General features: G+C 39.0%; 43 protein-coding genes and 1 tRNA gene (1 of these 44 running past the window's edge). 22 read left to right on the plus strand and 22 right to left on the minus strand.

Annotated features, from left to right (window positions below):
- On the minus strand, positions 1-367 hold the 5' portion of the coding sequence (locus tag B2107_RS20845; RefSeq protein ID WP_293957683.1) for an NAD(P)-dependent alcohol dehydrogenase. 689 nt of this gene lie to the left of the window's left edge; the window shows 367 of its 1,056 coding nt (coding positions 1-367); its start codon is at positions 365-367; its stop codon lies beyond the left edge, outside the window.
- Positions 368-564: 197 nt separating this feature from the next.
- Here B2107_RS20845 and B2107_RS20850 point away from each other — a divergent pair, with 197 nt between their 5' ends.
- Both B2107_RS20850 and B2107_RS20855 read left to right on the plus strand, forming a co-directional pair.
- Complete coding sequence (locus B2107_RS20850; protein ID WP_293957684.1) at positions 565-1,131, plus strand: YceI family protein; 567 nt, start codon at positions 565-567, stop codon at positions 1,129-1,131.
- A gap of 219 nt (positions 1,132-1,350) precedes the next feature.
- Positions 1,351-1,935, plus strand: a complete 585-nt coding sequence (locus B2107_RS20855; RefSeq protein WP_293957685.1) for a hypothetical protein — start codon at positions 1,351-1,353, stop codon at positions 1,933-1,935.
- 50 nt (positions 1,936-1,985) lie between these two features.
- On the opposite strand, the gene B2107_RS20860 is transcribed toward B2107_RS20855, so the two are convergent.
- Positions 1,986-3,167 (minus strand): metallophosphoesterase, encoded by a 1,182-nt coding sequence (locus B2107_RS20860; protein ID WP_293957686.1) that lies wholly within the window; start codon positions 3,165-3,167, stop codon positions 1,986-1,988.
- Between the two features lie 193 nt (positions 3,168-3,360).
- Positions 3,361-4,566: an aminotransferase class I/II-fold pyridoxal phosphate-dependent enzyme gene (locus B2107_RS20865; protein ID WP_293957687.1), complete on the minus strand. Its 1,206-nt coding sequence runs from the start codon at positions 4,564-4,566 to the stop codon at positions 3,361-3,363.
- Positions 4,567-4,710: 144 nt separating this feature from the next.
- Between B2107_RS20865 and B2107_RS20870 the strand changes: the two genes are divergently transcribed.
- The gene (locus B2107_RS20870; RefSeq protein WP_293957688.1) at positions 4,711-5,169 is read left to right on the plus strand and encodes an Lrp/AsnC family transcriptional regulator; all 459 of its coding nucleotides are present in this window, start codon (positions 4,711-4,713) and stop codon (positions 5,167-5,169) included.
- Positions 5,170-5,173: 4 nt separating this feature from the next.
- On the opposite strand, the gene B2107_RS20875 is transcribed toward B2107_RS20870, so the two are convergent.
- Positions 5,174-6,196: a bestrophin family protein gene (locus B2107_RS20875; protein WP_293957689.1), complete on the minus strand. Its 1,023-nt coding sequence runs from the start codon at positions 6,194-6,196 to the stop codon at positions 5,174-5,176.
- A gap of 246 nt (positions 6,197-6,442) precedes the next feature.
- On the opposite strand from B2107_RS20875, the gene B2107_RS20880 reads away from it, so the two are divergent.
- The 4 genes from B2107_RS20880 to B2107_RS20895 all read left to right on the plus strand — a co-directional run bounded on the left by B2107_RS20880 (position 6,443) and on the right by B2107_RS20895 (position 11,480).
- A complete protein-coding gene (locus tag B2107_RS20880; RefSeq protein WP_293957690.1) occupies positions 6,443-8,845 on the plus strand; it encodes an outer membrane beta-barrel protein in 2,403 nt (800 codons plus the stop codon).
- Between the two features lie 61 nt (positions 8,846-8,906).
- On the plus strand, positions 8,907-10,082 hold the full coding sequence (locus B2107_RS20885; protein ID WP_293957691.1) for a sensor histidine kinase: 1,176 nt from the start codon (positions 8,907-8,909) through the stop codon (positions 10,080-10,082).
- Entirely contained in the window at positions 10,075-10,785 is a 711-nt protein-coding gene (locus B2107_RS20890; protein WP_293957692.1) for a LytR/AlgR family response regulator transcription factor, read from the plus strand. Before B2107_RS20885 ends, B2107_RS20890 begins: the two co-directional genes overlap by 8 nt.
- A 152-nt stretch (positions 10,786-10,937) precedes the next feature.
- Positions 10,938-11,480, plus strand: coding sequence for a hypothetical protein (locus B2107_RS20895; protein WP_293957693.1), 543 nt, complete (start codon positions 10,938-10,940; stop codon positions 11,478-11,480).
- 29 nt (positions 11,481-11,509) lie between these two features.
- On the opposite strand, the gene B2107_RS20900 is transcribed toward B2107_RS20895, so the two are convergent.
- Positions 11,510-13,198, minus strand: coding sequence for a GMC oxidoreductase (locus tag B2107_RS20900; RefSeq protein ID WP_293957694.1), 1,689 nt, complete (start codon positions 13,196-13,198; stop codon positions 11,510-11,512).
- 343 nt (positions 13,199-13,541) lie between these two features.
- Between B2107_RS20900 and B2107_RS20905 the strand changes: the two genes are divergently transcribed.
- Both B2107_RS20905 and B2107_RS20910 read left to right on the plus strand, forming a co-directional pair.
- On the plus strand, positions 13,542-14,594 hold the full coding sequence (locus B2107_RS20905; RefSeq protein ID WP_293957695.1) for a sugar phosphate isomerase/epimerase family protein: 1,053 nt from the start codon (positions 13,542-13,544) through the stop codon (positions 14,592-14,594).
- Between the two features lie 33 nt (positions 14,595-14,627).
- Positions 14,628-15,788 carry a Gfo/Idh/MocA family protein gene (locus tag B2107_RS20910; protein WP_293957696.1) on the plus strand — a complete coding sequence of 387 codons (1,161 nt, stop codon included), beginning with the start codon at positions 14,628-14,630 and terminating at the stop codon, positions 15,786-15,788.
- A 182-nt stretch (positions 15,789-15,970) separates the two neighbouring features.
- Here the strand turns inward: B2107_RS20910 and B2107_RS20915 are convergent, their stop codons facing one another.
- From B2107_RS20915 to B2107_RS20930, 4 genes are all read right to left on the minus strand, one after another.
- The gene (locus B2107_RS20915; protein ID WP_293957697.1) at positions 15,971-16,978 is read right to left on the minus strand and encodes a YihY/virulence factor BrkB family protein; all 1,008 of its coding nucleotides are present in this window, start codon (positions 16,976-16,978) and stop codon (positions 15,971-15,973) included.
- Between the two features lie 64 nt (positions 16,979-17,042).
- A complete protein-coding gene (locus tag B2107_RS20920; RefSeq protein ID WP_293957698.1) occupies positions 17,043-18,323 on the minus strand; it encodes a hypothetical protein in 1,281 nt (426 codons plus the stop codon).
- 100 nt (positions 18,324-18,423) lie between these two features.
- On the minus strand, positions 18,424-19,056 hold the full coding sequence (locus tag B2107_RS20925; protein ID WP_293957699.1) for a response regulator: 633 nt from the start codon (positions 19,054-19,056) through the stop codon (positions 18,424-18,426).
- Between the two features lie 12 nt (positions 19,057-19,068).
- Positions 19,069-21,315 carry a sensor histidine kinase gene (locus B2107_RS20930; protein WP_293957700.1) on the minus strand — a complete coding sequence of 749 codons (2,247 nt, stop codon included), beginning with the start codon at positions 21,313-21,315 and terminating at the stop codon, positions 19,069-19,071.
- A gap of 154 nt (positions 21,316-21,469) precedes the next feature.
- Here B2107_RS20930 and B2107_RS20935 point away from each other — a divergent pair, with 154 nt between their 5' ends.
- Together B2107_RS20935 and B2107_RS20940 are read left to right on the plus strand one after the other, a co-directional pair.
- Positions 21,470-21,799: a DMT family transporter gene (locus B2107_RS20935; protein ID WP_293957701.1), complete on the plus strand. Its 330-nt coding sequence runs from the start codon at positions 21,470-21,472 to the stop codon at positions 21,797-21,799.
- Positions 21,800-21,852: 53 nt separating this feature from the next.
- Complete coding sequence (locus B2107_RS20940) at positions 21,853-23,151, plus strand: DEAD/DEAH box helicase (protein ID WP_293957702.1); 1,299 nt, start codon at positions 21,853-21,855, stop codon at positions 23,149-23,151.
- Positions 23,152-23,191: 40 nt separating this feature from the next.
- Here the strand turns inward: B2107_RS20940 and B2107_RS20945 are convergent, their stop codons facing one another.
- From B2107_RS20945 to recQ, 3 genes are all read right to left on the minus strand, one after another.
- A complete protein-coding gene (locus tag B2107_RS20945) occupies positions 23,192-24,292 on the minus strand; it encodes an SGNH/GDSL hydrolase family protein (RefSeq protein WP_293957703.1) in 1,101 nt (366 codons plus the stop codon).
- Positions 24,293-24,376: 84 nt separating this feature from the next.
- The gene (gene kdsA, locus B2107_RS20950) at positions 24,377-25,192 is read right to left on the minus strand and encodes a 3-deoxy-8-phosphooctulonate synthase (RefSeq protein ID WP_293957704.1); all 816 of its coding nucleotides are present in this window, start codon (positions 25,190-25,192) and stop codon (positions 24,377-24,379) included.
- A gap of 14 nt (positions 25,193-25,206) precedes the next feature.
- The gene (recQ, locus tag B2107_RS20955; RefSeq protein WP_293957705.1) at positions 25,207-27,396 is read right to left on the minus strand and encodes a DNA helicase RecQ; all 2,190 of its coding nucleotides are present in this window, start codon (positions 27,394-27,396) and stop codon (positions 25,207-25,209) included.
- A 101-nt stretch (positions 27,397-27,497) separates the two neighbouring features.
- Between recQ and B2107_RS20960 the strand changes: the two genes are divergently transcribed.
- From B2107_RS20960 to B2107_RS20975, 4 genes are all read left to right on the plus strand, one after another.
- Positions 27,498-28,463 carry a KpsF/GutQ family sugar-phosphate isomerase gene (locus B2107_RS20960; RefSeq protein WP_293957706.1) on the plus strand — a complete coding sequence of 322 codons (966 nt, stop codon included), beginning with the start codon at positions 27,498-27,500 and terminating at the stop codon, positions 28,461-28,463.
- Positions 28,464-28,561: 98 nt separating this feature from the next.
- Entirely contained in the window at positions 28,562-28,936 is a 375-nt protein-coding gene (locus B2107_RS20965; protein ID WP_293957707.1) for a DUF1573 domain-containing protein, read from the plus strand.
- Positions 28,937-29,034: 98 nt separating this feature from the next.
- On the plus strand, positions 29,035-30,234 hold the full coding sequence (locus B2107_RS20970) for a pyridoxal phosphate-dependent aminotransferase (protein WP_293957708.1): 1,200 nt from the start codon (positions 29,035-29,037) through the stop codon (positions 30,232-30,234).
- Between the two features lie 164 nt (positions 30,235-30,398).
- Positions 30,399-30,692 (plus strand): hypothetical protein, encoded by a 294-nt coding sequence (locus tag B2107_RS20975; protein WP_293957710.1) that lies wholly within the window; start codon positions 30,399-30,401, stop codon positions 30,690-30,692.
- 67 nt (positions 30,693-30,759) lie between these two features.
- Here the strand turns inward: B2107_RS20975 and cmk are convergent, their stop codons facing one another.
- The 3 genes from cmk to topA are packed head-to-tail and all read right to left on the minus strand — an operon-like array spanning position 30,760 to position 34,270.
- A complete protein-coding gene (gene cmk / locus B2107_RS20980) occupies positions 30,760-31,455 on the minus strand; it encodes a (d)CMP kinase (RefSeq protein WP_293957711.1) in 696 nt (231 codons plus the stop codon).
- Positions 31,455-31,868, minus strand: a complete 414-nt coding sequence (locus tag B2107_RS20985; protein WP_293957712.1) for a hypothetical protein — start codon at positions 31,866-31,868, stop codon at positions 31,455-31,457. The genes cmk and B2107_RS20985 overlap by 1 nt, the downstream gene beginning before the upstream one ends.
- A 2-nt stretch (positions 31,869-31,870) precedes the next feature.
- Positions 31,871-34,270 carry a type I DNA topoisomerase gene (gene topA / locus B2107_RS20990; RefSeq protein WP_293957714.1) on the minus strand — a complete coding sequence of 800 codons (2,400 nt, stop codon included), beginning with the start codon at positions 34,268-34,270 and terminating at the stop codon, positions 31,871-31,873.
- A gap of 206 nt (positions 34,271-34,476) precedes the next feature.
- Here topA and B2107_RS20995 point away from each other — a divergent pair, with 206 nt between their 5' ends.
- Positions 34,477-35,391: a glycerophosphodiester phosphodiesterase family protein gene (locus B2107_RS20995; RefSeq protein WP_293957716.1), complete on the plus strand. Its 915-nt coding sequence runs from the start codon at positions 34,477-34,479 to the stop codon at positions 35,389-35,391.
- Between the two features lie 77 nt (positions 35,392-35,468).
- Here B2107_RS20995 and B2107_RS21000 read toward each other — a convergent pair whose 3' ends face one another.
- Positions 35,469-36,293 carry a patatin-like phospholipase family protein gene (locus B2107_RS21000; RefSeq protein ID WP_293957717.1) on the minus strand — a complete coding sequence of 275 codons (825 nt, stop codon included), beginning with the start codon at positions 36,291-36,293 and terminating at the stop codon, positions 35,469-35,471.
- Positions 36,294-36,401: 108 nt separating this feature from the next.
- Here B2107_RS21000 and B2107_RS21005 point away from each other — a divergent pair, with 108 nt between their 5' ends.
- The 3 genes from B2107_RS21005 (at position 36,402) to ppk2 (ending at position 42,118) form a co-directional block, all read left to right on the plus strand.
- Positions 36,402-37,106, plus strand: a complete 705-nt coding sequence (locus B2107_RS21005) for a DsbA family oxidoreductase (protein WP_293957718.1) — start codon at positions 36,402-36,404, stop codon at positions 37,104-37,106.
- A gap of 69 nt (positions 37,107-37,175) precedes the next feature.
- Positions 37,176-40,718 carry a chromosome segregation protein SMC gene (gene smc / locus B2107_RS21010; RefSeq protein WP_293957719.1) on the plus strand — a complete coding sequence of 1,181 codons (3,543 nt, stop codon included), beginning with the start codon at positions 37,176-37,178 and terminating at the stop codon, positions 40,716-40,718.
- A 590-nt stretch (positions 40,719-41,308) separates the two neighbouring features.
- Entirely contained in the window at positions 41,309-42,118 is an 810-nt protein-coding gene (gene ppk2 / locus B2107_RS21015; protein WP_293957720.1) for a polyphosphate kinase 2, read from the plus strand.
- An 84-nt stretch (positions 42,119-42,202) separates the two neighbouring features.
- Here the strand turns inward: ppk2 and pckA are convergent, their stop codons facing one another.
- Positions 42,203-43,819 carry a phosphoenolpyruvate carboxykinase (ATP) gene (gene pckA, locus B2107_RS21020; RefSeq protein ID WP_293957721.1) on the minus strand — a complete coding sequence of 539 codons (1,617 nt, stop codon included), beginning with the start codon at positions 43,817-43,819 and terminating at the stop codon, positions 42,203-42,205.
- A gap of 337 nt (positions 43,820-44,156) precedes the next feature.
- On the opposite strand from pckA, the gene B2107_RS21025 reads away from it, so the two are divergent.
- On the plus strand, positions 44,157-44,993 hold the full coding sequence (locus tag B2107_RS21025) for an MBL fold metallo-hydrolase (protein ID WP_293957722.1): 837 nt from the start codon (positions 44,157-44,159) through the stop codon (positions 44,991-44,993).
- Positions 44,994-45,088: 95 nt separating this feature from the next.
- Here B2107_RS21025 and B2107_RS21030 read toward each other — a convergent pair whose 3' ends face one another.
- The 4 genes from B2107_RS21030 to rpe all read right to left on the minus strand — a co-directional run bounded on the left by B2107_RS21030 (position 45,089) and on the right by rpe (position 52,241).
- Complete coding sequence (locus tag B2107_RS21030; RefSeq protein WP_293957723.1) at positions 45,089-45,961, minus strand: hypothetical protein; 873 nt, start codon at positions 45,959-45,961, stop codon at positions 45,089-45,091.
- 165 nt (positions 45,962-46,126) lie between these two features.
- Positions 46,127-48,394 carry an aconitate hydratase gene (locus tag B2107_RS21035; protein ID WP_293957724.1) on the minus strand — a complete coding sequence of 756 codons (2,268 nt, stop codon included), beginning with the start codon at positions 48,392-48,394 and terminating at the stop codon, positions 46,127-46,129.
- A 48-nt stretch (positions 48,395-48,442) separates the two neighbouring features.
- A complete protein-coding gene (locus B2107_RS21040; protein ID WP_293957725.1) occupies positions 48,443-51,205 on the minus strand; it encodes a bifunctional aconitate hydratase 2/2-methylisocitrate dehydratase in 2,763 nt (920 codons plus the stop codon).
- A gap of 355 nt (positions 51,206-51,560) precedes the next feature.
- Entirely contained in the window at positions 51,561-52,241 is a 681-nt protein-coding gene (rpe, locus tag B2107_RS21045) for a ribulose-phosphate 3-epimerase (RefSeq protein ID WP_293957726.1), read from the minus strand.
- 149 nt (positions 52,242-52,390) lie between these two features.
- On the opposite strand from rpe, the gene B2107_RS21050 reads away from it, so the two are divergent.
- Together B2107_RS21050 and B2107_RS21055 are read left to right on the plus strand one after the other, a co-directional pair.
- On the plus strand, positions 52,391-54,514 hold the full coding sequence (locus B2107_RS21050) for an HD family phosphohydrolase (RefSeq protein WP_293957727.1): 2,124 nt from the start codon (positions 52,391-52,393) through the stop codon (positions 54,512-54,514).
- Positions 54,515-54,635: 121 nt separating this feature from the next.
- Positions 54,636-54,725 (plus strand) — tRNA-Ser (locus B2107_RS21055).
- Between the two features lie 114 nt (positions 54,726-54,839).
- Here B2107_RS21055 and B2107_RS21060 read toward each other — a convergent pair.
- A partial coding sequence (locus B2107_RS21060; RefSeq protein ID WP_293957728.1) for an ISAon1 family transposase occupies positions 54,840-55,485 on the minus strand: 646 nt, incomplete at its 5' end.

The following is a 55,485-nucleotide window of genomic DNA, read 5'->3' on the forward strand; positions in this document are numbered from 1 at the left end:
TCACATCTTTGCTATTATAGGTCCAGACGGTCTTCTTTTCAGAACAGAACTGCTGTTGATCTGCTTTACAGTTTTCGCAAGTACCGCACGAGGCAACCATACAGCCTACACCTGCAAGATCACCTTTCTTAAATTTTGTCACGTCAGCACCAACTGCACTAATGCGGCCGACAATCTCATGCCCTGGTACAATCGGGTAGTGTGTACCACCCCACTCATCATGTACTTGATGAATATCTGAATGACAGATGCCACTATACAAGATATCTATTAATACATCGTTTGCACCCAGCTCTCTCCTTTCAAATTCCCAGTATTCAAGTGGAGAATTACTGTCTTTTGCCGCATAACCTTTCGATTTAATCATATTATCTTTTTTTATAGACCACATTTGGATACGAAAATGACTTCTATCCTCATTTTAACTTGTGTAAAGTTAATAGGTATTGTTGATGAATGAGGAAGTCGAATCGGAATATTGACATTCGACAAACAAAAAAGCAAGTTTCAACATATAGATTATGCATAGTACAGTGTATATTTGAGTACATATAAATCATTCCAATGAAAAGAATCAATTTAACGCTGGCTCTTCTTTGCTTTACAGCGATGGCTTTTGCACAAAAAATCAATTATAAGGTGAATACCGAATCCTCGAAAATCAAATGGAGCGCCAAAAAGGTCGTCGGTGGACATGTAGGCGTTATAAATCTACAAGATGGTAGTATACAGACCGATAAAGGAAAAATCATAGCCGGTAGCTTTACAATAGATATGAATTCCATGGCGTGTACTGATGCGCCCAAATTGACGGATCATTTAAAAAATGAAGATTTTTTTAATGTCCCGAGCTATCCCACTGCGAAATTTGTCATCAGTAAAGTTGACAACAGCAAAGCAAACCCAATCATAACAGGTAATCTTACAATTAAGAATAAAACAAAATCAATATCATTTCCTGCGAAAGTCACCACTTCGGTAGATGGTCTAGCTGCAGAAGCTGTCGGCGTAAAAGTCAATCGTTTGGATTTTGATATACAGTACCGTTCTGCGAGTTTCTTCTCTGACTTAGGCAACCGCGCTATAAACGATGAGTTCACATTGGATATACAGATTAAGGGAACAAAATAGCTCATGCATTGGAGCGAATCAATAAACTACTGCTAATAAGACTCTTTCCAGTCTCCAAGTGTACTAAAATTTGATTGTTAATATTTTTCAACTGTATGTAACGTGAATTCTATTAAATTAGATTTGTTTCAAATTACACATAACATACCTGAAAATTAACGAAAGTGAAGTTTTAGATTTATCTTTAAAATTCCTAAAGATAAATTATACAAAGGATTTATGGAGAAAATAAAAACTTTTCAACAGCACGAGCTTAATAGAATTAGAAAAAATTGGAGTAATAGTGGCCTTGCATTTGAGAAGTTAGGAAGATCTTCTAATATATCGGATTACTCCGACCGAGAGATCAATGAGATGTTGTTAGGGATATATAAAGACAGTAAACATCTTATGGTTGATGAAGGGTATTTTATTGATGTTTCAAAGGTACAGAAAGCCAGTTGCACTTTAGTGGATGTCTCCTACGCTAGACGCATTAAACCAGACCCCAAAAGTGACCTTAAACTTCAGGACATCCGTAATTTCTATATTGAGGATTATTTTGTCGACACAAAAGAAATATTTTCTGGTAAACATAAACACAAGATAACCGGTTATTTGAAAAAAATCGGTGGTATCAGCTTGGGGAAAGGTCAATACAATAAATTGTATTCTATTCCGAATGATTTTAAAACCTTTTTCGGTAACGCGCCCGCAGATTTATTCTACCCCATACAACGCTATGTAAATGGACTATTCTTTGACGACGATTATAGAATTTCAGATTTTGAAGTCATCAGCAATATTTCTATGAGTAAGATATGAGCCAATTAGAACGTATAAATTATTCGAGTTTTTTTGACTGTTTCTTGCGTCTAATCGCTTTTCCTCAAAGTAACAACAGTGATTTCAGGCCATACTCCTATTCGCCCTCGTAAACCGTGAAAGCCAAATCCACGATTGACGTAAAGATATTTTCCATGTTTTTGATACAGCCCTGCCCATTGTTTGTAAAAATATTGAATTGGGCTCCATTTAAATCCAAATAATTCGATCCCAAACTGCATACCATGTGTATGACCAGCGAGGGTTAAATGTACATGCTGATCGTGACCCAAGGTAACATGATCCCAATGGGAAGGATCATGAGACATCAAAATTTTGAAAGTATCCTTGTTCAAACCAATGGTAGCCTTAGCAAGATCGCCATACTGATGGAATCCACCTTTGCCCCAATTTTCAACACCGATTAAAGAAATACGATCTCCTTGCTTTTCAATTGCTATTGATTCATTCAGTAATAATTTAAATCCCATTTCATGGTGAATCTTCTTAAGTCTATTCAGGTTTGCGATTTTTGATTCGACACTATCCCATTGCACATAATCCCCATAATCGTGATTTCCAAGAACTGAAAACTTGCCGAACGGAGCTTGCAAGCGATTAAATTCTGAAACCCATGGCTCCATTTCAGAAGCCCTATTATTGACCAAATCGCCAGTAAATAATACAAGATCACTGTTCTGAGCATTTGCTAAATCAATACCTTTACGCACTCTTCTCCTATCAGATAAACTCCCAGAATGGATATCTGACAGTTGCGTAATTTTAAAGCCGTTAAACGCCTCGGGGAGATCTGGAAAACTCACAACTTCTTCTCGTACTCTATAAAAATAACGACCTCTCGTTAGCCCGAAAAAAATAATCAGTAGCATAAGTACCGAAATGAGTAGGACAATCTCGCTCAAAAGAATACTACGCGGCGGATAAGAGCGGAAAATGCGCGTAAGATCTTCGAGGAGTAAAAATGGAATAGCGATCAATTTAGGTATATAAACAATCAAAAATGCCGTAACCAAACTGGTCGCTGACCGCTGGATTTCATGACCTGCCTTCCGCAAGAAAAATAAAGCGAAAACTCCCACAAGCAACAATAAATCCAAACACCAATATATACTCTGAAAAACTGAACTTTTAGCAACGGTAATGAAAGCCTGAAAAAAATAGAAATCCCCTAAAATAAATAGGAATAAAATGAATAGAAGTCTTTTTGCCATATGGTACCAAATACATATGTTAAACTGCTAATGATATGCCAAAAGATATATCGTTGGATCGCTAGAAGCTTACTTCCGAAATACTGATGTGCTCGTGACAATTGGCTCTATTTCAACCCTATTTGATAGTGAAATTTCCTAACATTTATTCAAAACATGACATAATGTCCTAAAGTTATTTTCAAATTGATAATTATTTCAATATACCGACCTTTTGCATACATGCTCTCATTTTCGTATAAGTCCGCTCAATATCGTCATCTAAACCAATAGAGAATCTGATCAATCCATCTGAAATTCCCATTGTTAAACGTTCCTGCTCAGGAATTTCGGATGAGGTCGAACGGCCCGAGCAGGAAAATAATGTCTTGTAAAAACCTAAACTTACAGCAAGATATCCTAAATTTTCAGACTGCATCATCTCCATCAAATCATTAGCTCTTTCAGTCGTTTCAACGTCCACGGTCATTAAACCGCCAAATCCATACGCTTCATGCATTATGCTCTTCATTAACTCGTGGTTGGGATGAGATACCAGTCCTGGGTAAGAAACCTTTAATCCATCTTGCTCAAATCGCTCAGCTAAATAAAGCGCGTTATAGCTATGCTGTTTCATCCGTATATGAAGCGTGCGTAGATTCTTCAGTATACTCGCCGAGCGTAAGCTGTCCATTGTTGGTCCCAGCAACATACAAGCTCCACTATTGACGTTTTTAGTTTCGTCGATAAATTCCTGGCTTGCACAATATACACCACCAAGACTATCGCTGCTACCGTTGATAAACTTTGTTAAGCTATGAATCACGATATCTGCGCCCAAGCGTATCGGTGAAATTGACAAAGGAGAAAAGGTGTTGTCAACAATCAGTTTTAGTTTATACTTTTTACATAGCGTCGATAACCTCCTCAGATCCGCCACTCGCAACAACGGATTGCTCACACTTTCACAGTACAAAATTTTTGTATTGGGTCTTATCGAATTTTCTAATGCTTCAAAATCATCAATATCCAAGAATGTCGTCTCGATTTGGAAAGGTGGGAGAAAATTTTTGAGTAAAGCATACGTTCCCCCATAGATTGTCCTGCTTGAAATAATATGGTCTCCGCTTTTACAGAGCTGTAAGAGAACCGTAGTTATGGCTCCCATCCCAGAAGATGTCACATTAGCCGCAGCGGTATCTTCCATTTTTGCTAATGCCTTCGCTAAGTATACATTCATTGGAGAGGAATGTCTTGAATAAAGATAACAACCTTCTCCATTTCCTTCGAATGTATCTAACATCATTTTAGCGGAAAGAAAGGTATAGGTGGAACTGTCCGATATTGACGGATTTACACCTCCAAACTCACCAAAATATTGCAAATCTTGAATTTCATTTGCTGCATTAAAATCTTCCATGTTTTTATCTTTAAAATTGGGGAATTTTAAATTATATTACAATAAATTATAGCTATATTAGAGTATAATTCTACTATACAAAAAATATTTAGTAAAAAAATCTATTTGATTTAAGAAAACATCCATTAAACCAAAAATAAATCTATGCATTTCGACGAAACTGACCGAAAATTACTGCTACTTCTACAACAAGACGCAAAACAAACAACCAAAGAGCTATCCCACAAACTTAACTTATCAGCGACAGCCGTTTACGAACGCGTACGTAAACTCGAAAATACGGGAATCATTAAAGGATATGTTGCAGTACTGGATAAACGCAAAATAGCGAAAGATTTCTTGGTATTATGCCACGTTAAATTAGTGCAACATAAAAAAGAATTTATCCTACATTTTGAAAAAGAGGTGATGAACCTACAGGAAGTAACAGAATGCTTTCATGTGAGCGGAGATTTCGACTATATATTAAAAATATGTGTGCAGGACATGGCAGACTATCGTAATTTTATGTTAACCAAATTGACGAGTCTAAAACATATCGCAAGCACGCATAGCTCATTTATGATCACTGAAGTCAAAAATACCATAGCCATTATGCTGTAGAAACTTAAACTAAAACGCCATTTTTTGAAGCAATAGGCTCTGGAATATCTTCGTCTCCTATGATCTGCAAGATATCAATCTCAATGGTTCGACAGATCGATAGCATCGGTATATCAAACATCAATCCTCCAAATGGATTTTCAGTGTAGTCACCCACCAGTTCCATCACAATATAAATCCATCCTATGACCACACAAAAAGGAATACTCGTCCATATACCCCAATCGCCCAATTTCGCAAATTCATTTACTAAACCTAATGGAAGCAGAATGATAAGAATGACATTGAACACAAATGCTGTACTCGCAAACTGCCGCGGCGAAGGAAATTTTTTGATTCTCTCTGCCTGCCCCTGATAATCATAAAATTGGTTTAAACAGTTCTGTAATTGAGTTTGATTGAAATCAGAGATGACCTTATCATTTTTCAAGGCATTTACTTCCCTAGCTTGTTGAGAAATCAGATAAGTCGCAAAGTTTTTGTATTCACGCTGTGCGTTGAACTCCGCAGCAGAAAGATATTTATTCAAAAAAATAGATGTCCTACTGTAATCAGGAAAACCGGCCTTAATAAGTCTGTTTCTTTTCACATTCATAGAACCAATATATTTTTTTAAACTGATGTGCTCCCATTCCGTGGGAACCAACAATTGCTCCCTCAGCGTATACAGCCAGGCAATATGACGGTAAGCGATCTTTTTTCTCCGTTCTACTAGATCGATAGAATCACCATTTTCGGTGTTAAACGCATATAACATAGCTGTGAATGACCGGCTAGAATTAACAATTGAACCCCAAATTTTTCGGGCTTCCCAAAGTCGATCATAGGCCTGATTGTTTTTAAAACCAACGTAGAATGCTTCAGCCGTCCCGATCAAGGCCAACGGAACCCATGGAATTATCATCCACTGCCAGTTAAAAAAATAATAGATAATCGCCACGAGGGAGCACCAAAGCGTAAGCCATATCAAATGTGCACCTGCTAAATTGAATATTTGCCTATAATTGAAATATTTCGTTGTGATCATAAAGAATGAATATCTTTTATTAAAAAACGCCGTGAAAGTACACTTAATCTATAACTGTTCAATACACCAATTTGTTTTCGAGGCAATTATTTCTAAACCTTTGCCCTACTATCAAAACTAAAGGTATAGATTTCAAAATAGCTTATCACTAAATTTACTTTTTTCATCCCGAAAAAACCAACATATATCCCAAAAAATTGAATAAAACCATCGTCGAATATAGCTTTGGGTAATTATTCGAAACTTATGAACAAATTAATAGTAGTAACTCTGATTACATTTTTCGCTAACAGTTTGCTATTCGCTCAAAGCACAGTCATCGGAAAGGTCTCCGATCAATCTGGAAATCCAGTCCCCTACGCAACCGTTTCCTTTCAGCCATTACATGCAATGAAAGATACAGCTATAGAGAAAATAGCCGATGAGTATGGCAACTTTCAGTTATTCATCAACGAAAAAGGAACTTATCTCGCTTCAGTTCATATTGAAAAAGTACTCAAAATGCAGCAAAAAATCGATATTAAAGAATCGAATGAAACCATGGCATTTGTAGTTCCCAAATCACGCTTAACTAACCTCGTGCTAGATGAAGTGACGGTAAACAATCGCAGACCGGTCATACAGCGAAAAATTGACCGTCTCATCATGAATGTTGGGCAAACAGCCAACGCTGTTGGAAAATCAGCATTAGATTTACTTAAAATAGCACCAGGAGTGTTTGTCAATAACGGCCAAATTTCAATTAACGGGACAATGGGCACACGCATTCTTGTAGACGGTAAAAGTATTAATCTGGCAGGAAGCGATCTTAAAAATTACCTTCAGTCATTACGTTCCAGTGATATCCAAAGCATTGAAATTATGGCACATCCCTCAGCGGAATTCGATGCAGAAGGCAGTGGTGGCATAATTAATATTATTTTGAAGAAAAATGATAAGCAAGGAATCAATGGCTATATCGGCAATGACTATGGACTAGGCCTCGGAAAATATGCCTCATACAATCCTTACGCCGCTTTAAATTATCGGAAGGAAAAAATTGGTTTAACCGCAAGCTATGCTTACGCTCACGCTAAATCCTATGAAGAACTCAAACAGCAGAGAAATTTTCCCAATAATGGTCTATATAGTCAAACAACAGACAATACACAAACAAACAACAATAGCCGGATAAGAACGGTTGTAACATATGATCGTTCAAAGAAGGAATCTTTCGGATTATCCTATACGGGCCAATATAGTAATTTTACAGGTCCCTCGGTTGCCCATGCGACAGTGCGCTACCCAGATCCAGCTACAGATATCACTTCGGCGGGCAGCTTTCCTTCCGAATCGAAATCCAATTATCAAAACATTGGATTCAATTATGGTAGGGAAACAGACAGTTTGCATTCTAAGGTCACTGTAATCGCCGATTATACACATAATAAGCGTACTGGAAATAGTATCAGCAACAGCACGGATTGGAATGCCAAAGGTAGCGTAATTAGCGATACGTTATTTAGATTAAATTATCCAAGTACAGCAAAAATATTTACGGGCGAAGCAAAATACAACTGGATAATAAAAAAAGAAAATAATTTGTCCATTGGCTTAAAGTCTACAGCGACAGATATCATAAACACCAATAACTATCAGATTTTCAATAAACATTGGACACCAAGTCCATCGCTTGATTTCGAATTCGCTTATAAAGAAAGAATTTATGCAACCTACGCCAATTACACGGGAAAATGGGCAAAAATTGATTATCAATTGGGGATTAGAGGAGAGAAATCCATTGTCCAGGGGCGACTTTGGGGAGCACAACAGGCAGATCTTTCACAACATTATTTCAATTGGTTTCCAAGCATATTTTTAAAGAAAGACCTAAATATGGAAGGAAGCAATTACCTTACTTTTTCCTACAATCGAAGAATTAGACGTCCTTCATACTTTGATTTGAATCCATATAAATATTATATCGATAATTATTCCGTACAGACAGGAAATCCCTATTTGAGACCACAATTTACAAATTCAATAGAAATTGGTGGGCTTTGGAAAGAAAAATACTATAGCGCATTAAATTATTCACAGACAAAAAACGCCATATCACAAATCATACGCAACCAGGCAAAAGAAGCGCTGTTGACCGTCATTAAAGACAACGTCGGTACTCAAAAGGTATGGACCGCTACCATCAGCGTGCCTGTAGACTTCTTTTCCTTCTGGTCAAGCACGAATACCGTTCTGTTCACACATACCCGTTCCGCTTCTCCAAACTTTAATTTAAAAAAAGCCTCTTTCCTTGTACAGACGGAACAGGAAATATCCTGTGGTAAAGGCTATAGTATGAATATAAATGCATTCTATACACCACAAATGTTAATCGGAAATATTGTAACTAAAGCCATCGGATCGGTCGATTTAGGAATCCAGAAAAAACTCATGAAAGATAAATTGGTGGCTAAGGCGAGCATCAGTGATATATTTTATACCAATAATTATACAGCAACAAGTTATTTCAACGATACTAAAATTTGGATAAGTCATAAAGAACAATCACGTGTTTGCTCCATCTCCTTAATATATAATTTCAAAAAGGGCACGGCGTTTAAAGCGAAAAAAATGGAATCTAGTAATATGGAGGAAAACGGAAGATTATAAATGTTAACAATTTTTATCTTTGCAGCTCAACGAGCTACTAAATTAAAATAAATAAGGGTCAATGAAAAAGTATAAGCTTGCCAAATTTATCGCCCAGGTAGATCCATTCGTTAAAAAAAAGAATATTGAAACATTCTATACGCCAAGTGTTCGAATCATATTACATTTTGGTATGTGGTTCATATTTACGGTGCTCCTGTTCTGCAACTACTACTATGTGTTGGCAATTCCGCCGAATCAATCCTTATTTTTATCGATCCGCGTCCTGATTTCATCACTTGTAGTCTTTTATCTCTTTTTCTATTGGATCATACCCTATGCGCGAAATTCAAAACTATGGATATTACCGTTTATAGCATCGCCCGTATGTATTTTTATTTGGTTATTTATCAATAATCTTTTTTATGTAGTAGCCTACAGATATGGTTATGACCTATCCAACTTATACCCATTAATGGGCAAAGAAAGAAACTTCATTCCAAATCTTTGGTCGGTTTTCAGTTTCAAGGTGATTGCATTAAATGCATTATCTGTTATCTATTCAATGTCTCCTTTTTTCTTTACCAAAATATTAATTGATATGAGAAGAATAAACAAAGATAGGATGCGAATTCAAGAGCAGAAGTTAAAGTTGTCACTGGAAAACATACAGGTAGAAAAAGACTTTCTGAAAGCTCAACTTAATCCACATTTTCTATTCAATACGCTAAATAATCTCTACCGTTTGACCATGAAAAAAGATCCAACAGCGCCAGAGGTTGTTTTAAATTTATCCGAAATAATGGGATACACGTTATATGACTCGGATACAGAATATGTCTCCTTAGGGAAAGAGCTCGATTTTATTGAGAATTATTTCTCACTAGAAAAAATGCGGCATCCGAAAACCTATAAAATTGTATTGAAAATCGAAGGCCGACAGCACGCTGCCAACCTAACAATTGCGCCATTATTGACATTTAATCTAATCGAAAACGCCTTTAAATACGGACTTAAAAATGAAGAGGACTCATTTGTCCAACTTTTTATTAGCATTACCAAAGATCAATTTATTTTTGAAATTAAAAATGACTATGATAATTTAGATAGAACAAAAACAGCTCCGTCTAAAGGTATTGGTATTAAAAATTTAAGAAAACGCCTCCACCTCATTTATCCGACAAAGAGCGATCTCCAAATCACAGATACTAACGCTGAATTTAAAGTTGTATTAAATATCACATTACAGCATGATTGAAAAGTATAGTTGCATCGTCATCGACGACGAGCCTTTAGGAATTGAACTCATTACAGATTTCGTCAATCAAATACCCTTTCTGGAACTGAGAAAGACATTCGGAAAGCCAATCGAGGCCATGAGCTTCTTGCAAGATAATGCCATTGATTTGGTGTTTAGTGATATTGAAATGCCCAAATTGACGGGCTTAGATCTATTGGAAACCCTAGCGCAGCAACCCATCTTTATTTTTATCACAGCACATCGGCATTTTGCCATTGACGGATTTGAAAAAGGAGCGGCGGATTACCTCATAAAACCCGTTCGTTTCGATCGGTTTTTAAAAGCTGTAAATAGAGTAAAGGAACAACTAGATATGCTTAAAAAGCTAAAAAACAGTTCTATAAAAACAGATCGAATTTTCATAAAAAGTGAAGGCAAGTTTATCAAATTAATGCTAAAGGATATTGTCTACATCGAGGCTCAGGGCAATTACTTGACCATTGTCACGCTTAACGGTACGAATCAGACATTATCTACCTTAAAAGCCATGGAGGAAATTTTATACAATTCCAGTTTCTTTCGAATTCATAGAGCATTCATCGTCAATACAGATTATATTCAGTCGCTAAATGGAAATATCGTTCAGCTTTCGAATGGAAAAATTATTCCTATCGCCAGCAATAAAAAAGACCAATTATATTCCCTTCTGGGGTTACATTAAAATAATCGAATACAATGCCTTTAGCGACCTAAATGTCCATAGGTGAACGTTTAGTGGATTTAAAAAAAAAAGATACAGTATACTATTGTGTATTTTTATCCTTTTGATTATTTTAATTACATTGGAATATAAAACTTCAAATACACAACAAGATGATGATAAAAATAAAAGGCTTCGCATTAAATATGATTCTTTTACTGCTTGCGACAACTGCTTTTGCCCAAAACAAAGTGGATTTAAGGACAATGTTAAATAAAAATCGAGAATTTATATTTCCACAGACAGTGGATAAAATTGCGACGGCGTTGCATGTCAAAACGGAATTTTATGAAGACGCCAATGCGGAAAAGTATGCAAAATGGATCACTACATCTGGTTTAGAACTGTATAGCAATTACGGCGATGACAAAACTGTTAATGAACTTTTTTTCGATATTCATGAAGATAAGTTTTTGGTTATCGAAGGGCTACCTTTTGATCTAGCAATGAATAAAACAACCCTCAAAGACGCGCTCTCAAAATTCAGTCGTCACCAAGTCAAACAGAAGAAGCTTGATGATGGAAGCGCTTACCCTGGCGGTACTAGCCTGATCATGAAAACGGGTACGCATTTTACTACGCTCATCTTTGATAACAAAAATCTTTTGAAGTTTATGAGTTTAACCACTTCCCTAATTGATCCCGCAGTCAATTAGCGTAACGCCATCGATAAAATTTCAACATATTAAAGATTACCTTTTTTTAGCTCATTTACCGCAAAATCTACCGCCCTTGCGGTAAATGCCATATACGTTAGTGATGGATTCACACACGATGAAGAAGTCATAAAGGCCCCATCTGTCACAAAAACATTTTTCGCGTCCCATACTTGATTAAATTTGTTCAGTACTGATGTTTTTGGATCGTTGCCCATTCGTGCTGTGCCCATTTCGTGAATTCCCTGTCCCATACTGAACCCATTATCGTAGGTCTTTACATCTTTGACACCAATTGATGTTAACATTTCCACCATTTCATTACTGGCATCGCGTCTTATCTTCCGCTCGTTCTCTTTGATCGCTGCATCTATTGCTAATACAGGAAGTCCCCATTTATCGCGAATAGACGAATCCAATACGACTTTATTATCGTGGTATGGCAGTATTTCCCCGAAAGCAGTGAATCCAATTTTCCAGCCGCCAGGCTCAGTAATAGCATCCTTCCAGGCTCCGCCCACGCTCATATGCTCGACCTCACCTGTCCATTGTGGCCTTGAAGCACCCCCCTGATAGCCAAAACCACGAACATAATCTCTGTGCTTATTATCTCCGGGAACATTAACGAATCGCGGAACATATAATCCATTAGCCCTTCGACCAAAAATATATTTATCTTCGAATCCATCTACGCTTCCGCCAGCACCACTATTTAACATGTGATCCATTAAATTATGCCCCAGTTCCCCGCTGCTACTACCCAGACCATTTTCCCATATAGCAGTAGCGGAATTCATTAATAACCAGGTGGAATTTAACGTCGATGCACAAACAAAAACAATTTTGGCAAAATATTCATACGTCTGATTCGTTTCTGCATCAACTATTTCAACTCCTTTAGCTCGCTGCGTATCAGGGTCATAAATAATATTCTTTACAATGGAAAACGGACGTAACGTTAACTTTCCTGTCTTCATCGCAGCAGGTAATGTGGCAGACTGTGTGCTAAAATAAGCGCCAAAATTACAGCCAAGCCAGCATTTATTTTGGTATTGACAATTGATGCGGTTATGATGCGGAACTGTTATGTTGGCAACCCTACCAATGATAAAATGCCGCTTGCCCTGGTAACGCAATTTCAGTCGTGTGGCAAGATCTTTTTCTACAACATTCATATCCATCGGCGGCATAAATTCACCGTCAGGCAGCACTGCTATTCCGTCTTTATTACCAGAGATGCCGGCAAATTTCTCGACATAACTGTACCAGGGTGCAATTTCCCGATAACGTACAGGCCAATCTATACCGTAACCATCTTTGCTATTAGCCTCAAAATCAATATCCGACAAACGATAACTCTGCCGCCCCCACATTAGCGACCGCCCGCCAACCTGATAACCTCTGAACCAATTAAAGGGTTTTATTTCCTTATATGGACTTTCAGTTTCATTGGTCCAAAAATCAATATTTCCTTCGTTTATCCATTGATTTTTGATTCCAAATGGCAAATAATGCTGCGCAATATTCAACGGTACACGGCCACCATGTGGAAAATCCCATGGATCTTTGTTGGGGGATGGATAATCTTTAATATGTTCAATATTGCGTCCTCTTTCTAACATTATGGTTTTAAGTCCCCGCTCTGTTAGTTCCTTCGCTGCCCAGCCGCCAGTGATTCCAGACCCGACGACAATAGCATCGTATACATTATTATTCATGTAGTTGTAGTTGGTTTATTGGTTACTACCTGTTGGAAAACTCCTTTTCCGAAGTGAGTTTTTTCTATCACAAACAATGGCAAAGTTTAATGATAAATCTACCCTGCACCTCGAGCTTATCCACCTCGGCAACGAAGTAGAATAAATTCCCTAAACAAGTTTAAGCTTTTTTTTTGATTTAATTGCAACCGGTTGCAAATTTTTGTAATATTGTATAAGACAAGTTCGTAACTTGAATAACCAGATTATAACAGTATAAACTAGAGACTAAATCATTGTTTCAGACTAATCGGCATATAAGTCTTTTCAGTCTGGAATATGGTCTTTTCAAAACGTAATAAATATGACAACAATTAAAGGTCCTGCTATCTTTCTCGCACAATTTATCGGCGATGAACCCCCGTTTAATTCTTTAGAAAATATCTGCCAATGGGCCTCAGCGCTCGGCTATAAAGGCATTCAGTTGCCAACTTTAGATTCCCGTTTTATTGATCTAGAAAAAGCAGCACGCGACAAAAGCTATGCACTCGACCTAAAAGCTAAAGTACAGTCCTATGGATTGGAAATCACCGAGCTCTCAACCCATCTTCAAGGACAACTAATCGCTGTAAATCCAAGTTTTGATGATCTCTTTGATGCCTTTGCGCCACAACATGTACATAAAGATCCCGCAGCACGACAACAGTGGGCCATACAACAATTAAAATATGCCGTACAGGCCTCGCACAATCTTGGACTGAAAGCATTAGCAACCTTTAGTGGCGCATTACTATGGCCATTCATATACCCTTGGCCACAACGGCCAGCCAACCTGATTGAAACCGGATTTGCGGAACTTGCCAAATTATGGTTACCCATACTGGATGAATGCGAGCAATATGATGTCGATCTCTGTTATGAATTACATCCAGGGGAAGATCTCCACGATGGTGCTACTTTCGACCTGTTTCTCGAAAATGTCAACAATCACAAACGGGCAAACATACTTTATGATCCCTCCCATTTTGTCCTTCAATGCCTCGATTACCTCGAATTTATCGACATTTATCACGAGCGAATTAAAATGTTTCATGTTAAAGATGCTGAATTTACACCTTCTGGCCGTCAGGGTGTGTATGGTGGCTACCAGAACTGGCAAGGTAGAGCGGGTAGATTTAGATCAATTGGCGATGGACAAGTGGACTTTAAAGCCATATTTACCAAACTTACACAGTATGATTTTAAAGGTTGGGCGGTACTCGAATGGGAGTGTGCATTTAAAAATGCTGAAGATGGTGCTCGGGAAGGTGCCCTGCATATTAAAGACTACATCATACGGGTTACCGATAAAGCATTCGATAATTTTGCTGCAGTAGAAACCAACGATAACCTCAATCGTAAACTATTGGGGTTGTAAAACAGAAGATCTCGTCATTATAAATTTAACTTTATGCGCACTACAAAACTTAAAATGGGTATGATAGGCGGAGGAAAGAATGCTTTCATAGGTGCTGTTCACCGTATGGCTGCAGCAATCGACGGCCATATTGAATTATGTTGCGGAGCACTAAGCGCTGACCCTATTGTTGCCAAAGAATCTGGATTACTTTTAGGACTTCCAAAAGAAAGAAGTTATGGAAGTTATCAGGAAATGATCTTAGAAGAAAGTAAACGCCCTACGCAAGAACGTATGGACTTCGTCAGCATCGTCACCCCTAATTTTGCTCATTTCGAACCGGCAATGATGGCCTTAAACCATGGCTTTCATGTCGTCCTTGAAAAACCGATGACTTTCACACTTGAACAAGCGCGTTTACTTCAAGAAAAAGTTGAAGAAACCGGATTAACCCTTTGTGTGACATATACGTACTCCGCTTATCCTATGGTAAAACAGGCCCGTCAACTTGTGAAAGAAGGTCGACTAGGTCCAATCAGAAAGATTATGGTCGAGTACCCACAAGGTTGGCTCAGTAAACTCATTGAAAACGGACTCTCACTAGCATTCTGGCGCACAGATCCAGAAAAAAGTGGAAAAAGCGGATGTATGGGTGATATCGGAACCCACGCGGCACATTTAGCAGAATATATCTCAGGCCTGAAAATAACTAAAATGTGTGCCGATTTACAAACTTTTGTCGACGGGAGAAAACTGGAAGACGACGGCAATATTTTACTCCGATTTGAAAACGGTGCAACGGGAGTGCTATCTGCCTCACAGGTCGCTGCCGGAGAAGAAAATGCCTTAAAAATTAGAGTATATGGTGAAGAAGGCGGTTTAGAATGGAACCAACAAGATGCCAATACACTAATCGTCAAACATGTCGATCAGCCGACACAGCTCTTTAGAGCCGGACAACCATATCTTTCGCCACTCGCACAACATAATGTACGCTTACCAGCTGGCCACCCAGAAGGATACATTGAAGCATTTGCCAATATCTATAGAAATTTTGCAACGACACTTTTAGCGTCCATGCAAGGTAAAGTTCCTACAGAAGAAGAGACTGACTTCCCGACCGTAATTGATGGTGTCCGGGGCATGATGTTTTTGGAAACTGTACTTGCTTCAGCAGCGTCTGAACAAAAATGGACTGAATTCCTAAGTTACTAAAACAAAAAAACCGATGTGGTTTCCCCGCCCGCGGGAGACACCTCATCGGTTGCTATTTTCGCGAATTGATGTTTGATTACCACAGCGGATTAATATAGTTCTCAGCATTTCAATAAAGTTTCTAACATATACGCTTCGTTCCATTTTTCTTATCCCTATATAGAACGGTTTCAATTCAACAGCTATTGTTTTTTCACATAATTTGGAGCGTCCGCTATCACTATAGTTTGTTCTTCCTGTGTTAATGGAGCTGGAGGAATTTCAGCAACATCTCGTTCAATTTCCCGAATCTCGACATGAACAGCGTATGGTGAAGGCTCTATTGGAATTCCCATCACAGTCGCGTATTCTCTGGTGAAAATGGCCCCAAAATATAGGATAGCGGCTGTGTAATACACCCACAACAAGATCAATACAAACGAACCCGCCGCACCATAAGTATCTTGTGTAGCCGAATGTTCTAAATAGACCCCAATGAAATACCTGCCTAACACAAATAAAATGGAGGTAAATAAAGCGCCAGCACGAACCGTTCGCCAAGGAATATTGACGTCCGGCAGTATCTTAAAGATCACACTGAACAAAAGAAAAATTGTTCCAAAGGATAAACTAAAGTTGATTCCGTTTACCAACATAACTGTCATATCTGGAAAATATCGCTGCAGCTGATCCATCAAAGTCAAAATCACACCATTAACAATTAGTGTAACAACCAGCAAGAATCCCAATCCTATAACTAATGATGAAGACAAAAGTCTGTCCTGAACTAACTTTAGCCATCCTTTTTTTGGCTTCGCACGTACGTGCCAAATCTTGTTAATGGAATTTTGTATATCTCCAAAAACTGTTGTTGCGGCTAAAACTAAGGTAACACTACTGAACAGCAATGCCAGATTTGACTTTCCTGACAATTGTAAATTCTGAATAACCTCCTGAATCTGCTTAGCAGCACTATTTCCCACAAAACTGCGTAACTCCAAAAATACCCTCCCCTCAATGGCATCCTCTCCATAAAAAATTCCAGCCAAAGCAATGATTAGAACGAATATTGGACCGATCGAGAAAACGGTATAATAAGATAGTGACGCACTGTACTTCATTGAATCCTCATTGAGAAATCCCGCAACAGTACTTTTCAAAATCCGCCAATAGGTTTTTATTTTACTGCTACTCTTAGTTCTAATATCCATATCTTCGCGTTTTATCTCAACAACAAACCATTAATTAGTAGAGAAAGTTTGTCTTTTATATGCTTTAATGCGAATAGTCCTTTAAAGTGCCTTCCAGAACGATTCGATCCCGGTTTACGACCCTTAGACTAAGAATGATATCTGAAGCAATGGTTTTCAGCGTTAAAATGGGCGGAACCTTAACTTCATTTGGCCAGTCCGCCAGATGAATCGCAACATGAGATAACTCATCAGTATTCTTATAGCTCACATTTAATCGGTATACGTCCTGTGATGTCGACAACATACTGAATCCCCTATCTTGTTTTTTAAACCACTGGTAAAATAGCTTATTGGGCAGAAACTTGTTGAGGTTACTATCTCCCCGCATGGTAATCCGCACTTCTGGAACGCGTGTATTGTACAGCGTTTTCTCTTCGACCGTTTCAAAATTCTCATCAACCGCATAATTGATAATCGTATCGGTCTGAGTTACCTTATTTTTTAATATTTCAATATCAATATAATTACCGTTTAAATGTGTGAAAAGAGAATCAGTCATCATCGGAAATTCTTCAAACGCTACTTTTATTTTATTTTTCAGTTGATTTGTAGGAATATTCACCCAAGATTTTGCAATATATTGTTTCGATGCAAGTTCCCTGACAAGGAACGCTTTCGGAAAGTTCCAATTCCTTGATGTAAATTCACCATAAACATCAACATGATCACCCTTCAATGTCAGTTCAACATAATTGTTAGTAGATAAATCACTGTAACGAACCGATTGACCGGTAAGTGTGCTCGGATCATCGATAAATTGTTTAATAGTTACCATATCACCTTTTGATTGAATGAGCTGCAACATCTCTTCCTTCTTCTTATCAAGATCAAAACCTACACCAACCAATAAATCATTTCCTCGACACACAAATGCTATTTTATTCGTCTCATCATACGCATAGGCCATCCCAGACTCCACGCCCTTTTCGATAGAATCAACATGAATGACATCCTTTAGAAAATATAGAAATTGCTGTTTATCCCTTAGCTGAAAAAAAGCATAAAAATTTTTTGAATGTTCCTCCAAGGCAAAAAGAAAAACATTCGCTTTGATGTCAATACCATTATCTTGAAGTTTACTGAGCCTTTTGCCCAAATGCAAACGCTCTTTTGGTGATAGTTGCCATGTATTAAAAAACTGATTCAACAGAATATCATCCAATGATACAGTTAATAATGCTTTACTTTCTTTATGCACCAATGATTTGTATGACTCTTGTTGCCTAAAACTATATATTCCCCATACGGTAATCATTAAAAGAATAACAATCCCTATCGTCCAAATTATTGTCTTTTTTATCATATTGATTTCAATCTATAACGAAATTTAAAGTAATGGGATCAAAAATATCAACTAAACAGCGCCTTTTCCACCCCTGAAATCAGGGAATTGGTCATTCCATTTATGATTCTATAATTAAACCATATTCAAGGGCAGATTTTACAGCGGCAGTAACACTCTTCGTTTGAAATTTCTCCATTAAATTTTTGCGATGACTTTCTACTGTGTGCGAACTGATAAAGAGAACGTCGGCAATTTCATTAGTTGTCATACCTTTCGCCACTAAACTGAGCACTTCTTTTTCACGCCGAGTCAACTTCGGCACCTGCTTCAGCCCTATTTCTGACTTCTGATTCAAAATAATCCTGGTTTTCTCACAGATATAGCGCTTTCCAACAATAACATCTGAAATAGCAGTCAGTATTTCATCGCCATTTGCATTTTTCTGTAAATAGGCATCCGCCCCCTCTTTTAGAATACTATTGATGACTGCAAATTCATTGTGTACACTAAATGCAATTATCTTCAAATCATTATTATTCTCTTTCAGTCCTTTAACTAAATCTATCCCGTTAGCGTCAGGTAGATTAATATCGAGGAGCAATACCATTGGCATGTCTACCGCAATAGACTTATACAGCTCTGTCGCGCTAGAATACATGCCGACAACTTCAAAATCTTCATGCGCGTTGATTATGTTTTTCAAACCTTCAAGCAACAAAGGGTGATCGTCTGTAATCGCTATCTTAATCATTTTTTCTAAAAGTTAAACCATGGGTATTTCCAGCTCTATTGTAGTACCCGAGCCCTGATCAGACATGAGCTTCATTTCGCCGTTTAAAAATGAAAGTCTTGAACGCACATTATGCATTCCTGCTGCATGCTGCAAATCGACACTTTTTATATCAAAACCCTTGCCATCATCTTCAATTGTGATATGTAAACGCTTATTATGTGAAGAAAGCTGTATTAAAATATTGGAAGCACTGGCATGCTTCAACGCATTATTGACCAATTCCTGAATAATTCGATACAAAGAAATTTCCTGTTCAGTACTCAACGTGGATTCAAATTGCAGAAATTCGCATATAACGACACAGGTAACCTGGCTCATACGACTTGCATAGTCTCTTAAAGTCTCCTTCAAACCATATTTCACAATTAAATCAGGCATAAGGTTATGGGCAAGCCGACGAAGTTCATCTACCGCCCCATCCAAGAGATCAATGCTTCGATCTATTCCTTCCTTTACGGATTTCTTTTCTAAAGTAGCTTTATTAAGCTCCGACAAACCTAACTTCGTACTAGACAGTAAACCACCCAAGCCATCATGTAAGTCACGGGCAAGACGCGTCCGCTCCTTCTCTTCCCCGGCAAGCATTGCTGTCAGGCTTTCGATTGCATGCTGCTGATTATTTTTTTCGATTTCTAATTGATGCAAATGCTCCCGCTGTTTCAATGCATTGGAACGCTGCCAATAGGCATAGAATAACAAAACAATAACAACCAAACAACTAATAAATAAGCAAATGTAAATTGAATTCATACGCGACTTAAAAGCAATTTTCTTTTTTGACACGTCAAGTTCTTGTAAACGTTGTGTATTCTCCAGTCGGCTTAACTGCAAATCTTGCTCCTTCTTATCTCTTTCAAGTTGTAATACTTTAAGCTGCTGCGCACGATTCAGTTCATTCAATTTCAAATTCTCAACCAGTTGATGCTGTCTGTCATTCAAAGCTCTCATCAACTTAATCTGCTGTTCCTTTTTCTCCCCCTCTAAACGAAGACGCATTAACTTCTGGTTCTGCAATTCTCGCTCAAACTTCAGTTCCAACTGTTTGGTCTTATCTAATTTATCCGAGTTGAAAGCCTTTTGAAATACATCTATGTAGCTTTTCTGATAGTTGAACGCTTCTTCATATTTTCCTTCTTCAACACTTACTTCGGCCAGCCTGCTAAATAGACTTAAACCCACCTGATAATCGTAATGTGGCTCTCGATTAAGATTATCCAAAGCTATTTGCAGGTATTTCTTACCTTCATCACGGCTGCCAACTTTGAAAGCTTCATCCGCGAGAATACCATAGGCGGGCACCGTGATGGCATATTGTCCAGTTTCAGCAGCGATATCCAAAGCTTGTTTAGCGTAGGCTATTGCTTTTTTAGCACCGCTATCCAAATAAAACTCGTGGTATAGATTTGCAAGATTAACAGAAACATAGGCTAGATCCGTCGGATTGATAAGATGTTTATCATTCTTGTTAACCAAGCTATAAGCATCAAGATAGTGTTGTTCAGCTTTACTCAATAGATCAAAATTCCCCCGATTTAACCTGTACTCCTCTTCAAACAAATAACCAGCTTGCATGTACGCATCAAATAAGCTATTGACATTCCCTCCTGCTTTAGCCGTTTCCAACAATAATGAAGTATACTTTTCTTGAAAATCATAATTACGCTGATTGGCGTAGATTGCTGTGAGTTCTTTATAAACCGCCAATTTACGAGCGATATTTGCCTCTGTCTGCGGCGCCTTATCTAAGTAAGAAATTGCTTTATGGAATTGCGCAACTGCCTCATCTTCTTTATTCTGCCGCGTCATAATCCACCCAGCACAATAATGTACATATCCCTTTGTTCCATTTTCATTGACAATTGGGAGCACAGATTTAGCGTGTTCCAAATAAAATCGCGATTTTTCAAAAGCATGATCATTAAAGCTATTCATCGCAGCAATGCAATTCAAATACGCATAATACTGCTTGTCGGGATAGTTTTTAGCCAACTGAATATTGTCATGCAGTAGTTGACCCGCCAGCGCTTTCTCATTATTAAAATACAGGGCCTGTGCGTATTTTCCCGTCAGTACAAACCGCTCTCTGCTTCCCAAAGGAAGACTGTAATACGATTTCCTTAACTCCTGCAGCTTTTCTTGAGCCAACACAACAAAACGTGGACATAGAAAAAGAAAAAATATTAGAATAGAACGCCAAAGATTCAGAACATACCCCATAAAATCAAATATTGTATCTCGCTATGTGAATAGCCCAAACTTAGATAAATTTGGCTTTATACACAATAAATTATCGTACATAGAAGTAAAACGAATGCTATTGGTATGCAAATCTGACGGAGCTTGCTAAACAAAAAATCATACCTTTGCTACAATGAAGTACTTCTATTTATTTCTTGCTATAACTGCTGAGATCTTCGCAACAACTTTTCTCAAAAAGTCGGCAGGCTTTACGCTGATCAAACCAACGATTATCAGTATTGTCGGGTATATTATTGCATTCTACTTTTTAAGTATTACCCTGAAATACTTACCTGTGGGTATATCCTACGCAATTTGGTCAGGAGTTGGAATTGTAGCGATCACCCTGGTGGGTATGTTTTTATTTAAACAGATTCCCGATACAGCGGCCATTGTTGGTATGGTTTTAATCATCGCTGGAGTCATCGTTATCAATCTGTTTTCAAAAATGGGAACACATTAGCTGATGTAAGATCTAAATTTGTATTTTTGTAACTTACATAAATTAAAGGATACGTGTCGTTAGAGAAACTAAAACTTAGCAAAAGATTGACTGCTACGATGACTGAACTCGGTTATCTGGCTCCAAAGGAAATTCAGGGTCGGTGCATTTCCAGAATTCTTGGTGGACAGGATGTTATTGCCATCGCTCCTGAAGGAGCTGGCAAAACCACAACTTATGTTTTAACCACTTTGATGAAGTTGAAATTCACAACAGATGAAGCTCCAAAGTTTTTGATCTTGGCGCCAAATGAAGAACGTATCGACGAAATTGTTGAAAAATTCTACCAACTGAGCAAAAATAGAGACCTTCGCATTATTGGATTACGCGCATCAGGCAGTATGGAAGAGGAAATCGGGGAATTAGTTGACGGAAAGGATATTGTTGTAGCTACACCAAATCGCGCTAGAGCGATTTATCTCAAACTAGCGCTAAATCTCAATCGAATTCAGACGTTAATTATCGATGATGCGGAAGAGATTATCAAACAAGGAATGCAAACACCCGTACGCGAATTGGCGGAAAGCTGTGGTAAAGTGCAACATATCATATTCAGTACGGTTGAACATCAGAAACTATATGACATGGTAGACAATTTCATGAATGAAGACTATGCCGTCATAGAGGTAGACGAACTTGAAAACGATACTGTTGACACCTTGGATTTGTTCGTATACCATGTCCCTAATTTCACAACAAAAATCAATTTATTAAATCATCTGCTGCAAGATAAAGAAGTATTTCAGAAAGTAGTAGTTTTTGTAAACACGAAACTTACGGCCCAAAAATTAGCCAGCCACTTGTTCAGCAGGAATAAAGAAGAAATTGCGGTACTCAATCCATTATTTTACGACGATTTCGGTTATGAAGCCATTGAAGACTTCAAAGAAAATAGTCAATCCCGTGTATTGATTATTGCGAGAGAAAACACAAATGATATTGATCTTTCCGCTATTCCATTCGTTTTCCAATTTGAATTACCAAATGAGAAGGAGCAATTCTTAAATCATCTCCTCAAAAATGAAGAGAACGAAGAAACTGTAATACTAACCTTTGCGACAGACCTGGAATTACCTATGGTAAAAAAAGTCGAACAGGCCGTTGGTAAAAGAATGGACCTACTGGCGTTACCCGAAGATGTGTCCATATATAATTCGACCGCCGATAAGAAGAAAAAGGTGAATAAGGAAGAAGACCAAACAGATATTTCTCGTGGAGGAGCCTTTCACCAAAAGAAAGAAAGCAATGCTAAAACTTATAATTATGGCGGCGGTGAAAAAGCGAAAATGACCATGAAAATGAAAAAGAAATAGAAGTTCAAAATAAATTACAACTAAAAAGGGANNTCCCTTTTTAGTTGTAATTTAAAACCTTTCTCAACAACTTAATATAAGCATTTGCAATTCTTTCCATCCCTTCATCATTTGGATGCGCGTAGTCAACCGTAGAGTTCAGATCCAAATTAAGCTCTTGACTCGATAACAGAAAAAGCTGGCGAACTCCTTTTGACCTTAATTTGTTGAAAGTAGCTTTCAATACGCGGCTGCTTTGCTGATATTCAGCATTTTTATCTTCATTAAAGACCTGTTCAATATTTCCAGAACTGTGTTGTGTCAAAATAATAGGCGTCTCAGGATGTTCTTTTTTTAAAAACGTTACCGCATAAACCAACAAAGAATCCAGCTGCTTTTCTGTTAAAGACTTCGAAATAGCGAGATTCGGAATACAATCCAGTACATAACAGGCTGCGTCCACGCTATTCATTACATTCAAAATCGGCTTTTCCAGTCGGCCATTACCCGAGAAGCACAAGTTGATTACCTCGTGCTCAAACGCACGTCCTACTTGATTGGTCCAAGCCAAACCTGGCCGGCTGGTACAGGCCCCCTGGCCAATTGATGTTCCATAGACGACAATTGGCTTTTTTGGAGTAGTATGCGTATAGGAGAATTTAGCTGTGCTTGGAACACCGATTCTTAACCACTTAACTGTATTATATAATGGAAGATATAAGCGATAATTAAACTTTTCATTACGACCAATATTCTTCCATTTATAAGAGACAGTGTCCGAAAAATCATAGTTACCATACGCCCATTTCCATTGCTTTTTTGCTGTATCAAAAGCGTAAAGATCGACGCCGCTGACAGCAGTTGTTGGCATGTGTGGCATATTAAGCTCGCCCTCCACCTGATACTGAACAGTAATTTCGGGAGCAGATGTCTGAAAATCGATATAGAAACCCGCACTATTTTTACCAAGTTCCCATACAGGTTTACGTACTTGACTTTCCAATTCATCCGGAAGTCGGTTAAAGGCAGAGAGTTTACGATTCGCCAATCTACCCTGTACATGCCCATCTTCAAGTGGTGAAAACCAACGATAATTCTCTTGCGATTTGATAGCAGAAAAAGATAACAGTAAGTATACTGTCAACACTATTCTTGAGAACATACAATAATGAGTTTTAAGTTTGATCCAATTGATTATTAAAAAAGGAGCCTTTTGGCTCCCTTTTGTTGCGATTTATTTATTATACTATAAAATAGCTTGTCTAACTCGTATCAGTTTTTCCATCAAACCTTCAAGCAAATCCAAATGCAACATATTCGCTCCATCAGACTTCGCATTTGCTGGATCGGGATGGGTTTCGATGAATAGACCGTCAGCTCCTACTGCAATTGCAGCTTTTGCTATTGTTTCAATTAAAGCTGGCTTCCCTCCTGTTACACCAGACGTCTGATTGGGCTGTTGCAAAGAGTGTGTGCAGTCCATTATTGTAGGCACATTAAAATCACGCATTTCCGGAATTCCGCGATAATCTACAATAAGATCCTGATAACCAAATGTGTTGCCACGATCAGTTAAAAAAACCTTTTCATTGCCTGATTCCAAAATTTTATCGACTGCGAATTTCATGGACCCGGCACTCAAAAATTGTCCTTTTTTGACATTAACGACCTTATTTGTTTTTGCCGCAGCAACTAACAAATCAGTTTGCCGGCATAAAAAAGCTGGAATTTGAAGAACATCAACATATGCAGCAGCCATTTCTGCCTCATGGCTTTCATGAATATCCGTCACCGTCGGAATCCCAAAGGTATTACCAACCTTTTCCAAAATTTTCAATGCCTTTTCATCACCAATACCCATGAAGGAATCTAGGCGAGATCGATTGGCCTTACGATAAGACCCCTTAAAAATGTAAGGAATATGAAGTTTATCTGTAATAGTAACAATCTTTTCAGCGATACGCAAAGCGATTTCTTCTCCTTCAATCGCACAAGGCCCCGCCATTAAAAAGAAATTCTGCGATGTTCCGTTCTTAATTTCAGGAATGTATTTGTTAATCATATCATTATAAATAATTAATTGCCAAGCTCTGATAAAAATTTTATCCGCATCAATTGGAGATCCTCATAGCTATAGTCATCGCCTCCAAGTTCTTTCAATGCATTATTAATTGAATCAGTCTCCGCCGTCTTAAAATAGTCATACACCTCATCCTGACGATCCTCATCAATAATCTCGTCAATAAAATAATTGATATTTATTTTGGTACCCGCATTTACGATGGTCTCAATTTCCTTCAATATTTCCTCATAAGTAATGCCCTTAGCTGAAGCAATATCATCCAAAGCTATTTTACGATCAATATTTTGAATGATAGATACCTTTAACGCGGATTTATTCGCTGTACTCTTAATGACAAGATCCACAGGTCTGTCAATTTCATTCTCCTCCACGTACGCTTTAATCAACGCAATAAAGGGCGGCCCAAATTTAATCGCTTTGCCATTTCCTACACCTTGAATCTGTTTCAATTCATCTATGCTAATCGGATAATGTGTACACATCTCTTCGAGCGAAGGATCCTGAAAAATGACAAAAGGAGGTAAAGCTTTTCCCTTTGCTATTTTCTTCCGCAGGTCTTTCAACATGCCCAGCAAAACCGTGTCTAATGCCCCTGTACCATGCCCCGCATCGTCCGAACTTGTTTGGTCACCACCTTCTATTGGACGATTTAAGACAAATTTTAGTTGATAAGGATTGGCTATATAATGCCTACCAATATCTGTCAATTTTAAAAGACCATAATGATCAATATCTTTTTCAATAAAATTATCGAGAACAGCCTGTCTAACCAAAGATTTCCAATAGATAACGCCTTTGTCTTTCCCCTTTCCAAATAAGCGATGCTCATCATGCTTATAGGAAGACACCGGTTGATTATTTTGTCCCATCATTACGTTGATCACGTGATGATCATCAAACTTCTCTCCCTGCTCCTGAATGAATCCAAGTACATCACGCAATGACTCCTCCGCCTCAAAATATTCCTTCGCGGAGCGGCAGTTATCGCACATGTTATTACACCCCTGTTCATCAAAATTTTCTCCGAAATAATGAAGGATCTGTTTACGACGACAAACAGCAGACTCGGAATAATCGATAACTTCTTTTAAGATCTGTGTACCAATCTCCCGTTCAGCCACAGGTTTATCTTTCATAAACTTAGTGAGTTTCTCTACGTCCTTTTCGGAGTAAAAAGCCAAACAGTAACCATCCCCCCCATCACGTCCAGCACGCCCAGTTTCCTGATAATATCCTTCCATAGATTTAGGGATATCGTGATGAATCACATAGCGAACATCCGGTTTGTCAATTCCCATACCGAAAGCAATTGTAGCCACAATCACTTCAACGTCCTCCATCAGAAATTTATCCTGTGTATCCGCTCTGGTTTTAGCATCTAAGCCCGCATGGTAAGGTAAAGCTTTAATCCCATTTAAGTTTAAAACCTCGCTAATCTCCTCCACTTTCTTACGGCTTAAGCAGTAGACGATGCCTGTTTTTCCAGATTTTGTTTTAATAAAACGAACAATCTCTTTAACGACATCTTTTTTGGGCCTTACCTCATAATATAAATTACTGCGATTAAATGATGATTTAAACAAAACAGCATCATTCATCTGTAAATTTTTACGAATATCCGACTGCACCTTTGGGGTAGCGGTAGCGGTAAGTGCAATAATCGGAATATTGGGCCCTATTTCATTAATTACCTGGCGAATTTTACGATATTCTGGTCTGAAATCGTGCCCCCATTCCGAAATACAATGCGCTTCATCAACAGCAACAAAAGATACTTTTATCTGATGTAAAAACTCCAAATTTTCTTGCTTGGCAAGCGATTCAGGAGCAACATACAGCAACTTAGTTTTTCCAGCAACTACATCATCCTTAACCCTTGTAATCTCACTCTTATTTAAAGAAGAATTCAAAAAATGAGCGATACTGTCTTCGCCACCGAATGCACGAAGTTGATCTACTTGGTTTTTCATTAAAGCTATCAGCGGCGAGATCACAATTGCAGTCCCTTCACTCATGAGTGCAGGAAGTTGGTAGCAAATTGATTTCCCTCCCCCGGTAGGCATAATTACAAACGTGTCTCTTCGCTGAAGGATACTCGTTATAATAGCCTCTTGATCTCCTTTAAAAGTATCAAAACCAAAAAAATCTTGTAAATTGTCGAAAAGTGATTTTTCTATTTCCATTGCGCCTTGGGCAAAAATAAGATAGATAAATGAAGAAATAATCTTGAAAAATAATCTATTTTTGCAATCTATTCTAATATATAAAAGTAAGAGTATTTTTTGTGAAAAACAACTACGAAATAAAAAATATAGCTATTCAAGCTATTCAAGAAGAAGCCAAAGCAGTAGCTGCCTTAGCCCAATATATTGATGATGATTTTGTTACCATTGTTAATCGCATATTAAATCTACAAGGAAGGGTTGTCGTTACTGGGATTGGCAAAAGTGCTATTATTGCACAGAAGATAGTAGCGACCCTAAATTCGACTGGAACGCCATCAATCTTCATGCATGCAGCTGATGCTATTCATGGCGATCTCGGAATCATCCAGCAAAATGATTTAATTATTGCCATCTCAAAAAGTGGCAATACACCCGAGATTAAAGTACTGGTTCCCTTTTTAAAGCAAACAAAGAATGTATTGATTGCTTTGGTCGGAAATACAGCATCCTATTTGGCAAAAAATGCCGACTACATCTTGAACACCACGGTCGAAAAAGAAGCGTGCCCCAACAATCTGGCCCCCACCTCGAGTACAACGGCGCAATTAGCCATGGGTGATGCACTTGCTGTCGTATTACAGGAATGCCGCGATTTCACAGACAGAGATTTCGCGAAATATCATCCTGGCGGAGCATTAGGCAAAAAATTGTATTTAAGAGTGGGCGATCTGTCTGATCAGAATGGAAAACCTAGCGTCCAACAGCAGGCCACTGTCAGCGATATTATCATTACCATTACACAATTTAGACTGGGTGCAGTAGCTGTACTGGACGGTGACCGTATCATTGGCATTATCACCGATGGCGATATAAGACGCATGTTAGAAAAACACACCGATCTCGGAAGTGTAACAGCCGGAGATATTATGGGAAAATCACCCAAAATCATCGATAAAAATGAACTCGCGGCAAATGCCCTTCATATTATGCGCGAAAATAACATCACGCAACTATTGGTATCCGACAAAAATGATTATGACGGCATTATTCACATTCAGGACCTACTTAAAGAGGGTATAATATAACTGTAATAAAGTTGTTAGATAGGAGATTAATAGGCAATAAATACTACATTTGGCATATCAGTTGTTCTATTTTAATCATAAAGTAATATCTTAGAAGCATGAAAAAGTATATAACAATTTTAGCAGTGATCATTTCCTTTATCGGTTTCTCGTCTATGCAGGCCGGCCAAGGGGAATTTAAATTCGAAAAAGAAACCCACGATTTTGGAAAAATACCGGCAGGCACACCCGTTTCGTATAATTTCAAATTTTCAAATACTGGTAATGAGCCAATTATTATTTCAAACGTTGTCCCAACGTGTGGTTGTTCAGTAGCAGAATTCACAAAAACCCCAATTAAACCGGGTGAAAGCGGCACCATCAAAGTGACCTATAATGCAGCTGCCAAAGCTCCATTCACAAAGAGCTTTACCGTGCAATCGAATACCAAGACTCCTGTAAAAACCCTCTACATTAAGGGTATAGTGGAATAATAACATTGGAAATATAAAACAAAAAAAGCCACATCATGATGTGGCTTTTTTTGTTTTATTTTGGTTAAATTTGCACGACTAATTTTAAAAAAACTATAATGCCAGTACTATCAGAAAAAGGGCTTAATATGCCTGCGTCACCAATCAGAAAACTGACGCCGTATGCTGATCAAGCAAAAAAAGAAGGTAAGAAGATATACCACCTTAATATCGGACAGCCTGATATCCAGACGCCTGAAGTTATGCTCAATGCTTTGAAAAATATAGAGTTCAAAGTTTGGGCCTATACGCCATCTGAAGGTACTGCTTCCTATCGGAAAAAATTAGCTGAATATTATAATAAACTAAATTATAATATCGAGCCTACAGATATATTAGTAACAAACGGTGGTTCGGAAGCCATTACAATTGCAATGCAGGCCTGCTTGAATGAAGGCGAAGAAATTATTATTCCAGAACCATTCTACGCAAATTATAACGGTTTTGCCTGCTCCTCAGATGTAGTGATTAAACCCATCATGTCATACATTGAAAACGGATTTGCCCTCCCTTCTATCGCTGAGTTTGAAAAAGTAATTACGCCCAAAACCAAAGCGATCTGTATCTGCAACCCCAATAACCCGACGGGTTATCTTTATTCGAGAGCAGAATTAGAGGCTTTACGCGAGCTTTGCTTAAAATATGACCTTTACCTATTCTCGGATGAAGCTTATCGCGAATTCTGCTATGACGGTAGAGAGTTTATTTCTCCAATGCATTTAGAAGGGCTCGAAAACAATGTTGTTATCTTCGATACGGTATCAAAACGTTACTCTGCATGCGGTGCCCGCATTGGATGTATCATCACAAAAAATAAAGAATTATACCAAACCGCACTTAAATTTGCTCAAGCTCGCTTAAGCCCTTCTTTGGAAGGACAGATTGCAGGCGAAGCAGCTGTCGATACACCCGACAGCTATTTTGAAGCGGTGTCGAAGGAATATACAGCGCGCAGAGATACCCTCGTGAAAGGACTTAATGCCATTGAAGGGGTCTATTGCCCAAATCCTGGAGGAGCATTTTACGTCGTCGCCAAACTACCAATTGACCATGCAGACAGATTTTGCCAATGGATGCTGGAAGAATTTTCGTATAACAATGAAACAGTCATGATGGCTCCAGCTACGGGTTTCTACAGCACAGCGGAAGCTGGTATAAATGAAGTGAGACTCGCCTACGTACTGAATCAAGGTGATCTTAATAATGCCCTAATTTGTTTAGAAAAAGCACTTGAAGTTTATCCAGGACGAACAAATTAATAAGGAATCGAAGCAGTTAGGAAAGGCGGACCAGTTATGGTTCGCCTTTTTCTTTAACCATATATCCATTACTTTAAAACAATGCTCGGTATCCTTTTTTAAAAAAAACAAAACAAATTTTTAAAGCACCTTGTTCTTATCATAGTAACTAAAAGATATTGCATATGGATAAATTGAAGAAATTCCAATTGATGGAAAAAATAGCAAGAGAGTTAGAAGATGTCCGGAATAGTCAACAAGCTGTTTTAGAAAAAATAGGCAAAATCGAAGTTGATAACATCGAACTGGGCGACAAGAATATTGAAAAGACAATTCCCGATATCTATCAACGTACAGCAGATAATTCGGATGCTATCAAAGCTCTTCTGGAATCATTTCAAGAACAAACAGAGGAATTTGGAGAAAAAAATAATGTGGGTAAGTTATTAGAACAACAACAAATTAATAGTGTGAAATAGTTAACCTCAAAACACTGATAAGAAAATAAGCGGGGGAGATTGATCAATCTCTCCCGCTTATTTGTATTTATGCTTGAGTTTTTGCGGCCCTCGCTTTCAAATATTCTTCTTCAACAAATTGCAATTGCTGTTCAGGCGTTAAATTGGAATTGTCCAATACAATTGCATCATCTGCTTGCCGTAATGGACTTTCAGCCCGTGTACTGTCGATTCGGTCACGTGTCGCTAAATTTTCAACGACTTCTTCTAATGTTACATCTTCCCCTTTTTCGGTTAATTCAAGGTAACGCCTCGCCGCCCGAACTTTAGGATCAGCAGTCATAAATATCTTGAGATCAGCATCGGGAAAAACGGTGGTCCCTATATCCCGGCCATCCATAATAATGTTCCTTCTGCTTCCCAGCTTTTGCTGTTGCGCAACCATGGCTACGCGAACGGCTTTAATTGCGCTCACATCGCTCACTTTATCCGAAATATACATCTGACGAATCTCTTCAGAGATATCCTCTTCATTTAAATGAATTTCCGTTTTTACTGCATTGGGTATAAAGTCAATATGAATATCTTTCAGCGCACTTTCAATAGTCTCTTGATCATCCAGGTCAATGTTATGACGGATAAAATAGAGCGTAACGGCTCTATACATTGCACCGCTGTCAATAAATGCAAATTTCAGTTTTTTCGCTAAAGATTTGGCTAATGTGCTTTTACCACACGATGAAAATCCGTCTATTGCGATAATGAAATTGTGACGCCCGCTCATTAATCGTTTCCTCCTATAATTACACCTGGCTTATTCACCAAAGGAACTTTCGTCAGGTTGCCATCTACTATGCTTTCAGGCAAGAAAATGTATTTCTTATCGTAAATGATGTTGTCAATGTAGAAACTCACCCAATATTCGTTTGTCAGACCGAAAACCTGTTCGTCTATTGCTTCCACACGATCGAAAGATTTAGCGGCTATATTTCCTATAAAATGACGTAAAGTAGTGGTAGCAACCTGACGTCCATCCTTTTCGCCATAGCCTTTTGAGCTGATCAACACATTCTGAATCGCTATGTTCTTATCATTAATGACATAAACTGTCCAGTTTTTTGTCTCTACGGTCTCGCCTTCCAGAACGACGGCGATCATAATGTCTTTGACAATATTTTCAGGCAAATCTGCTTTCATCCTTATTTAGACTTTGTAGTTTTCTTAGCTGGAGCCTTCTTAGCTGGAGCCTTTTTAGCTACGCTTTTCTTTTCTGTTGCTTTTGCTTTAACGGCTTTACCTTTTGGTGCATCAGCCTCAGCCCATTTCAACACATCAGCATACGTTATTTTGTCAATCTCAGTCCCTTTAGGGATTTTCAGGTTTTGCTTACCAAATCGAATGAATGGTCCCCATCGGCCCTGTTCAATTTGAGCTTCCTCATTTTCATCAAATACGCGAATGACTTTTTCTATATCTTTTTGACGCTTGTCTTTAATGATCTGTATTGCCTCTTCCTCAGTAACGTCCAAAGGATCCAATCCTTTCGGTATAGAATAAAATGCCGAATTGTGGCGGATATAAGGTCCAAATCGACCCACCGCAACCGTCATTTCCTTCTCTTCAAATAAACCGACTTTTTTAGGCAATTTAAAGAGCTCCATGGCGTCCTCGAAAGTAATGGTTTCGATCATCTGCCCTTTACGTAAAGAAGCAAAGCGGGGCTTCTCCTCGTCATCCGGAGAACCAATCTGTACCAATGGGCCAAACTTACCGATGCGAACTGAAACGGGTTTTCCCGAAACCGGATCGATGCCAAGCTCTCGCTCGTTATTCGCACGATCAGCATTTTCTAAAGTATCCTCTACCTCAGAATGAAAGGGTCCATAGAAATCATGCAACATTTTTGTCCATTCCGTCAAACCATGCGCAATATCATCAAACTCCTTTTCGACATTCGCGGTAAAGTGAAAATCTACAATACCATTGAAATGTTCAACCAAAAAATCATTCACCACAACGCCGATATCTGTTGGAAACATTTTTCCTTTCTCAGCGCCCGTAATTTCGGTTTTTGTGACTGCCGTTAATTCAGCATCCTTCAATGTCAATACTCGGTAATCACGTGACTTACCTTCACGCTCTTCTTTTACGACATAACCGCGATTTTGAATTGTGGAAATAGTAGGTGCATATGTTGAAGGACGACCAATTCCTAATTCCTCTAATTTTTTCACCAAAGCGGCTTCTGTATATCGTGCAGGAGGCCTTGTAAACCGCTCCGTTGCCGACATACTTTTCAAAGTCAATGGTTGACCGGTAGTTAACGGTGGAAGGATAGCATTATCACTATCTTCATCCAAAGCACTTTCCTGATCGTCATCCAAAGATTCCATATAAACTTTTAAAAATCCATCAAACTTCATCACCTCCCCTGAAGCGCTTAAGTCTTCTGAACGTGTCGATATGGCAATCTTTGCCAAAGTACGTTCAAACTCAGCCTCACTCATTTGTGATGCGATCGCTCTTTTCCAAATAAGTTCGTACAACCGCTTTTCAGAAGCATCCCCATCGATGGTATGCTCAGAAAAATACGTCGGACGGATAGCTTCGTGCGCCTCCTGTGCACCTGATGTCTTCGTTTTATATTTTCTGACCTTATGATATTGGTCGCCATAAGCAGATTTAATCTCTTTTTCAGCCGCTTCAATTGCCGTATCGCTTAAATTAACAGAATCGGTACGCATATAGGTAATTCGTCCCGATTCATATAGCCTTTGAGCGACCTGCATCGTGCGCGCCACAGAAAACCCAAGTTTTCTACTGGCTTCCTGTTGTAATGTTGACGTTGTAAACGGAGCCGAGGGCGAACGTTTGGCAGGTTTTGTTTCTAAATTTTTAACAGAAAACAGAGCTGATTTACAATCTTCCAAAAACTTGGTAGCCTCCGCTTCCGTAGCAAAACGCTGTGGAAGCTCAGCTTTGAAACTATCTTTAACTTTTCCAGTATGAAAGAACGCTACAATCTTAAAGGCAGCCTCTGGCTCAAATTTATTGATCTCACGTTCACGATCAACGATTAAACGGACGGCAACAGATTGTACTCGTCCTGCAGACAATGAAGGTTTAACTTTCTTCCAAAGGACAGGAGATAACTCGAAACCAACCAACCGATCCAACACGCGTCGAGCCTGCTGAGCGTTAACAAGATTATAGTCTATTTTACGCGGATTGTCAATAGCTTTCAGAATAGCTGGCTTCGTAATTTCATGAAAAACAATCCTTTTCGTGCTCTCATCTTTCAATCCTAACGTCTCAAATAAATGCCATGAAATCGCTTCTCCTTCGCGGTCCTCATCGGACGCTAGCCAAACAGTTTCAGCAGCTTTAGCCAATTTCTTCAGCTCACTGACAACAGCCTTTTTATCGGACGGAACTTCATACTTTTGTTCGAAATTATTTTCAGTATTAATCGCATCATCGGTTTTCACCAAGTCGCGAATATGTCCATAACTCGACTTAACCAAAAAATCCTTTCCTAAATATCCTTCTATCGTTTTCGCTTTCGCTGGAGACTCAACTATCAATAAATTTTTCGCCATCTAATTTGAGATTTGTGCAAATAAAGGCAATTCTAAAAGGAATGGCAATAATTTATTGCAAAAAAGACAAAAAAAATAGATTTCTTAGCCATAATCGACAAATCCCGCTGAAAGCAAAACACATAAAAAATAAGATATATCTGTATATTTGCATCTTCGAAAGGGCAATACAACAACCTTCCCTATTTTTTTAAATATGATCGACAATGAAAAGTAGTTTTCTCAGATTTGCCATTTTGGGCACGTTATTACCATTTGTGTCTTGTTCAGCCAGAAAAGAATCTGTAAAAGCAAATTCAGGCAATTTCCCTAAACTGAGTTTGGAAGCCCATCGTGGGGGCCGAGGACTCTATCCTGAAGAGTCTATCGCTGCAATGAAAAATGCAATAAACATTGACAAAGTGACCACGTTAGAAATGGATTGCCATATCACCAAAGATCGCAAAGTGATCGTTTTTCATGATGACTATCTCAATCCCCAATTTGTACTGAAACCCAACGGTGCCGAAATTTCAGAAAAGGATAAATCGCTAAAGGTTTATAACATGCTCTATCGTGATTTGATTAAATATGATATTGGATCTAAATTTTATAAAGCCTTTCCGCAGCAGAAAAAACAAGTTACACGTATCGCAAAACTGTCGGATCTTATTGATAGTACGGAAGCATATGCTCAACACAAAAGAAACACTCCGATGTTCTACAACATTGAGGTTAAAAGTAAAGACGGTCAAGACGGCATATTGCATCCTCGCGTAGAAGAGTTTGTCGACCTTATCATTCAGGTTATCACCGACAAGAAAATCGCAGCAAGGACTATCATTCAGTCATTTGACAGCAGGGCAATTAAATACCTACACAAGGCTTACCCTCAGATCAGGGTGTCCTACCTCATAAATGGAAACGAACGTAAAGATGTCCACCAAACAATTACGGAGCTCGGTTTTACACCCTATAGTATAAGCCCGCAGTATAAAATCGTGACAAACGATTATATTAAGCAATGTCATAAGGCTGGCATTAAAGTAATTCCTTGGACGGTCAATACCAAAGAAGAAATAGAGCAATTAAAAACGATGAAAGTGGATGGCATCATCAGCGATTATCCCAATTTGTTTTAATAAACAGATCGAATCCTCATAAAAAATAATACGAAAATTGAGCGCTCGATGATTTTCACAGAGAAGCAACGTCCGGATCAAAATTCATTAGATCCGGACGTTGTTTCTTTTAGTGCCTGCTCTATATAATCCTTACCTTTTTGAACCAAAAATTCAGTCCGATGATAATCCCATAGATTACAGATATTATAAGGTATATCAACAACTACGTCCGGGCGATATAAGTCGACTATCATCTGACTCATTTTCCTGCGCATCACATAGTAAGACGCCTGCAGAATATCCAATGAATTCGACGTCTTCGGATCGAGTTTTTTGATGGCAGAATATTGTTTGTCTGGTTTCGACTCAAGGTTAACCGCAATGATCAAGTTTTCTTTCCTTGTCACATGATTTATGGGTAAGGGATTTAAAACACCACCGTCAACGTACACATGCTTGTTTTCCTCCACCGCCGTAAACACTGCCGGAATGGCGATAGAAGCGCGAATAGCATCATACATGCTCCCAAAATCCAGTACGACTTCCTTTTCGTAATTGAGATCCGTAGCCACAGCTTTGAACAAAATTGGAAATGTCTCTATATTACCATCAGGGATGACGGACTTTAATGCGTTAAACACCTTTACCCCTTTCATCATGCCCAACCCTCTCCAACTAAAATCCATCATGTTAAAGACCGACTTCTTGGTTAAGCGAAGCATCCAATCTTCTAAAAGATCCATCTTTCCCTGCGCATAAATCCCGCCAACGAGTGCACCTATAGAACACCCTACGACCTCATTTATTTCAAAACCCAACTCTTCCAACCGTCTGATAATGCCAATATGTACCAGTCCTCTTGCACCACCGCCGCCCAGGACGAGTGTAACTTTACGATTCAAAAAAGATTGCTCCAACATCGATAAACATTAAATAATAATCTGTTGACATTCCAAAAACAATTTAAACAAATTATCATCGTGATTATATGTATTTTTGATTACAATATACGCAGTAAAAAAAGAAATATGAAAATAGAAATTTGGTCGGACATCATTTGTCCATTTTGTTATATTGGTCTGACAAAGCTCGAAATGGCACTTCAGGAATCCGCAAATAAGCCAGCGGCTGAAATTATCTGGAAATCTTATCAGCTTAACCCCGACTATCCCGAAGATGCACCAGCAATACCCACTTATGACTATCTCGTACAAACGAAAGGAATGAGCATGGATGATGTGGTTGCAATGACATCACAACTCAGCGCACAGGGAAGGGAGCTGGGAATTGCCCTGAATTTTGACAAAGCAGTTGTCGTAAATACACGAAAAGCGCATCGCCTGATCCATTTTGCCCAAGGCTACCAAAAAGGTACACCAATTAAGAAAGCGTTGTTTAAAGCGCATTTCACAGACGGCCGAAATATTAACGACAACCAGATTCTTACGCATATTGCGACTCAATACGAACTTCCTGCTCATGCCATTAAAAACTTGCTCGAATCAGACGATTTTGCTTACGATGTTGCGCAAGATATCCAAGAAGGCGTTAACCTTGGCCTGCGGGGAGTTCCATTCTTTGTATTCGACCGCAAATATGCTATCCCCGGAGCACAGCCCATGGAAGTTTTTCATAATACCATAAAGGAATGCTTAGCAAGCCAATCTGCTCCGCTGCAACAGAGAGGTGAAGAAGGCCCTTCATGTGATCCTGAAACAGGAAAATGTGAATAAAGAAAGAAAAAAATCTTGTTTAATTTTACTATTTTCGCAAGCTTATAACGACAAACAAATTTGGTATAAATGCAGTTAACCAAACTAGAAATTAAAGGATTTAAGAGTTTCGGAGATAAAATCACGATCAACTTCAATGACGGTGTCACAGCGATTGTTGGCCCCAATGGCTGTGGGAAATCAAACGTGGTCGATGCAATACGCTGGGTACTCGGAGAGCAAAGTACGAAAATGCTGCGCTCAGATAAAATGGAAAATATTATTTTCAACGGGACAAAAAATAGAAAGCCCGCAAATCTTGCAGAAGTATCGCTGACCTTCAATAATAACAATAATATTTTACCAACTGAATTCTCCACAGTTACTGTCACCCGAAAATTATTCCGAAACGGCGATAGCGAATATCGGTTGAATGATGTGAAATGTCGTTTAAAAGATATTACTGATTTGTTTTTGGATACTGGTGTCGGCGCCGATAGCTATTCCATTATTGAATTGAAAATGATTGATGAGATCATCAATAATAAGGATAACTCTCGACGAAACTTATTTGAAGAAGCATCCGGAATTTCAAAATATAAAGTACGTAAAAAACAGACCCTAGCGAAATTAAGAGATACAGAAGCCGATCTTAGTCGTGTCGACGACCTACTTTTTGAGATTACAAAGAACCTCAAGTCTTTAGAAAATCAAGCTAAAAAAGCAGAGAAATACACCTTACTCAAATCAGAATACCGACAGAGCAGTATCGATCTGGCCTATTATAAAATCGCAGATTTCTCGACAGAACTAGAACGGCTTCAGACACAAGAATCCAACGTCCAGAAAGATGCACAAAATGTACAACAGAATATCCTGCATGCGGAAAATGACCTTCAATCACTCCGTCAAACAAACTTAGAGCAGGAAAAAAATCTATCTGTACAGCAGAAAACTACACAGGAATTCATAAATAAGATTCGTGGTTACGAATCTGAAAAAAAGATCAAAAACGAAAAGGTTAAAAATCTCCAAGATAAAGAAAATCGTCTAAGCATTGATATAAACAGCGACAAACAACAACTTAATCACGTCGTTTATACCATTAAGCGATTAAACGAAGAGTTATTTGACGAACAAAATAAACTGGACGGATTAAAAAGCAACCTGGAGTCGAATAAATTAGAAGTTGAAGAACTGAGAGGACAGCAACAATCTGCAAAAGGAAAGCTTGATATTTTTAATAAAAGTAACGCCGATTTACAAGCAAAGATCTATAAATTGGAAAAAGATCTTGCCGTATTTACGATACAGAAAGAGGCTCTTTTACAAGAACTAATTCGCAATAGTGAAGATACCGAAGCGAAAGAAAAAGAATTACAACAGTTCAATTCCGCTGTCGTAGAACTGGAAGGTCGTGTAGAAGCACAGCAATTACAGTACGATTCGGCAAATCAACTGGAAGAAGAGCTCCAGGAGCAAATCAGTCAATGTCAAGCAAACTTAGAAGAGTTCAAAGCCCAACTTGCCAAAGATCTTCGTCTGGTAGATGCCAAGCAAAACGAATATAATCTGACAAAATCTCTGGTTGACAATTTGGAAGGTTTTCCAGAATCCATCCGCTTTTTGAAGAAAAATGCAGGCTGGAAAAAACAACCACCGCTGCTTTCAGATGTATTGTTTTGTCAGGAAGATTACCGAGTCGCTATCGAGAATTACCTTGAACCTATTATGAACCATTATGTTGTCGATACACAACAGGATGCTGTTCAAGCCATTCAGCTACTAAGCGACGCCGCAAAAGGACGCGCAAATTTCTTTGTTTTAGATGCAATAACGACAACTCCTACCCCACCTCCTGTACCGAATAATAATTTAATGTCGGCCTTGGATGTGATTACCGTAGACGAAAAATACAAGTCTTTGTGCACCTTACTACTCCAGCAGGTTTTCATCCTTAAACAGGAGCATGAAAAAGATCTGGATGAGAAACTTCCCGAATCAGGACAGGTAATTTTGCAAAAAAACGGACGTTATGCAAAACATCATTTGGGTATGTCAGGGGGATCTGTAGGACTGTTTGAAGGTAAACGTATTGGTAGAGCTAAAAACCTAGAAGTATTATCCCAAGAGATCAAGACAATCAACCAAGAAATTGGAAAACTTGAAAATAAGATAACGGCCGAAACAGCTCGTCTAGAAACCTTACGCGGCAATTCTCAAAAAGAGCTGATCAATGAGTTGCGCTTTCAGTTCAATCGGCTTAATAATGAGTTAATTACTGTCAAAACAAAGCAAGAGCAATATCAAACGTTCATCAACAACTCCCAAACACGCAAAAGAGATATTGAAGAGAAAGTTACTGCTATCGAGTCGAATTTAAAAATTGCTGAGCCCCAAATCCAAGAGTTACGGCTAGAAAAGGAACAGAGCGTTATCGAGTTAGCGCTACTGCAAGACCAATTTCATGAAATCTCTGAAATACTCAACGAAGAATCGACCAGATATAATCAAGAGAATATTGCTTATCACCAACAGCTAAACAAAGTTTCGAATATCGCCAAAGATTTGGAATTTAGAGAAACACAAAAAGACGATCACGAGATCCGTATCGAAAAGAATAGTGCAGAACTGGTTGAAGTGCAAGAAGCATTACGTACCACTATTCCTTTTGAAGACGATGAAGATCAAGATCTTATCGCGATGTACGAGCAGAAGATTGCCTTAGAGGATGGACTGAAAGAATTGGAAGACAGCTATTATGCCGATAAGGAAAAAATTAATAATCTGGAAGATTCGTTAACGCAATTACGCCGTTCAAAAGAACAAAGCGATTTCCTTGTTTCCGAAATTAAAGATAAAAAAACAAGCCTTCAAATTGACCTGAATGCGTTAAAAGAACGCCTTTCCGTCGAATTTAACATTGAACTTAAAGACTTAATCGATCGAGAAGATATTCCTCAGCTTACAGAAGACCAAGCTACACTGACGGCCAAATGCAGTAAACTCAAGAAGCAGCTAGACGAATTCGGTACCATCAACCTGATGGCCAAAGAGGCTTTCGATGAGATGAACGAACGTTATGATTTCATCAATAAAGAAAAAGCAGATTTGATCGAAGCAAAAGGCTCTTTGATGGCGACCATCAAGGAAATTGACGACACCGCTAAAGTGCAGTTCATGTTTACATTCGATGCAGTAAGAAATAACTTTGTCAAAGTATTCCGTTCGTTATTTAACGAAGAAGATAGCTGTGATCTGATCTTGACAGACCCAAACAATCCTTTGGATTCAGACATCGATATTATCGCTAGACCAAAAGGGAAAAGACCATTGTCTATAAATCAGCTATCGGGTGGGGAGAAAACATTGACTTCAACAGCCTTACTGTTCTCACTATATCTTTCTAAGCCAGCGCCATTTTGTATATTCGATGAGGTGGATGCGCCTTTGGATGATACCAACATTGATAAATTCAACAATATTATACGGGATTTTTCTAAAAATTCCCAATTTATAGTGGTCTCGCACAATAAGAAAACAATCGCAAGCACAGATATCATTTATGGGGTCACCATGGTAGAACAAGGTGTATCGCGCGTAGTGGCTGTGGATCTACGTGAAGTGGCCTGACAACGCAAAACAATAGCTAAAAGAATAGCCGAGACTATAAATCTTGGCTATTGTTTTTTTAATCAATCTTCAACTCCAGTACCATCCCTCATCTATTTGAAAGAAGCATAATGCAATACCTCGATATATTCAACAATCTTATCTTGCGGCGATTGATAAGTTATAGATTAAAATAGAAAGCCCAGAGCGGGGAACTCTGAGCTTTCGTTAGCCATATATTAACCTATTTATGAAAAGTATTTGTAGTAAAAACGCTACTTTTCTCTAATCATTATGTCCACCACATCCGTTTAACATTTTTTAACAGTTAGAGCATTCACAACATAGCGTAAACACTACGTCTCCAATAATCCGCCTAATGGCTAGAATACAATAAAGCTCGAAGTGGGGAACTCCGAGCTAACCTAACCAATTATTAACCTAAATTTATGAAAAGTCTAATCTAAGTGAACATCCATTTGGTGTTCTGATTAAGAAACGTAATCTGCCTAGATATTAGTATTAGAAACATAAGTTTTATTTGAAATTTGACATTTTTTAACAATTCAATAAGTAACTTTAATAAAAACGATCGCTTAAATAAATATTTTATGGCAGAATACGATTTAAATGAACTTCAAAAGATCCACGAAAACAAAGATGTTTTAAATTACTTGGAGCAACAGGGCATTCTTGAAATAAAAAAGTTCAACGATGTTTACGATTATGAAAAAGAGCTTTATGAACTACAGGTCAAGTTGTTGAAGCTCCAATACGAAATCATTGAAAAAGGGAAGCGGGTGCTCATTATTTTTGAAGGTAGGGACGCCGCTGGCAAAGGCGGCACAATAGGTCGCGTAGCCCAATATTTAAATCCTAAAAAGGTCCGTATTGTCGCTTTACCGAAACCAACCGATGAAGAATCTGGACAGTGGTATTTTCAACGCTATATCAAGCAGCTTCCTAATTCCGGAGAAATTGTCATCTTCGATAGAAGCTGGTATAACCGTGCAGTAGTGGAACCCGTATTTGGATTCTGCAGCAAAGAACAACATGAATTATTTATGAGTCAGGTTCCAGAATTTGAAAAACAATTAATTGAGGACGGTATCATTGTCATCAAGTTATTTCTGAGCATCAGCAAAGAAGAACAGGCCGAAAGATTAAAAGAGCGTCAGGAAGATATACTCAAGCGATGGAAAATAGGAACGCTCGACCAACAGGCACAGGAAAAATGGGATATTTCCACAAATTATATTGAAAACCTCTTTAAGAAAACAGGATCAAAAAAATCACCCTGGTTTGAAATTGTTAAAGACAATAAGAAAAAAGCACGATTGGCAGCTTTCAAGCTTATCATTAATGCCCTTGTCGGAAGCGAGCAGGAGCAAATAGATTCCTTCGTTAAAAAACACGATTAAAGATTTTCAGCCCCACAAAAAAATTCGTACAACAAAAAGAGAGATCCCATGTTTACTCTTTCTGTTGTACGAATGCAAAATGAATTAAACGAAGACAGTGGGCTCAATTTTAGGGCCTGCCTCAAGAACGCTCGCTGGCATTTCGTTATTAAATTTTTCAAAGTTTGCTATGAATAGTTTCGCCAAGCGTTTTGCCTGCATATCATAGGCCTCATCGTTATTCCATAAGCCCCGGGCATCCATGATTTGTTCGGGAACATACGCTCCGCAACTGGTGGGATAATCTAACCCAAAGATATCGTGTCTATTAAATTGAGATTCTAATAATGAACCATCCATTGCGGCGCGGATTAACGCTCTGGTATAGGCAAGTTTAATCCGCCGTCCTATTCCGTAAGGACCTGCAATCCAGCCCGTATTCACTAACCAGACTTTAATATTACGATTCTGTTCTAGTTTTGAGCGAAGCAACGCCGCATATTTCCCGGGATGCAGCGGTAAAAATGCCTGTCCAAAGCAAGTTGAAAATGCGGCCATAGGTTCCTTCACCCCCACCTCTGTACCCGCAACCTTAGCAGTATAGCCACTTACAAAATGATAGACAGCCTGGTCGGTAGACAACAATGAAATTGGCGGAAGTACACCAAAAGCATCCGCTGTCAAGAAAAAAATATGAGCCGGCTCATTGCCTATACCGCTTATTTCAGCATTTTCCATGAAGTCAATTGGATAAGACACGCGCGTATTCTCGGTTTTACTGATGTCATTGTAATCAGGTTTATCCTGATCATCCAAAATCACGTTTTCCAACAGCGAACCAAAACGAATGGCATGATAGATCTCCGGTTCTTTATCGGCTGTTAGACCAACACATTTGGCATAACAACCACCTTCAAAATTGAAAACTCCCCGTTCACTCCACCCATGCTCATCGTCTCCAATTAACCGCCTGTTTTTATCAGCAGACAATGTCGTCTTTCCAGTACCCGAAAGCCCAAAAAACAATGCAGTATCTCCATCGTCGGAAGTATTAGCAGAACAGTGCATAGAAAGGACGTTATGCTCGAATGGTAAAATAAAATTTAAGATGGAAAAAATGCTCTTTTTAATTTCCCCCGTATAACCTGTTCCAGCAATCAATACAATTTTCTTCGTAAAATCAATTGCAACAAAATTTTCGTTAAGGATACCATATGCATGTGGTTCTTTAATCAACAAGGTCGGAGCAGCTAAGATAGACCAAGGTGGCCGAACTTCTGGATTAGGCTCCTGACGTAAGAACAAGTTGTTGGCAAATATACTTTGATAAGCTGTCTCTGTAACAACACGGATACCAATTTGATAAATCGGATCAGCACCCGCAGCGCAATCTCTGATGTATATATTTCGCTCAGCCAGGTGCGAGGCTACCAGCGAAAATAGCGCCTCAAAATGATCTGGAGACATCCGTTGATTGATTTCCCCCCACCATATGTTGTCTTTAGTTAAAGAGTCCTCCACCAGGAAGCGGTCCTTGGGCGACCTCCCCGTAAATTTTCCCGTATCAGCGGCAAGCGCTCCTGTATCAGAAAGCCTTCCCTCTTGATTTACCAAAGCATGTTTAACCAATTCAGAAACGGGTAATTGATAAAATACACTCTTCGTGCTATCAATTTTCAAATATTTCAAATCAGGCGCGTTTCCAATGTTACCCTTTTTCATATTTTTTGTTTGTTTTAAAATGTGCTCAAATTTAAAAGCAATTTTCGCTAAAAACAAAACATAATTATCTAAAAATCAAGCTTATTGTACAAAAAACACAAAACCAAAACGCTAACTATCAGTATCTTACGAAGGTAAAAAGAATTGCATTTTTTAGCAATTTTTTTTAGCAACTCAAGTTATGGCCATTAAATAATATAATATATTTTTCGTAAATTGTCCCATCCTTTACAAATATTAATAGGCGTTAAAATTCTAGCTCAAAGGATCCTTGATTACTCAAAACGGCAAACAATGGTAATACGTACTGGTCAAAAAGTAAATACAAAATAACAAGATGAAATTATATGCTATAGAAACGGGATTCTTTAAACTCGATGGTGGGGCTATGTTTGGTGTGGTCCCTAAAAGCATCTGGAACAAGACAAACCCGGCAGATTCCAACAATATGTGTACCTGGGGAAATCGTCTGCTGCTCATTGAGGATAGCAATCGATTAATGTTGGTGGACACGGGCCTTGGAGACAAGCAAAATGAAAAATTCTTTAGCTACTATTATCTTCATGGTGATGCAACATTAGACAGATCATTAAAAAATATTGGATTTCACCGAAATGACATCACCGATGTTATTCTAACCCACCTACATTTCGATCATTGTGGTGGTGCCATAGCGCGAGAAGGTGATCAACTTGTTCCGGCCTTTGAAAACGCTCATTTTTGGAGTAATGCAGACCATTGGTCTTGGGCAACTAACCCCAACGCCCGGGAGAAGGCTTCTTTTCTAAAAGAAAATATTCTTCCGATACAAGAGAGCGGACAATTAAAGTTTGTTGAAGATGTACAAAATCCATTCGGAAGCGATATCAGCATGCGCTATGCAAATGGCCACACAGAATCCATGATGTTACCACAGGTCCAATACAAAGGAAAGACGATACTGTATATGGCTGATTTGCTCCCTTCGGTAGGCCATATACCAATTCCCTACGTGATGGGATATGATGTACGTCCTTTAGTTACTATGGAAGAACGTCACAGCTACTGGAACGAAATAGTAGACAACGACTACATCCTGTTTTTCGAACACGATTCAGTTCACGAATGCTGCACACTGCAACGTACCGAGAAAGGCATACGGGTAAAAGAGATCTTTAAGTTGGATGAAATTTAAGGTGTATCTTGAAAATAATAAAAACGCAAATGAACAAACAGGCTACGCTAAAGTAGCCTGTTTGTTATCCTATATAGTTTATTATCTTTTATGATTTAAAACCTAAAGCCCAAAGCCCAATAGTTCTCAAAAAACCAGATCTGTTGCGACGCCTTGTCCACCCCTCTCCTTCCAGTTGTACGAATGTTGGTCAGATCAGTCCATCCAGTTTTAAAATTTCCTTGCAGGTACAGCCCTTTGTAAAAACGGTAGTGCAGCCCAACTTTCGCCGAAGCGCCATAACCAGCAATGTTCCAGAAGTGGTTTGCTCCCTCACCAAAAAGATGAACTTCCGAACGCGGAATTAGTAAACCTACATCTACACCAGATTCCATGGTCAGCACCTGTTGGCCCTTTCGATTATTGATGATATCATCATAACGCTCCAAGCCTACCGAAGCAAAATTATAACCGTCGGTGTGCTCAAATGTTAGCATCGCGGAATCCACTGTAATCAATTCACCATTATATTGACCGGCACGGTTTCCGGTCGGGATACCTGGATTAGAAATTTCTTCACCAATAAAACCTGAAATTTTTACCTGCTGGGGTATATCAACGACATATTTCATGTGATCCCAGCCCAATGAAATGGAATAATTATCTTTGATATAATAACCAAAATGAAGGTTGAATTGTGGGATAGTCAACCGACTCGGATCAAAATAAGTCGAACCAAATTTAGTTGGACGATCAGCAGCTTTTACATCGTGAAGAATAAAATCATAATTTGGACCTGTAAAATGAATATCAGATTTTGCATAGGAAGAGAAGTTATACCCCCAAAAGAAAAAGAATTTTCTTTTATTACTTTCGGTTCTCAAATTTTTTGGTTTGAAAATACTCTTTCCTATTTCGGGGTTTTCTTGTGCAAATAAAGCAGAAGCACTCAAGGCAAGCGCTCCAATTGTCAAAAATATTTTTCTCATATCAGTGCTAAAAACGTTGCGCAAAAGTACCGGCATTCTATTTTATAAGCAAATAAATTCAATGAGAATTAGTAAAATATGACGAAGATCACAGAAATGTCATCCCAAAACAAAATAAAAAAGCCGCTTTATACGAAAGCGGCTTTTTTTGTATGCTCATCAATACTATTGTGCTTGATTTTTGCGAATTATATTTAAGGCACCACCAGCTTTAAACCACTCAATCTGTTGGGCATTGTACGTATGATTTGCCAAGATCTGCTCTTGTGTTCCATCATCGTGGTGCAATACCAGCTTTAAGGGCTTACCTGGAGCAAATTCAGTTAAACCGATAATATCGATCGTATCGTTCTCCTGAATTTTATCGTAATCATCCTTATTTGCAAAAGTCAATCCCAACATTCCTTGCTTTTTTAGATTTGTCTCGTGAATACGGGCGAAAGACTTCACCAATACTGCGCGAACACCCAAATGACGAGGCTCCATTGCAGCATGCTCACGGGATGAACCTTCTCCATAGTTTTCGTCACCAACGACAATTGAACCAATACCCTGTGCTTTATAGTCACGTTGTGTTGCTGGCACAGGGCCATACTCGCCTGTCAATTGATTTTTAACGTTATCTGTTTTCTCATTGAAGAAGTTCACCGCACCGATCAACATGTTATTGGAGATGTTATCCAAATGACCACGGTATTTCAACCAAGGGCCAGCCATTGAAATATGGTCTGTCGTACATTTCCCTTTTGCTTTGATCAATAATTTCAAACCCTTCAAATCAGTACCTTCCCAAGCTGCGAAAGGCTGCAACAATTGAAGACGGTCAGAGGTAGGCGCCACATCAACGACGACGGAACTACCGTCAACAGCGGGTGCTTGGTAACCCGGATCATCTACCGCAAATCCTTTAGTAGGTAATTCGTCCCCTACCGGTGGATCCAATTTTACTTGCTCACCTTTACTATTCGTCAACGTATCAGTTACTGGATTGAAGCCCAGATCACCAGAAATCGCAATTGCCGCCACCAATTCCGGAGAAGCCACAAATGCATAGGTGTTCGGATTACCATCTGCACGTTTCGCAAAGTTACGATTGAATGAATGAACGATGGTATTTTTCTCTTGTTTATCAGCGCCTACACGATCCCACATACCAATACATGGACCACAGGCATTCGTAAATATCGTTGCATTAAGGTCTTCAAATGTTTTCAGCAAACCATCACGATCAGCTGTAAAACGAACTTGCTCTGACCCCGGATTTATACCAAATTCAGCTTTAGTAATTAAACCTTTATCCACCGCTTGTTTTGCTATAGAGGCAGCACGTGACAAATCTTCATAGGACGAGTTTGTACATGAACCGATCAATCCCCATTCAACTTTTAAAGGCCAGCCATTTCTTTCAGCCTCTTCGCGCACCCGAGACACTGGCGTATACAAGTCCGGTGTAAAAGGACCATTAAGAGATGGTTCTAATTCGGATAGATTAATCTCAATAAGCTGATCAAAATACTGTTCTGGGTTAGCATAAACTTCCGCGTCCGCAGTCAAATGTTGTTTAATCGCATTTGCCGCGTCGGCGACTTCAGCACGTCCTGTAGCACGTAGATAGCGCTCCATGGATTCATCATAACCAAAAGTCGACGTTGTCGCGCCAATTTCAGCGCCCATGTTACAAATGGTTCCCTTACCTGTACAAGATAGCGACTCTGCTCCCTCGCCAAAATATTCCACAATCGCTCCAGTTCCCCCTTTGACGGTCAAGATACCAGCAACTTTAAGGATAACGTCTTTCGCCGCAGCCCATCCGCTTAACTTACCAGTCAATTTAACACCGATTAATTTCGGGAATTTCAGCTCCCAAGGTAATCCAGCCATTACATCACAGGCATCAGCCCCGCCAACACCAATAGCAACCATACCCAATCCACCGGCATTTACCGTATGTGAGTCTGTACCGATCATCATTCCGCCTGGAAACGCATAGTTCTCCAAAACGACTTGGTGAATAATACCAGCGCCAGGTTTCCAGAAACCGATACCATACTTATTGGACACAGAACTCAAAAAGTTAAATACTTCAGAGCTTTCGTTTTTAGCTCGCGCTAAATCTTTGTCTGCTCCTTCTTTCGCCTGAATCAAGTGATCACAGTGAACGGTAGAAGGAACTGCAACTTTTGGACGTCCAGCTTGCATAAATTGCAATAATGCCATCTGAGCAGTAGCGTCCTGCATAGCCACACGGTCTGGTGCGAAGTCGACGTATGAAACGCCACGCGTATAATCCTCAGTAGCATTGCCATCCCAAAGGTGTGCATACAATATTTTCTCAGATAAAGTCAAAGGTTTATTAACCACCTGACGAGCAGCAGCAATGCGCTCGTCATAACGGCTATAGACCTTTTTAATCATATCAATATCAAAAGCCATATCTCTCTAATTTATTTGTTTAATTAAGTTACTAAACACTAATTATTACTACTTTGTTGGAATAGGTGCAAACTTTGTCAAGTTAATACCTTCGACAGCAGCTTTATATTCGTCAATGTTCGGAATACGACCCAAGATTGCTGATAACACAACTACAGGAGTCGATGCCAACAAAGACTCTCCTTTCTTACCGTCTCTGTCCTCTACGACACGACCTTGAAATAAACGTGTTGAAGTCGCCATGACCGTATCTCCTTTTGCCGCTTTTTCCTGGTTACCCATACAGAGGTTACAACCTGGGCGCTCTAAATACATAATATTCTCATATTCTGTACGTGCAGTACTTTTAGGTAATGCATCGCTAAATTCAAATCCCGAGTATTTTTGCAAGAATTCCCAATCGCCCTCTGCTTTCAACTCATCAATAATATTATACGTTGGGGCTGCGACTACCAAAGGAGCCTCAAAAGTAACTGCGCCTTTTTGTTTTTCAATGTTCTTCAACATTTTAGAAACGATCTTCAAATCGTCTTTGTGTACCATACATGAACCTACGAAACCCAAGTCTACCTTTTTGCTTCCGCCGTAGTAAGAAAGATCGCGGATCGTATCGTGTGTATAACGTTTAGAAACATCCGTATTATTTACATCCGGGTCGGCAATCATTGGCTCTTCAATGATATCCAAATCAATCACCACCTCAGCATAGTATTTCGCATTCGTATCCGGGGCTAATGCAGGTTTAACCCCTATTTTGATTTCCTCGATGCGTTTATTTGCCTTTTCGATCAAGCCATGCAAAACATTATTTTTGTTTTCCATACCTTTATCGATCATGATTTGAATACGCTTTTTCGCGATCTCCAAAGATTCGATTAACGTATCATCTTGAGAAATACAAATGGAAGCTTTCGCTTTCATTTCTGCTGTCCAGTCAGTAAAGGTAAACGCCTGATCAGCCAAAAGCGTACCAATGTGAACCTCTATAATCCTACCTTGGAACACGTTCTCTCCAGCAAATTGCTGCAGCATCTGCGCTTGGGTAGCGTGAACTACATCACGGAAATCCATATGCTCTTTCATACTCCCTTTAAAGGTAACTTTTACCGACTCAGGAATTGGCATTGAAGCCTCTCCAGTAGCCAACGCTAATGCAACGGTGCCCGAGTCAGCGCCAAAAGCGACACCTTTGGACATCCGCGTATGGGAGTCCCCTCCAATAATGATGGCCCATTCGTCGATAGTGATATCGTTTAAAACTTTATGAATAACATCAGTCATGGAATGATACACGCCTTGTGGGTCACGCGCAGTAATTAATCCAAAGTCATTCATAAATTTCATCAATTTGGGAATATTTGCTTGCGCTTTTTTATCCCATACAGATGCGGTATGACAACCCGACTGATAAGCACCATCCACTGTCGGCGAAATGACTGTTGCAGCCATAGCCTCCAACTCCTGTGCTGTCATCAAACCAGTAGTATCTTGAGAACCAACAATGTTTACTTTAACGCGAACATCAGAACCAGCATGTAAGACCTTACCAGCCGTAACACCGACCGCATTTTTGTTGAAGATTTTCTCCACTGCTGTCAAGCCTTGCCCTTCAATAGTAATCTCTTTTGAAGGAGCAAATACCGCAGGCGCTTGAATGCCCAGGGTTTCTGCAGCAAATGTTTGTATCTTTTTACCAAAAACAATCGCATAAGAGCCGCCGGCTTTAATAAATTCCATTTTCTGGGGAGTCAAAGCTTTCGAAATATCGATCAGCTCACGCTCGCCATGATATAATTTCTTCGTCTTTGTATTAATAGTTAAAACAGTTCCCGTCGCAACAGAGTAAGCTTCTTCAAGAATGGGCTCGTCTTTTTCGTTACGAACAACATTCCCCTGCTCATCCACTTTCTTCACCCAGTTTTTCAAGTCGATACCAATACCACCAGTCACATCTACCGTTGTCAAGAAAATTGGCGAAATACCATTCGTACCACCGACAATTGGCGCAATATTCACAAAAGGAACATAAGGACTTGCTTGTTTACCTGTCCAAAGTGCCACATTATTTACTCCCGACATACGAGAGGAGCCTACACCCATCGTTCCTTTCTCAGCAATCAACATGACACTTTTACCTGGATGTTGCGCCTGCAATTCACGAATGTGCTGTTGCGCTTCAGGTGTGATCATACATTTACCATGTAATTCACGATCCGAACGTGAGTGCGCTTGATTTCCCGGGGATAATAAATCTGTCGAGATATCGCCCTCACCCGCAATAAAAGTAACCACTTCAATTTCTTCCGGCACCTCTGGTAGCTTCGTAAAAAACTCCGCTTTTGCATAGCTTTCCAAAATATCCTTAGCTACTTCGTTACCTTGCTGATAAGCATCTTTCAAACGTGCTGTATCAGCATCATATAAGAAAACTTGTGTTTTAAGCACTTCGGCAGCTTGTTTAGCAATCATGACATCATCACCCAAAGCTAAATCTAATAAAACTGCAATAGAAGGTCCACCCTTCATGTGGGACAATAACTCAAAAGCAAAGTCAGGTGTGATTTCAGCAACAATAGATTCACCTAAAATAATTTCCTTCAAAAATTGCGCTTTAACGCCAGCTGCAGGAGTTGTACCCGGCAGTGTATTATAAATAAACAATCGTAAAGAATCTGCTCTATTATCGTTGTTTAAATCCTTAATCTGAGCAATTACTTCACTTAGTAATTCTGCTCCATCAATTGGCTTAGGATGTAACCCCTGGCCTTCTCGTTCTACAACCTCTTGTACGTAATCGTTGTAAATACTCATAGATATCTATCTTTCTATTTTAAGGGTAGCCAAAAAGACACAATGTCTTGCTAAACCACCTTGACTGTAATATAATTAAGCTAATAAGCCATCGATCGGTTTCCAGATCAAATCACAATTTAGCCCTTCCACTTCATGTTTGAAGTTAACTTATTTGTCGTAAATCAACTCCTGTGACTAAATACAAAAATAGTGAAAATACAGCTTTAAACGCATGCTTTCCATCTATTTAAAGCAATTTGGAATTGTTCTAAACAGCCTTTTGCAATCATGCCCGTTTTTTCCAATTCGCTATTTTTACTGCCTGATGTTTAAAAAAAATAGGTGATCTATATGACTAAACCACCTATTCTATTTATATCGTTTCTACATGTATATCGATGTCCTTCAATATTTTGACCGTTTCCAGAGGATCTGTGGCATTAAAGACAAACGATCCGGCCACCAGCACATCTGCCCCTGCTTTCAATAGCTGCGCTGCATTTGCAGTCGTCACTCCACCGTCAATTTCAATCAACAGGCCATCGTTCACGCCCGCAGCCATCGCACGTAACTCCTGCACTTTGGCATAGGTATTTTTAATGAATTTTTGACCACCAAATCCCGGATTGACTGACATGATGCAAACCAAGTCTAAATCCGCGAGCACATCTTTCAAAAGAGCCACAGGCGTGTGTGGGTTCAGTGCAACCCCGGCTTTACAACCCAACTCTTTAATAGCAGACAGCGTACGATGCAGATGCGTACAGGCCTCGTAATGCACAGTAATGACTGCTGCGCCTGAATCTTTACACACTTGCAAATAACGATCTGGATCAACAATCATCAAATGTACATCCAAAGGTTTAGTCGCATGTTTTGCAATAGCCTGCATAACTGGAAATCCAAAAGAGATATTCGGAACGAAAACGCCGTCCATAATATCAATATGAAACCAATCTGCGTCGCTGTTGTTTACCATGATGATATCATCGTATAATTTTGCAAAGTCTGCAGCAAGAACGGATGGTGCAATGAGATGTGATTTTGTTGACATGTTGTATTTTTTCTGCAAAGATAACAAGTATTTTTTGTTCATCACAGCCTTTAGCCTATTTAATGCCCATAAAGGAAAATTGGCAGAAGCGGCAGAAAATAAATTATAACTACATTTGTATATTTACAGAATATAAAATAAAGCTCGCAGTGGGAAGACTAAAAATAAAATACAGAAGAGAATTAAATACAACGGAAAACCTTGTCCGCAAAATTGGATTAATACTTATTACCATCTTTTTGATCTGTATATTTCTTCCCAAACAACCCCGCTTCCGCTATGAATTTCAAAAAGGTAAAGTATGGAACCACGAAAATCTAATATCGCCCTACAATTTTGCCATATTAAAAACGCAAGAAGAATTGAATGCGGACAAGAAAAGCATCTTAAATACCATTCAGCCTATCTACAATGCCAATACAACCACCAGTAAAGAGCAAATTGATCAATTCAACACCGACTTGGCGGAAAAGTGGCAGAGCAGCAAATTAGATACTACACATGAAAATATAGCGGATTATAGAAATGCCGGTAACGCCATCCTAAATCATCTGTATAGCAAAGGTATCCTATCCTTGAACAATAGATTTCAAAACCGTAGCAACGACAAATCCCCAGCCTCTAAGCATTATAATTTTACACTCATTCAAGACAAAGTTGCCAGCCAAAAAAATACGGCCGACTGCTATACGATCGAAAGCTCTTACAGTTATATGGACGACATTATGCCCAAACTGACCAAAATAAAGCAGAAGAGCTGGCTGTCGGAAACACTAAAAAACTATATTACCATTAACTACATTTATAATGATCAGCAGACAGAGACCTTGGAACAAAACGCAATTGCCAACATATCAGCTACGCGTGGCGTTGTCCAAAAAGGGGAACTCATAGCCGAAAAAGATAAAATAATTTCCAATGAAACCTACCAAAAGCTTGAATCACTACGTAAGGTATATGAAGATGAAGGCAAGATCAGCGGCAACCAAAATTATGTGACTTTAGGTCAATTTTTGATTATTTCGTTGGCACTTTCTATTTTGATGGTGTTTCTTTTTCTGTTTCGAAAAGACATCTACTTTAATAACAGACTGCTCGTCATTATCATGATCGTCATCATCGGTATGCTTGCCGTGTTATCTTGGGCCATTAAAATCAAAATACCTAACCTTTATTATATACCGTTTTGTGCTGTCCCCATTATTATTCGTATATTATTTGACACACGTGTGGCGCTCAATATCCATCTATTGATGGTCTTATTAGCAGGATTATTCGTCCCAAATAGCTTTGAGTTTGTTTTTCTACAATTTATGGCGGGTATAGTTGCGATCTATAGTATCAAAACATTGGTTAAAAGAGAGCAATTGTTTATTTCATCGGCAATCATTCTGGGAACGTACTGGATTGCCTATATTGGATTGGTGGTGACCAGAAATGGTTCCATTGACACGATCTATTGGTCCGACCTCCTTCCATTCTTCGTCAGCGTATTGATTACGCTCCTTGCCTACCCCATGATTTATGCCTTCGAAAAATTGTTTGGTATCGTATCTGACCTTACGCTCATGGAGCTTACCAACAGTAATTCCAAATTATTGCGTGAACTCTCATTTAAAGCTCCAGGCACCTTTCAGCACTCTTTACAGGTGGCTAATCTTGCGGAAGCGGCGATTTATAAAATTGGTGGAAATCCACTATTGGTACGTGCTGGAGCACTCTATCATGATATCGGCAAACTGACTAATCCTCAATTTTTCATCGAGAATCAAAAGACAGAAAAGAATCCTCACGATGAGCTATCCCCTGAACAAAGCGCACAGATTATTATTTCGCACGTCATAAAGGGTGTTGATATTGCTAAAAAACATCAATTGCCGGACGTTATCCTTGATTTTATCCGCACGCATCATGGTACTACCCGTGTAGATTATTTTTATAACCTTTTCGTGAAGAACAATCCGGATAAATTGGTTGACGAGTCGTTATTTACCTATCCAGGCCCCATTCCTTTTTCAAAGGAAACAGCAGTGCTCATGATGGCAGACTCAGTCGAAGCTGCGTCCCGCGCGTTAAAAGAGCCATCCGAAGAGTCTATCAATAATCTTGTCGATAAGATTATTGAACACAAATTGATGGGTGGGCAATTCAACAATAGCAACATTACCTTAAAAGATATCACTGAATCTGCGGTTATTTTTAAGGCCATGCTCAAAAGTATCTATCATGTTCGGGTAGATTACGATTTAAGCAAAAAAACAATGCAATTTTAATTGTCAAACAACAAATTGACTGTCAAACGCTTATTGCAACGTTACATTTTTTTTGCATTTTTTTTATTATTTAGACTTTGCAGAATCAAATAATTGCCTTATGTTTGCAATGTCAAAACAAGGAAGGGTGCCTGAGTGGCCGAAAGGAACAGTTTGCTAAACTGTCGTACTGGAAACGGTACCGCGGGTTCGAATCCCGCCTCTTCCGCCAAAGACAAAAAAGGCTTTCTGAGTGATCAGAAAGCTTTTTTACATTTAAGCAGTTAGAAATTGCGCGGCCCTGGAATTTTATAGGATCATACCGAAAGTTTGGGGGGTAAAGTTTTTAAGCATACAATTTCATTACCCTATATAGGAAAAATGTGGTGTCTCTTACGCCGCGGAATACGCTCCTGAAAGCTTTGAGTTTTGCATTGAATGACTCTGCGGATGCATTGGTGCTTCTATTGTCAAAGTAGTGAAGAATGTATTGATGATGCGCTGCAATGGATCTTGCGACACTCTCGAATGAAGCAATACCCGCGTTCTCAACCTGGTTGTGCCACAATCCTAACTTTGTGAAAGCAACTTTTTTATCCCTGCATTTATTGAAGATATCACCTAAGGCAATTCCAAGATCATAAGCCTGTTTTAACTTGGGGAACCTGATAAACAGCAGTTCTGCACGGCGTTTTTGGCTTTCTGACCATCGGCTTGAATGCTGGAACAGCAGGTATCTCGATCTAGCTAATAGCTGTTTGAGCGTATCACCATTAGGTAACAACTCGGGCTCATATGGAATACCCCGTTTTCGCAATTCCATTATTTTCTTGCTTTCTGCATCCAATACTTCCCATCGATATTTGATACGGAGTTCCTGCACGGCATCGTAAGCTAACTTTTGGACATGGAAACGATCGATCATACGTCTGGCATTCCTGAAACATCTACGGATTGCCTTGGCCATGTTCGGGATCAAGCGGAATTCTTGG

The organism is Sphingobacterium sp. UBA7855 (assembly GCA_002500745.1).
Classification (GTDB): Bacteria; Bacteroidota; Bacteroidia; order Sphingobacteriales; family Sphingobacteriaceae; genus Sphingobacterium.

What these genes read in the sequence shown, in the direction of transcription:
- B2107_RS20850 (WP_293957684.1), top strand. Translation starts at nt 565, where the DNA reads ATGAAAAGAATCAATTTAACGCTGGCTCTTCTTTGCTTTACAGCGATG.
- B2107_RS20855 (WP_293957685.1), top strand. Translation starts at nt 1,351, where the DNA reads ATGGAGAAAATAAAAACTTTTCAACAGCACGAGCTTAATAGAATTAGA.
- B2107_RS20860 (WP_293957686.1), bottom strand. Translation starts at nt 3,167, where the DNA reads ATGGCAAAAAGACTTCTATTCATTTTATTCCTATTTATTTTAGGGGAT.
- B2107_RS20865 (WP_293957687.1), bottom strand. Translation starts at nt 4,566, where the DNA reads ATGGAAGATTTTAATGCAGCAAATGAAATTCAAGATTTGCAATATTTT.
- B2107_RS20870 (WP_293957688.1), top strand. Translation starts at nt 4,711, where the DNA reads ATGCATTTCGACGAAACTGACCGAAAATTACTGCTACTTCTACAACAA.
- B2107_RS20875 (WP_293957689.1), bottom strand. Translation starts at nt 6,196, where the DNA reads ATGATCACAACGAAATATTTCAATTATAGGCAAATATTCAATTTAGCA.
- B2107_RS20880 (WP_293957690.1), top strand. Translation starts at nt 6,443, where the DNA reads ATGAACAAATTAATAGTAGTAACTCTGATTACATTTTTCGCTAACAGT.
- B2107_RS20885 (WP_293957691.1), top strand. Translation starts at nt 8,907, where the DNA reads ATGAAAAAGTATAAGCTTGCCAAATTTATCGCCCAGGTAGATCCATTC.
- B2107_RS20890 (WP_293957692.1), top strand. Translation starts at nt 10,075, where the DNA reads ATGATTGAAAAGTATAGTTGCATCGTCATCGACGACGAGCCTTTAGGA.
- B2107_RS20895 (WP_293957693.1), top strand. Translation starts at nt 10,938, where the DNA reads ATGATGATAAAAATAAAAGGCTTCGCATTAAATATGATTCTTTTACTG.
- B2107_RS20900 (WP_293957694.1), bottom strand. Translation starts at nt 13,198, where the DNA reads ATGAATAATAATGTATACGATGCTATTGTCGTCGGGTCTGGAATCACT.
- B2107_RS20905 (WP_293957695.1), top strand. Translation starts at nt 13,542, where the DNA reads ATGACAACAATTAAAGGTCCTGCTATCTTTCTCGCACAATTTATCGGC.
- B2107_RS20910 (WP_293957696.1), top strand. Translation starts at nt 14,628, where the DNA reads ATGCGCACTACAAAACTTAAAATGGGTATGATAGGCGGAGGAAAGAAT.
- B2107_RS20915 (WP_293957697.1), bottom strand. Translation starts at nt 16,978, where the DNA reads ATGGATATTAGAACTAAGAGTAGCAGTAAAATAAAAACCTATTGGCGG.
- B2107_RS20920 (WP_293957698.1), bottom strand. Translation starts at nt 18,323, where the DNA reads ATGATAAAAAAGACAATAATTTGGACGATAGGGATTGTTATTCTTTTA.
- B2107_RS20925 (WP_293957699.1), bottom strand. Translation starts at nt 19,056, where the DNA reads ATGATTAAGATAGCGATTACAGACGATCACCCTTTGTTGCTTGAAGGT.
- B2107_RS20930 (WP_293957700.1), bottom strand. Translation starts at nt 21,315, where the DNA reads ATGGGGTATGTTCTGAATCTTTGGCGTTCTATTCTAATATTTTTTCTT.
- B2107_RS20935 (WP_293957701.1), top strand. Translation starts at nt 21,470, where the DNA reads ATGAAGTACTTCTATTTATTTCTTGCTATAACTGCTGAGATCTTCGCA.
- B2107_RS20945 (WP_293957703.1), bottom strand. Translation starts at nt 24,292, where the DNA reads ATGTTCTCAAGAATAGTGTTGACAGTATACTTACTGTTATCTTTTTCT.
- kdsA (WP_293957704.1), bottom strand. Translation starts at nt 25,192, where the DNA reads ATGATTAACAAATACATTCCTGAAATTAAGAACGGAACATCGCAGAAT.
- recQ (WP_293957705.1), bottom strand. Translation starts at nt 27,396, where the DNA reads ATGGAAATAGAAAAATCACTTTTCGACAATTTACAAGATTTTTTTGGT.
- B2107_RS20965 (WP_293957707.1), top strand. Translation starts at nt 28,562, where the DNA reads ATGAAAAAGTATATAACAATTTTAGCAGTGATCATTTCCTTTATCGGT.
- B2107_RS20970 (WP_293957708.1), top strand. Translation starts at nt 29,035, where the DNA reads ATGCCAGTACTATCAGAAAAAGGGCTTAATATGCCTGCGTCACCAATC.
- B2107_RS20975 (WP_293957710.1), top strand. Translation starts at nt 30,399, where the DNA reads ATGGATAAATTGAAGAAATTCCAATTGATGGAAAAAATAGCAAGAGAG.
- cmk (WP_293957711.1), bottom strand. Translation starts at nt 31,455, where the DNA reads ATGAGCGGGCGTCACAATTTCATTATCGCAATAGACGGATTTTCATCG.
- B2107_RS20985 (WP_293957712.1), bottom strand. Translation starts at nt 31,868, where the DNA reads ATGAAAGCAGATTTGCCTGAAAATATTGTCAAAGACATTATGATCGCC.
- topA (WP_293957714.1), bottom strand. Translation starts at nt 34,270, where the DNA reads ATGGCGAAAAATTTATTGATAGTTGAGTCTCCAGCGAAAGCGAAAACG.
- B2107_RS20995 (WP_293957716.1), top strand. Translation starts at nt 34,477, where the DNA reads ATGAAAAGTAGTTTTCTCAGATTTGCCATTTTGGGCACGTTATTACCA.
- B2107_RS21000 (WP_293957717.1), bottom strand. Translation starts at nt 36,293, where the DNA reads ATGTTGGAGCAATCTTTTTTGAATCGTAAAGTTACACTCGTCCTGGGC.
- B2107_RS21005 (WP_293957718.1), top strand. Translation starts at nt 36,402, where the DNA reads ATGAAAATAGAAATTTGGTCGGACATCATTTGTCCATTTTGTTATATT.
- smc (WP_293957719.1), top strand. Translation starts at nt 37,176, where the DNA reads ATGCAGTTAACCAAACTAGAAATTAAAGGATTTAAGAGTTTCGGAGAT.
- ppk2 (WP_293957720.1), top strand. Translation starts at nt 41,309, where the DNA reads ATGGCAGAATACGATTTAAATGAACTTCAAAAGATCCACGAAAACAAA.
- pckA (WP_293957721.1), bottom strand. Translation starts at nt 43,819, where the DNA reads ATGAAAAAGGGTAACATTGGAAACGCGCCTGATTTGAAATATTTGAAA.
- B2107_RS21025 (WP_293957722.1), top strand. Translation starts at nt 44,157, where the DNA reads ATGAAATTATATGCTATAGAAACGGGATTCTTTAAACTCGATGGTGGG.
- B2107_RS21030 (WP_293957723.1), bottom strand. Translation starts at nt 45,961, where the DNA reads ATGAGAAAAATATTTTTGACAATTGGAGCGCTTGCCTTGAGTGCTTCT.
- B2107_RS21035 (WP_293957724.1), bottom strand. Translation starts at nt 48,394, where the DNA reads ATGGCTTTTGATATTGATATGATTAAAAAGGTCTATAGCCGTTATGAC.
- B2107_RS21040 (WP_293957725.1), bottom strand. Translation starts at nt 51,205, where the DNA reads ATGAGTATTTACAACGATTACGTACAAGAGGTTGTAGAACGAGAAGGC.
- rpe (WP_293957726.1), bottom strand. Translation starts at nt 52,241, where the DNA reads ATGTCAACAAAATCACATCTCATTGCACCATCCGTTCTTGCTGCAGAC.